Here is a 57,671-nt window from a genome sequence, read left to right as displayed (position 1 = left end):
AAATGCTAAATCTCCATTAGAAAAGGTTCGTACCTATGAGATTCAAATCCAATCTTATACAGCGCAAAATAAATTCATTGAAGCAATAGCCACAGGTAGAGAAGCACTGCAATTACTAGATTTGACGTTACCTGAAGACAGTAACACTCAAATTATTTTTGAGGAACATGACCAATTACAACAAATGTTTGTTCATCAATCGATTGTAGCATTGGCAAATATGCCAGAAATAATTGATCCCCAAAAATTAGTTGCGCTCCGCATATTATCGGGTTTGTTTGCTCCAGTTTATATAGCCAAACCGATGTTATTGCAGCTCAAAATTTTTACAATGATCAAAATTTGTATCAAGTACGGCAACTCACCACAGGCAGCTGTTGCTTATAGTCTCTATGGATTATTTTTGTGCAGTATTGGTGCAATTGAAGATGGGTATCAGTTTGGTAAACTGGCAGTACAACTTTTAGAAAAATTTCAAACTAAAGAACTTAAAAGTAGGGTTTATTTAACATTTAGTCTGTTTATTAAACATTGGAAAAATTCAATTAAATCCACATTGAATCTATTTTTGGAGGGGTTGCAAAGTGGATTAGAAACCGGAAATTTAGAATATGTAGGCTATTGTGCCAATTGCTATTGTCAATTTCTCTTTTGGAGTGGAGAAAACCTAGAAAATGCTGTGCTAGAAGCAGATAAATATTGCGATCTAATGCAGCAAATCAAACAAGAGGTATCTCTGGTTTGGGGAAATATCTGGCGGCAGACGGTTCTAAATTTACAAGGAGAAGCGGCTAATCCCTGTTGTTTAATTGGTAAGCATTTTCACGAAGTTGAAATGTTACCGACTTTAATTGAAACTAACAATATTAATGGTATTTGTTATGTCTATCTAGCAAAAACGCTACTGGCTTATCTTTTTGGTGAATACGAATCTGCTTGGGAATATTCTCAAAAATTTGAGCAGTATGAGCAGGGAGCAGCAGGCTTATTAATTGTTCCTTTGCGGAATTTCTATCAATCTTTGAGTTTGTTAACTCTTTGTTCTCAGGTAAATGAAGCACAGCAACAGCTTTATCTCCAAAAAGTAGCCGAAAACCAGTCAAAAATGCAAGAATGGGCGGCTCATGCGCCAGTCAATTATCAGCACAAGTACAATTTAATTTTAGCTGAACAAGCTCGTGTAACTGGCGATCGCTTACAAGCCGCAGATTATTATGAAATAGCGATCCAAGGAGCGATCGCCAATGACTATATTCAGGAAGCCGCGATCGCTAACGAACTTGCTGCCAAATTTTACCTAGAATGGGGTAAAGAAAGAGCCGCAGAAGGATATCTGCAACAAGCATATTACAGTTATGCCCGTTGGGGAGCAAAAGCCAAAACTGATGACTTGGAAAAACGCTATCCCAAATTACTCAAACCCATTTTGCAACAGCAAGAATTCAACTTAAATCCCTTAGAAACCATAGCTAGCATTGCTCGCACATCTAGTTACACTACCAGCAGTACTAATATTTCTGATGCTCTAGATTTAACCTGCATTCTCAAAGCAGCTCAAACTATCTCCAGTTGTATCGAATTAGACGCACTTATCAGCAGTCTCACTCGCATTATCTTAGAAAACTCTGGTGCGAAAACATGTGTATTAATTCTTCCTCAAAAAGATACTTGGCAAGTGCGGGCAATTACCTTTATCGATCAACAGTCAAATTCCCAGACTGATGTCAAAACCATTCTTGATTCACAACTAATAGATGCTTGCCAATATATTCCGCGAAAACTAATAAATTATGTTAAGAATACTCAAGAAACCGTCATTATAGACAATTGTAAAACAAATATTCCTGGTGTAATTGGGGAATATATGCTCCTACATCAACCTCAAAGTGTATTATGTACACCCATTATTAACCAAGGTAATTTAGTGGGGATTATCTACCTAGAAAATCAATTGAATCAAGGAGTATTTACTAGTAATCGTTTAAAGGTGATTAACCTACTGTCCTCCCAAGCAGCAATTGCCTTAGAAAATGCTCGGCTTTATCAACAAGCTGGGCAAGCTTTACAAGATTTGCAACAAGCTCAATTACAAATAGTCCAAAGTGAAAAGATGTCTGCATTGGGTAACTTAGTTGCTGGCGTAGCTCATGAAATGAATAATCCTCTTGGTTTTATTGCTGCCAGTCTCCAACAAGCTAAACCAACATTTATTGATATTATTGAACACTTGAAACTATATGAAAAAAAGTTTCCTATTCCCGGAGATGAAATCTTTACTCATGCCGAAGAAATTGATTTGGAATATAGCTTAGAAGATTTGGTCAAGATGATTGATTCGATGACAATAGCGTGTGACAGGCTCAAAAACATTAGCACCAGTCTGCGTACTTTCTCCCGTGCCGATAGAGATTACAAAGTACCGTTTAACATTCATGAAGGCATTGATAGTACGATTTTAATTCTCAAACATCGCCTGAAAGCTAACGAAGAACGTCCAGCTATTGAAATAATCAATGAGTACGGAAATTTACCCAAAATTGAATGTTTTCCTGGCCAACTAAATCAAGTATTTATGAATATCTTAGCGAATGCCATTGATGCCTTGGATGAATCAAATGCAGGTAAGAGTTTTGGAGAAATTCAAGCCAATCCCAATCGGATTAAAATTACCACCTGTTTAAAAGTTAAACAAGTTGAGGTGAGCATTGCTGATAATGGTCAAGGCATGAGTGAATCAGTCAAGCAAAAGATATTTGACCACTTATTTACTACAAAAAGTGTTGGTAAAGGAACAGGATTAGGATTAGCGATCACTCAGTCTATTGTTGTAGAAAAACATGGCGGTTCACTGGTTGTAAATTCTACCCCAAACCTTGGAACAGAATTTGTGATTACCTTACCGATTCTGGCTCAGACTCAAAATTAACTTGGAACCACCAGTCAATAGCAAAAGTTAGAGTTGAGCCAATACAGTTCAGAATGAGTAACAAAACCCTGATGTAGAGACGCGATAACTCGCGTCTTAAAAGACCTTTTTAAAAAATTGTGATACTCATTATAAATCAATACGGTTCAGTTAAGGCTAAAACTCTGTTATCCAAGTCAATTTTTTAACGAACCGCCTTCGCGTAGCGTCTCCAAGAGTTGGCGCAGAGGACGCAGAGAGAAGAAAGAGAAGGAAAAAATTGCTTAACTGAACTGTATTGCATTATAAATCTGGATTGATACATTTAAGATTTTCACAGCCAAAGCCTTGAGTCATCATTGCAGATAGCTGTTGAAAAACTTGTTCATCAAAGTTGAGTTCTCGGATTATTTGGTTATAAGCTTGTCCCTGCGCTATCCGCTTTGCCATTTCCTGAAACTCTACCCAAGTTAAATCACTCTCAACAAATGCTTTAGCAAGGGTAATTACCAGTTCTTCATAATCATTGTCTTCCAACTTTGTCATCATTCGGTGTTCAATGTGAAGCGAATCATCGAAACAGTAATACCAGGATTTCGGTTGCTGCCTAAGTACTCTTCGGAAAAAATCTTGCTGTTTCGAGCGACTAACAGCACGATCTGCCTCACTACATACCATTAAGATTGGGGCAGAAACACAGCCTTGAGCCTTGTCTAAAACCTGATATCCCAATTCTAGAAATATCCGTAAGGCCTTGAGACGAAAACCTTTATAACCAAAATTGCCAGGTGCATTTTTGTTGAACCATTCAAAGTAAATTGGCAGAATTTTGATGAGTTGATCGAATAGTGAATAGCGGCTACCTAAATAAGGCGTGAACAATAAAGTCCGGTCAATCTCTTGAGGATGCTCTAAAGCTAACCAAGCAGCTAAAGTTCCACCTGTTGATAATCCACCAATCACAACTTGTTGACCTAGCGTTTTGGCAATCTGCAACCATTTGATGACAAATTGTTGATAAATCTCAATATCTGTTGGCAAGGGTGGAGGATTTTGAGACTTCCAGTCACCTGAGCGTCCATGACCGGGTTGTAAAGGAATCAAAACGTTATATCCCTTGTTAAAGAAGGCTTTACCAAGCGGCTCGAACTGGTAAGGGCCTGCTGTAAAACCATGCAAAAACAAAAAAGCTTTTGATGTGAAGTCAGGATGAATCAAAAATTTAGAACGGCAGGCTTCATTTTTAAGACCTAGTGTGGACTCTAATTGGTGAACTTGCTCTAGAATTTCTACTGTATTTTGAATGCCAACTTTCATTTATGTAATTATCATATTCACAGACATATAATAATCCTACTTGAATCCTGCTCAGGATACTGAAAAGGAAATCTTTGTCTGGCAAGCTTTTTAAGCAGCTTAGTTATTCAAAAATTAAATAGGAGTTCTATATATGTTACTTTATTAATTACGTAGTTACTCCTAATCTAGCAGAGGACATATTGTTGAGTTGCCCTGCCAAAAGTGAGAAATATTTTTAAATTCAAATGAGTATTCACTCCAAACTGATTTTCCACAACCCGTCTAGCGGATTAGACTGTTGGAATTGATTATCACTGCTACCGGGCCAATTATTGTCATACACCAACCCAACACTGAATGTTCTATTTAGGGGATATTGTCCTAGTTTTCCAAAACCTTCAATATTTTTTGAGTCAGCGATCGCTCGCTGGTTCAACTGTATAGTTGTTTGGTTGCCGTCGTCAAAGTAAATTGTGGCTCGTTTGTTGTGAAAGCGCACCTGAACTTTGTAGACCCCACCAGTTGCATAGTAATAAGCTCTAGCAGGTAGCTTTTGACCATCAATATTTTGTCCTTTAAGCTCAACTGCCATAGCAGGACTGCATAGCAGCAACAGGACTGGCAGGAATAACCCTAAAACTTTCATTGGTAGTAACAAACACTTTCAATCAACTATTTTCTACTTTAAAACATAAGTAGAGCGACTTAAAAGAAGCAGACTATGTGAAGATAAGTAAATACAGATCGCGGTAAAAAACAAAAAACTTTTGTAGAGAGACGCGATATATCACGTCTCTAACTTTACTCCCTACTCATGAAATAAATCCAAGTCTGTGACAGCACCAACACTACTAGAGGAAACTAACTTCGCATATTTTGCTAAGATGCCTTTTGTATAACGGGGTGGACGGGGTTGCCATTTGGCGCGGCGACTGGCTAATTCTGCATCAGAAATGTTGATTTGTAACAAGCGAGAATTAGCATCGATAGTGATGCTATCACCTTCTTCGACTAGAGCGATCGCACCACCAACGGCGGCTTCGGGAGCAACGTGTCCGACTACCATCCCGTAAGTACCGCCTGAAAAGCGTCCATCAGTAATTAACCCGACTGCATCGCCTAAACCTGCACCAATAATTGCTGAGGTGGGTGCTAGCATTTCCCGCATACCAGGGCCACCTTTCGGCCCTTCGTAGCGGACGATAATTACATCACCAGCTTTAATCTTACCTGCAAGGATGGCATCTAAGCATTCTTCTTCGGAATCAAATACCCGTGCAGAACCGGTAATGCCAGGATTTTTTACCCCAGTAATTTTTGCTACTGCTCCCTCTGTAGCGAGATTTCCTTTCAAGATGGCTAAGTGACCTTGGGCATACATCGGGTTATTCCAAGGACGAATCACATCTTGATTACTTGGTGGTTCATCGGGGACATCTGCTAAAATTTCGGCGATGGTTTTACCTGTAATGGTGATACAGTCACCGTGAAGTAATCCATTTATTAATAGCATTTTCATCACTTGGGGAATACCACCAGCTTGATGTAAGTCTGTGGCGACATATCTACCACTGGGTTTTAAATCGCATAAAACAGGGACACGATCGCGGATAGTTTCAAAATCATCTAGATTAAGTTCTACACCAGCCGCACGAGCGATCGCTAGAAAATGTAACACGGCGTTAGTTGAACCACCCACAGCCATAATTACAGAAATAGCATTTTCTATAGATTTACGGGTGATAATTTGTCGAGGTAACAGTTGATTACGAATTGCTTCTACTAATACCTTGGCTGATTCTTCAGTACTATCGGCTTTTTCATCATCTTCCGCCGCCATTGTGGAAGAATAGGGTAAACTCATACCCATCGCTTCAAAAGCCGAGGACATAGTATTGGCTGTGAACATCCCACCGCAAGAACCAGCACCAGGACAAGCGCGGCGTTCTACTTCCATCAGTTCGGTGTCGTTAATTTTACCAGCACTGTATTCACCCACAGCCTCAAAGGAACTCACAACAGTCAAGTCGCGGCCGTTGTAGTGTCCGGGTTTAATTGTCCCACCGTAAACAAAGATAGCCGGAATATTCATCCGTGCCATTGCAATCATTGCCCCTGGCATATTTTTATCACAGCCACCGATGGCAATCACGCCATCCATGCTTTGACCATTACAGACGGTTTCAATGGAGTCAGCAATCACTTCTCGTGACACTAGGGAATATTTCATTCCCTCAGTTCCCATAGAAATCCCATCACTAATAGTAATTGTGCCGAACATTTGCGGCATTGCCCCAGCTAGTTTAATTCCAGCTTCAGCTATGAGTGCTAGTTGATTAATTCCTATGTTACAGGGAGTGATGGTGCTGTAGGCATTAGCCACACCGACAATTGCTTTCTTAAAGTCTTCATCCTGAAAACCTACTGCACGCAGCATAGCGCGATTTGGCGATCGCTGTACCCCTTGTGTAACAACTTTACTTCTGAAATTCTCTGACGTTGTTTTTTCACTCATTGCTCTGGCCTCAATCAAATCTCTGTACGAGTATGATATGTAGCCTTCTTTGAGATGTCCAATATATATTTATTTAAAATTGAGACTTATAAAGTCTCAAAAATCTGGGACTACGATACTGAGCTACTTTTTTGCTGTAGCTGAGGAATTACATTTCAGCAGGAACTAGACAAACGTATAATTTTATTCAGCAATAAATCGAATGGCTCTCTGCGTTCATATTACTCACCCGCAGAAATTATCAACCCTCAACTCGCGCCACACATCAGACGGTTGCCAGCCAGAGTTACCAACGGAGCGCAAAGGCCGATAGTGTTCACTGATGTAGTCCGATTCGGATGCTTCGATGTACACAGGTAGATTTGGTTCAACTACCGATTCAGGAATATCTTGACTCTCAGGCATCTCAATCGGTTCAGTCGATGGTGGAGTTACTTCTGTTATCTTGCGAATTGGGTTAGAAGTTTTTTTGATGAGTCGTTGCATATTCATAGTCATTATTTGGCAAACACAAGGTAGGATATCCCAGAATACAGTAAGTTATCAGAAAATCCGAAACATTTTGTCGGAAAGTTTTTCCAGATACGGATTGCTTTTCAAAGACGGGAGCGGAGGTGATTGCATGATTGCACTAATAGCCCGTCGTAGACGTGCTATACAAAAGCGAAAATGAGAAGTTGATTTGCTCAACACTGCCATTGAGACAGAGACAATTGCACGAATATAAATCAATACAGTTCAGTTAAGCAATTTTTTCCTTCTCTTTCTTCTCTCTGCGCCCTCTGCGCCTTCTCTACGAGACGCTGCGCGTTGGCGGAAGCCTCTCGTAGAGAAGGCGGTTCGTTAAAAAATTGACTTGGATAACAGAGTTTTAGCCTTAACCCAAGCGTATTGGAATATAAATACGGGAAAGTCATAAAAGTTCTTCCTGAAAAATTGAATATTTAGACTTCCTCTTATCTTGCCATTTAAGTTATTTATCTGTATCCGCAAATATCCTGCTAACAAGGAAACTTAAATTTTTAGCGAAATAGTAGTAACTAATTTGCTAACAAACTGGATGACAAATCGGTTTCTTATTGTCAGTAAATTTCTCCTTTGTACTTGAGACTAATCTTTCATGGGCATTTTCAGTTCAACTTGATTAAAAACTTAAAGTATGACTAAAAAATCATTACTATTTTCAAAATCAGTCAAAGGGCAGAATTTGCTCCATCATCCTATTTCAGCAAACACCTGATATTGTAGTAGCGTACATCTGTACGCCACTACAGCCGATTCATTTGTTGCAAAGATTTTTATGGTATCACATCTAGATATATAAGCTTATTATGAAATAAGTTCAGCAGGTGGAGGAATAATCTCAATGCCATATTTAGGCGCTGTAGCGAGAATTTTTTCTAAATCTGTGGGGCTGAGAGGTGGTACAGAAATAACCTGATTTGCTGGTTTCCCAGCTTCTGCAATAAATTTCTCAAAACCAGATGGTGTCACCCAAACTAGTATCTTTGCAGGTAAAGAGGTTTTGTTAGTAAATTGATGCAGCTGTCCTTTAGGAGAGTGGAGAAATGTACCAGGCGTTGCTATTATTATTTGCCCATCCAGATTAAATTCTAATTCTCCCTCTTGGATGTAAAATGATTCATTTTCCCGCGAATGACGATGAGGAGGTGCTCCACCCCCTTGTGGTGCAATTACGACTTCGCAGAGTGCATAAGCCTGTCCTGTCTCTTCACCCACTGCCTTGAAAGTATAGAGATCCTGAGCAAACCAGTAAGAAGTCCCTTCGCCGGGTGGTTGCAGTAAACCTTTTTGCTCAATAGTCATGTTAATTCTCCTGATTAATTCTTGTTTTGTGTGTATTCGACATCGCATCTGTCATGGCAGAATACTTTAATATCCAAGCGATCGCTAGATATCCTTTTCGCCTTATATTAATAAATTTTAAAATCAGTCCCTGCTGTTCCGACAAAAATAATCCCAGTATGGCATCAAAATTATCTTTTTGGAATTGCTGGGCATTAACTATTTGAGAAAGAAATGTATTAATGAATTCTAGACTATACGCGCCACAAAACTGATGGTTTTAATGCCGCAGTTACACTATTATCAGACTGGTTTTATCTTGAAGAGTTAGACCTCTATTCGTCAGTTGTATCCATAAAAGTTGTCATAAATCTGGGCAGCACTTTTGTTCAACTAACTGTAATAACTGTTCCCACACTCTCGTTGGCTAATCTATCCACTGCACACACGGCATAGGTTCCCGCTTGTTGGACGGTAGCGAAGGTTGTGCCGGCAGACAAAATTCGCTGAATTGTCCAAGTATCGCCACTCAGGCGATAAAGTGTCCAAGAACGAACTGGCTGATTATCTCCAGGCTGCCAACTCAGTTTGCGGTTATTGACTTGTAGTCCAATGGGTGGAGGTGGTGGTGTTGTATCCTGCCAAGGCAAAGTTGGTGGTAGCGCAGGTTTGTTATAAAGCAGACTTTGGAATTTATCAGCAATGCCCTGACTATTTTCTGTCAAAACACCGAGATTAAAGAAGATATTCCCCAGTGATAACCGTCCAGCTTGGCTACGACTAATTTTCACCTGCTTTTCAATCTCATCACTCTCCCGACTTTTGTTGCTTGGTTCTGTCAGATTGTTACCAGCGTAAACGTGTCTTTGTTTTGTATTTACCTGTGTCCACCACTGTAGCAATGCTGAATAACTTTGTTGTGGTTGGTCTGTGCGCCAGTAAAGTTGAGGTGCAATATAATCAATCCAGCCTTCTTCTAACCATTTCTTTGAGTCAGCATACAGCACGTTGTAAGCATCCAACCCAGTAATACCAGCGGGTTGTCCAGGGCGATAAATTCCAAAAGGACTTATACCAAATTTAACATCGGGTTTGGTTGTTTTAATTCCTTGCCAAAGGCGCTGTACCATTTTGTTAACATTGTCTCGTCGCCAGTCGCCAAGGCTGAGTGTACCACCAGCTGCTTTATATGCAGCGTAGGTTTTACCATCGGGGAAAGGCTGTCCTTCAATGGGATATGGATAGAAATAATCATCTAAGTGAATGCCATCAACATCGTAGCGCTTCACTACATCAAGAATTACGTTATATGCCCTGTCCTGAACTATTTTTAGTCCTGGGTCCATCCAGCGTTGAGTTTTCCACAAATAAACGCTTTCTGGATTGGTAGCTGCGATGTGGGGACGGACTGTTTTCGCAGGGTCGGTGGAGGTGCTAGCGCGGTAAGGGTTAAACCAAGCATGGAGTTCAATATTGCGCTTATGACATTCTGCGATCGCAAACGCTAAAGGATCGTAAAATGGTTCCGGTGCTTTCCCCTGAGTTCCTGTAATCCAAGCACTCCAAGGCTCTAATCGAGATTCATACAAAGCGTCTCCCTCTGGTCGCACCTGGAAAATCAGGGCATTGAAGTTTAGCGCTTGTAATTTAGTAATAATCTCGCTAAGTTCTGCTTTTTGTTGAGCAACAGTAAGTCCCGGTTTGGAAGGCCAATCACCATTCCACACAGATACTACCCATGCCCCTCGAAATTCCCGGCTATGATTTACCTTAACGCTACCGATAGGCGTGGGCGTTGAAGTTGGTATTGGAGTTGGAGTTGGTATTGGTGTGGGTATTGGAGTTGGAGTTGGTATTGGAGTTGGAGTTGGAGTTGGAGTTGGAGTTGGAGTTGGAGTTGGAGTTGGAGTCGGTATCGGCGTGGGCGTTAATATTGGCGGCTGCACTAAGTAACTAGAGGCAATTTTTTCTGCCTGACCTAAATACACCAAAGCTTGATAAATAATCACTGCCACATCTGCACGGGTGGCTGCAAGATTAGGATTAAGTAATTTAATATTTGGGAAACTAACTACCAATCCAGCGCTGGTAGCAATAGCTACGTGATTTCTACCATATTCAGGAATCTGAACAGAATCTTGATAAATTTGTGAGAGTTTTGAGAGGAGGTCAGGTTTTACCTTGGTGGCAATTTCTAAGCCTGCTACCAAGGAAACTAAGACTTCTACTCTAGTAATTCGATTAGCGGAACGGAAAGTTTTATCAGGAAACCCACTAATAAATGCTTTTTCGTAAGCTGTTTTGATGGCTGCTGCTGCCCAATAATTTGTAGGTACATCAACAAAGGGAACATACTGCCGCTTCTTGGAAACTGTGCCAAATGCGTTAGCGATAATAGCGGCAAATTCAGCACGGGTTAGTGAATTATCGGGGCGATAAGTGCCATTAGGCAACCCACTGACAATACCGCGTTGGGCTAAGGCTGTAATAAATAAGCGTGCCCAATGGTTTTGAATATCCGAGAAGGGGGTAGCAATAGATACCATTATTTAATTGCAGCTAGCTGGCCTTGATTTTGATTTCCTTAGTTAATTTAGCAATTTTGTCGGCGTAGGCATAGCCAGCCGTAGGCATCGCTGCTGCAATGTCTTGTAAACTTTGACTACTCAAGTTTAGGAATGGGGCATTGGGTAAAACAGTTCTGAGTTCCATTAGCGGTAGCGGGGCGTTTAGCCCGTTCCGAGTGCTGAGTTAGGAGTTATTATTTCTCCCCTGCCCCTGTGCCCCTGCTCCCTGCCCCTCATCTCCCCACTCCTATTTACTAAGTAGCGTTTGTAGCTTGGTCAGGAGGATTCAAGGTAGAACGCGCATTCAACGCCAGCATCACGCGTGAAACGCCAGTGAAAATAATGCTGACACCAACTAGTGTACCCAGAAGCCAGGGCGCATTGAAGGGCCACTGGAACCAAATCATTGCACCTAAGATCAGCGTAATAATCCCATCACCTAGTATCCATGTCCAGTTATTTTGGGGACGTAACCGGAATGCCAGAATTAACTCAAATGTACCTTCAGCCAGTAAAAAGCTGCCAAGCAACAGAGTCAGTGTGAGAATACCTGTAAAAGGATAAACAAACAACATGATGCCGGTTGCAATATAGAGTCCGCTCAATAGAAGTTTCCAAATAAAACCTCCTTGGTGGCGGGTTTGAGTGGCATAAACTAGTTTTGTAAATCCGGCGAAAATCAAAATCACCGCAATCCAAGTTTCGGCGAATATGGTGGTGAAGTTAGGCGCTGCGATCGCAATAACGCCTAAAATACTTAGGATAACACCACTGATCAGCGACCCATTAACATCCTTCTTAATATCTCTAGAAACATCGGTTGTCATAAAAATCTTTTCCCTATTCTTAGACTAAACTCTACATTTAGATTAGGGAATTTCTGAGTAACAGAGTATGAACCCTAAGATAGACTCATTAGTATTAACTTCATTGCGAGCGTGACTAAAATTCACGACTATTGAGATACTAAACCAATCATCTGATGACAAATGCATTATCTTTAAGTAACCTTTATAAAAGTTCTGCAAGATTGCTAAGGCGTTCATAAACAGAGATCAGACGATCTCCTTCAAGTTCAACAGATGTATTTGGATAATTCTGAATGGCTCCAAGTAATGTAACTTCACCATTTTCTTTAATAGATGCACTTAAAGCGCTTCGCAACGCTTGCTGATCTAGTTGTCCTGCGGGAGGGTGAACTACCTCACCAATTTGGTTAACTAAAATTGGCCCTGCCCAACTAGCTAGTAAGCTATTTAAAAAGTCAGCATCAGCTTTTATTGGGGCTTTCAATGCTTTACGAGCTACTGCGGGATCTTGTTGGGCCGCCTGTAAATAAGCTCTTAATGTTGGGGTAGTCTTACCAGTTTCGGTAAACTGACTTAATTCTTCAACTGATATTTGTCCCTGAAAAGTACCATACTTTAAAACAACTTGCTCGGCAGCATTAGCATTAGTAGTTGAGAATAGAACAATAGCGCCTATCCCTAAAGCTATAGTCTGAGTGAGTAACTTAGTAAATTTCTTATTATTTAATCGATTGAAAAGTTGCGAAATCTGCATTTTGTTAAACTTGATTTGATAATGATAAGTAGTATGGAGCAGACATAGGCTTTTTTTGCCTATGTCTTAGGATTAAAGCTTGTCATTAGGCGAAGCTGCATGAGGTAGTATTGATTGATCTTCGTCTAAGGTTGGTGCAGGTACGCCCAAATGCTTCCTTGTAGTTTCTTCAGCGAGCTTTCGGTCTTGTTCGTTCTCGAACTGACTCTCATCTAACAAATGAGGGTTTTTTGCTGCTTCATCTCGGCTTGGTCGATAACCATTTTTCCACCTGTACTTCCAGTCCATAATTTGAAAGGCAGATACACTGCAATTTGATTTCCTAGTTGCTTTATAGTAGACGCTGAATGGAAAGTGATACTCCTGCTATGGGTTGAAGAGGCTCATTCAGAAGGTATAAATTTAACATTTTAGAGTAAGAATACTTTCTTGCGTAAATTTTAATTTTAATATCTAAATAACAAGTCATGAGTGGCGATCGCAAATGTAATAACTATTGTCATGATGATCTGCGATCGCTACTGGTGTTATATAAAATTTTACAGTTACAAAATATCTAAGCGTCGGCTTTGTGCCATTCTCTACGGGACACCAAGGGCGAACGGGAAGCAAGCTATGTACAGCCGTAATTTTTAATCGTCAGGTATATTTACTGATTGCTTTATCAAAAAGCCTAATTGCTTTATCAAAATACTAAAATACTTTCTCAAAATACTGAAATGCTTTCTCAAAATACTGAAATGCTTTCTCAAAACCCTTGAATGCTTTCTCATTTCGGTGTTTTCCGCAAGCAAAAAGCTTAAATGCTTTCTCAAAATACTTGAATGCTTTCTCATTTTGGTATTTTCCGCAAGCAAAAAGCTTAAATGCTTTCTCATTTTGGTATTTTCCGCAAGCAAAAAGCTTAAATGCTTTCTCAAACACCAGTTTAGTTACTCCTTTCGGTGTTTTACGCAAGCAAAATGGCATTTAACTTTCTCAAAATGCTTTAATAATTTCTCAGTCAATAAATCGGCGAGAATAAATCAAACTACAAAATTTCAGGTAAAACCCTTTTAAAACCTCGTTTCTAGACTTTGGCTAGAAATGTTCCTCATTATTGCACTGCTACCGCAAATCAAGGAGGCGGCAGCCCCAAAATAGTCATTCTCAGCCGGAAGATATGACTTTATCACTCTAAAGTTACAGAGGCACTTTGAATTTAGTGTAAAATTTCTCAAATTTCTGTCTAAAGAAATAAGCACAAAATTAACCTGACTATACTTAAAAGTTGTGTATGCACAGAACAATCACTTTCAAGCAATATCTCTATAGATATAACTAAAAAAGCTAGTTTTATTATAATTACACCTTTAGACTCACGCAATTTAAACTAAAAAGGTTAATACTTAAAAATAACTTTATCAGTATTAAATCCTGGTTTGTAATTTCTAATTATAACCCAGAGAACAAATAGAACAATAGAGAAAAAATTACAAACAATGACAACTTCTACAGACCGCGATCAACAAATTCAAAAACTGCATGAACTAATCAAAGATATTGATTATGGTATGTTTACCACAGTCGATGATGATGGCAGTTTGCATAGTTACCCTATGTCAAAGAGTGGTGAGATTAACTCTGATAGCATACTCTGGTTCTTTACTTATGCTGCTTCCCATAAGGTAACTGAAATTGAACACCATGAGCAGGTCAATATTAGTTTCTCGTCACCCGAACAGCAGCGATACGTTTCTATCTCAGGTACAGCAGAACTTGTAAAAGACCGCAATAAGATGCGAGAGCTATGGAAGCCGGAACTTCAAACCTGGTTTCCTAAAGGACTAGACGAACCCGATATTGCTTTGCTGAAGGTGAATATTAACCAGGTTAATTATTGGGATAGTGCATCGAGTTTCAAGCCACAAACTATTAGTTTTTGACACATCACGTCTTTAAGTAATCAATAATTCGTAATTTTTAATTTCTAGTTAACAATTAAATTACGAATTATTTAATACGTGTAATTGTGGGACAAAATTGCGACAGTTGTTAGCGGTATTGATGATCTGAAAGTACTGCCTCAGAATTTAGGGTAGGCGTAGCCCGCCGCAGGCATCGCCCGTAGACTTTCAAACAATGCAGTCCTTGGGCGTTAGCATAGCTCACCGCAGGTATCGCTGTTACCAATACGCCGCTGATGAAGGTTTTAAACTCTTCAAAACTTTCAAAGTTTGATACTGATGAAGGCAGAATCAAACATAGATTTCCACCCCAAAGCAAAGGACAAACATGAGACTGGGGAAATAAAGTTTATGCCTTACAAACAAATTGCAGACTTACCAGATGCAGTCAAAGAAAACTTACCCAAGCACGCCCAAGAAATTTTTCGGGCTGCATTTAACAGCGCTCAAGAACAATATGGTGGAGAAGAACGTGCCTTTCGAGTCGCTTGGAGTGCGGTAAAGCGCGATTACGAAAAAGGCGATGATGGGCATTGGCACAAGAAGCCTGAATAGAAATGAACTCAATACGGTTGGTTAAGGTTTTTTGATGAAAATTATAAATCGTAAAGACGCGAAAAATCACCGTCAAGACAAAAGACTGATTATTGTAGAGACGGCAATTTATCGCGTCTCTTAACCGAACAGTATTTGAAGTGACTAGCCACCAAAATATCAATCATGGGAGATCGCCTCAAGAAAAGCGTAGGCGTAGCCCGTCGTAGACATCGCTCCATTTGTTTTCATGAAAATATGATGACTAATAAGTGTACAGCGACTTTTTATTTGTCACTGTACACTTGTGGTGAGTAGATCCACCTTTGATAGAAACAACGTTAAAAATCTTACAGCCAGTGCTTGGGATAAGTCCTCTCTTGTGCCAGATTATTAAAAACCACGGCACAAAGCACCAAAATAATAGAACCTTGTAAAGCAGGTGTTAATAGAAATTGCCAAGGAGCTTTTGTCATCATTACGACTAAGGCAACTGCTCCTGAAGGTGGGTGTAGAGTTCCAGTCAGCTGCATCATTCCAATAGCTGTTGCTACTGCCATTCCCATTGTCCAAGGAGACGAACCGAAAAGATGTAAAATAATTAGGCTGACTAACGCAGCTACGAGATTACCACCAATTACATTACGGGGTTGAGCCAAAGGACTGTCTGGTACACCAAATATCAATACACTGGTAGCACCAAACGGAGCCATAAGCAGAGGAGAATTTGTTTTTACAGACAGGTAAGCCGTTGCTGCGATTGCTAAGAAACTACCAAGCCAACTCCAAAAAATATGTTTGTGATGAGGTTTATCTATAGGACATGTTAGAGGACACGACCGCCAGGTTCCACTTATCTTAAACCAGTAATTCTTCAATCTCAAGTGAATATTTTTGTAATTAAATAATCTTAAATAGGCAGGATTAGTTCGTTTTTTTGGGAAATTTCCTTTCATAAACTCCACAATAATAAATAAGCATCAACTTAGAAAATATGAATTGTGAAATGATGCTGTAGCTAGTTACCAATACCGAAATAGACAAACACATCTATCTCAAGTTTGTTAGCAAAAATAGTATCTTAAATCGGTTGATACACTAAAGATAACAATGCACACAGTAGTACCTTTCCAGATTGTAGATAAGGCATCGACTAGATTATTTATTCAAGACATTAAGAGCAACATTTACATAGACCTATTAACGCTAAATTAACAAGTCCAATAGAATATTGCTTAATGTCATGAATCTATAACATTCTACCATTAAAGTATCTTGGAAATTTTTCAATAAAGTCTATATTACTTAGAAAAAAAACTATCGCACCCATAAGATTTACTTATAAAATGTCTAGATTCGTTCCATATTAAAGATCATATTAAAGATATCGTTACTAACTTCAAGGTGCTATAGGACTCATATTTGATTTCTGAAAAAACTAAGTACACCTTCGAAAACCTTCTTTCCTGTTCCCTGACTACGTAGATCGTTTCAAAAATCAAACCGGATTCCTATAGCAGAGTTGATAATATTTCCTTGCCGTTGGTGTAATTGAATGGATTCTTAGCCAAAGGCAATAAAACACATGTGCAACGAGGCGATTGCGTACATCATACCCTCACTTGGAAGCTGCGGCATTCGACCGTTCATTGGCAATTCTTCTTTCCTTTGCTGATAATAGTTTTAGAGCTAATTATTTAAGAGGTTGATTGTGGTCTTTGCTCAAACCAGTCCCCCAGATGTAATCACAACTCGCCTGATGTTAGATGAGTATCGGGCTATAGAAGAAACCAACCTAGAACACCATGAATACTGCAATGGAGAGATTATTGCTATGTCGGGAGGCTCGGAATCTCATAGTGCGTAGACGCATTGGCGTAGCCTCTGGTAGAGAATTTTCTTCGTGCCATCGGGTTATGGATAAGACGATATTTAATTTTACTTATATCTCTTTTATTTAAAATCTTAGTGTTTTTAAACGCAAAGTGTTTTGGAAGTAATGTTGTATTTAGGAAGTATCAGATGTCACACAAACAATTGATTTATTGCTGGCAAAAATGGTTACTTCCCATTTTGATGCCTGCCATTGTGCAAATAGTAGTTCTAACATTAGGGGTGTTGAGCATCCTGGGAAGCACTGCTCCTATGAGTCATGCTCAAGCTGTTTTTAACATCCAGGAGCAACAGACACCATCAAAATCAACAGTGCTAAATGCCACTGTATATCACAGTCCCGATTGTAACTGTTGTGGCGGGTGGATTGAGCACTTAAAGGCACAGGGTTTTAAAATCACAGATTTTTCTACGCCTGATATCGAAACAGTCAAACAAAAGTACAACGTGCCGGATAACTTGTCATCTTGCCATACAGCAATTGCTAATGGATATGTCATCGAAGGACACGTCCCCGCAGGCGACATCAAACGTCTCCTTCAAGAAAAGCCAAATGTTGTTGGTTTATCTGTTCCTCAAATGCCTGTAGGCACTCCTGGGATGGAAATGGGGAATCGAAAAGACCCGTTTTCTGTGCTTTCCTTTGATCGCAATAACTCAGTTGCAGTATTCAATCAGTATCGTGGTGAGTCCTGAGTGAATTAAAAGGGTCTTTTAACTCGGAACTCAGCACTCTTTATTTAGAACCAGTTTTGATCAACTGCGACAAATGACTTAACCATCTTTTAAACCAGAAGGCAGATGTTGCACTTGCAATATTTTGAGAAAGAAACTCAATGGCATGGTTACAATCTTGCAGGCTGGCATCGAGTCCCATTGCATGATAAATTTCACGAGCATTGCAAAAGGCATCCATCGCTTCTGATTCTCGATTGGTTTTTTCTAATACCAAACCCAAATTAAACCAGGCGTTTGCTTCCCCATTTGGGTCATTAAGATCCCTTTTAATCTCTAATGAATGCTGATAAAACTCAAACGCTCTTTGGTACTGTCCCAAAGCCTTATAAGCACCACCCAATCCACTCAGGGCCATGCTTTGACCATTGCGATCGCTAATAAATTTTGCCAGCCCTAACCATTGTTGATAAAACTCAATCGCTAGTTGGTAAGATCCCAATGATTCATAAGTATTGCCCAAACTTCCCAGGCAAATGCATTCCCCAGTCCAATCGCCTGTTTTCTTCGTTATACCCAACCATTGTTGGTAAAATTCTATCGCTTGCTCATACTTACCCAGGTATTCATAAGTATTACCCAAACTTCCCAAGCAAATGCCTTCCCCAGTGTGATCGCCTATTTTCCGGGTAATACTCAACCACTGGTGATAAAATTCAATCGCTCGCTGGTATTTGCCCAGTGATTGGTAAGCGTTACCCAACCCAGATAAAGATTTGGCTTCTTCTAAGCGATCGCCTATTTCTTTAGCTATATCTAACCACTGCTGATAAAACTCAATTGCTAGGTGGTATTCACCTAGTGAATGGTAAGCATTGCCCAAACTTGCCAAGGAAATGACTTCCCCATTGCGATCGCCTGTTTCTCTGGCTTTTTCTAAGCACTGCTCTTCAAACTCAATGGACTCAATATTATTTAGTCCCCCGGATCTTATTACTTCTGTCATTCTCTATAGAAATTTTTGAGCGATAAGCTGTCGATTATACAATTTTCTGTGTCTTTAGAACAGGATAAATGCAACTTATGTCAAAATTTAGAAATTATTCTTCAATATATACTTTTCATACGTAGCGATCGCTATGTAGCAAAGGCTTTTATTTATCCTTAGTAACAAGCATACAAATATACCATACTGAAAAACTTAGCTTTCTCAAAAGATATAAGAAAAACCAAATTAATCAGCAGCAGCATAATCTGGCAATACGTTGAGTTCTAAATTAACAGCACTTAGATAATTTGGATCGTTTAAAACTTGTGATGGTAATTTATCTGCATTCACAGCAGCTTTAACCAAATCTTTCGCAACAATATTTTTATTTAGAGTTTTAAGTACTAGCGCTTCTCCGCTAGGAATCCCATGTTGTTGCAGACCTCCTTGATAAGCAAAAGTAACTAGATTTACAGGCTGGAGGTAATTCGTAGAAGTCGAGCTAGTGGATAAATTGTTAGAGTTAACAGCTATTGTTTCGCTGTTGTTGGTAGTAGCTGTTTGAGCGCCAGCGATTCCAGGTACAAGAGTAATAGAAGCAAAAATAAGTGCAGAATTTATTAAGTTAGTAAGTTTCATAAGTTATATTTTAGGTAAAATGCAATCGGTCTTCTTTAGTAATAGAATCCTCTTTATTATTAATCTCAGCTTCCTTCAGTCAGGTCATCTGATCGGTTGATCTATGACTCACCCAAAAGGGTGAGCTAATTGAGTGATACAAACAGCAATAGAGACTCAGTTGAGTCTAGACACAACAAGGATTGCTTGAAATTGTCAAGTACTTAACTGAGGCGAGTTGAACATTTATGCAATTTTTTAGTTCGCCTGTTGAGTTCCCCTCACAAAGCAGAGATTGCTGCGGCAGGTGACTCAAATACGCCCATTTACCCAAACTTAATCATGAGTATTTTCCAGGATGTCAGAGAAAAACACTGCGTGCTGCTTTGCTAAAGCGTCTCTACATACCTAAAATTCTCTCTTAAGAGAAAAACTTGACAATTAAGTAATTTTTTAGTATAAATGTACTATAAAGCGCTTGATATTGCATAAAACTTTACCACTCCCGACTACGGTAATAGGAGAGTACAAAATAAATGAAGCTATCTAAGGTAGACTTGAGCAGTTTAGTAGCGATCGCTCATTCTGATGGATATTTGCAGTTGTTGCTCGACCGAGGCAACGAACTAGAGTTTCTGGAAATTCCGGCACCGATACAAGCTTATGAAGGATTACAAGAACTCAACGAAGCAATTGCCGAAACGACTGCATTACCCTTTGAAGAAGAACCAATTGTGATGCTACCAGTTGTCTCATCAATGGCTATGGCTGTAGGCTATGATCGCAATGAACATATTTTGCAAGTTGAGTTTCAAAGTGGAGCTGTTTATCAGTACTTAGGCGTAGACGAGGATACTTGGGAAGATTTACATTCCTCAGACTCAATTGGCAGCTTTTTCAATCAAGAGATTAAAGGTAGATATGACTGCGATCGTCTAGATAATGCAGATTAATGACTAATAACTGTATGTAAGGTTTTCAACAATTCTTGCGTTGTATAAGGTTTAGATAAAAAGGCTGTATACTCTAACCTTTTTATCGATCAGTACTTGTTCACTTGTTACTAGTCCACTCACAGCAATAATCGGCAACAGCGGATTTATATCTTGCAATGTGCGAATGGTAGTTGCTCCATCCATCTTAGCCACTCAACATAGACTAGTAATGCTTTTTTCAGAGACAATAGAAAAAACCTATATAATATCAACGCAGTTATGACAACCACACTTACCTCTGCTGTTAAACCAAGAGCCGAAGATAGTTTTGCCATTACCTTTGCACCATTGTCTCTGGAAGAAATCTACACCAAATCTGACGATCCAGCTAATGGTGCTGTGGTTGTGATGAGTGGTATGGTTCGCAATCAAACCGATGGTAAACCTGTGATTGCTTTAGAGTATCAAGCTTATGAACCGATGGCATTGCGGATATTTTATCAAATTGCTGCGGATATTCGCTTATCTATGTCTGATGTGAATCGAGTCGCGATTTATCATCGCGTTGGACGTTTGCAAGTTGGGGAAATCAGCGTTTTAGTAGCTGTGGGTTCTCCTCATCGAAGTGAGGCGTTTGAAGCTTGCCAATATGCTATTGATACCCTCAAACACAATGCCCCTATATGGAAAAAAGAACATTGGCAAGACGGTTCTAGCACCTGGGTAAGTATTGGTGCGTGTGAAACATCAGGAGAAAATTGTTGATTTGACAAAGAATTCAGAAATCAGAATGGGCTACGCCCCGCTGCGCTAACAGGAGTCAGATTGACAAAATCTTGACAAGCATAGGTAAAATGCTATGCTCTTTTTCTAAATATATTGAACTCATCGACACCACTCGCCAAAACCTTGAAAACGTCATAACTTCTCTACGAGACGCTGCGCGAACGTTGACTGGTGTCGATTGTTTCCACAGTAAGGGTTTCAGGCTACAAAATCGATTGTTTGTCGCTGTGCAAAAGTACTCTTAACGAACTCTGCAATCTCTATACGATTCCCACCGGGATCTCGGAGGAAAAACCGTACGCATTCTGGAAGTGGTCGTTGATCGGGAATAATTTCTATTCCATGCTCTTTTAGGTGTTCTTCAAAAGCGTTCAAGTTATCGACTTGGAAACAAAAATGCCGTCTAGATGCTTGGTTATTGGCGTTTTTCTCTCTACTAACGTGCAGTTGAATATCTCCCAATTTGTACCACGCTCCTGAATCATTTTTAACGACATCAGGTCTGGCAATTTCAGTCAGTCCCAAAACTTCGCTGTAGAAAGATAGCATTGCTTCCTCGACTTCAAAAGGATAGGTTACTTGAATATGATGAACTGCATTAAGCTTCATAAATTTTTCTCCTAATTTGGGTTAAATTTGGTAATGCTACAATCACCTTTTGCCGTAATACTGGCGTATTTCTAAAGTTTTTCTGTTCCAACTCACCAAACATCTATGCGACAAGCTTTCCCATACTGATGCGTTCTTCAATGAGATAGCCAAGTTTTCTATAAAACTCAACTACTTCTGCGTTGGAGACACGAACTTGGAGATTAATTTTGAGGCATCCCATCGCTATTAATACCTTCTCTGCGTGCTGCACTAGCTTGCTACCAATACCCTGCCGTTGATACTGAGGACTGACTGCAACTGTGTATAGCCAACCGCGATACCCGTCATATCCTGCCATGATAGTGCCCACAATTACAGAGTTAATCTCAGTAACGAAAAACAACTCAGGCTGTACAGCAAGCTTCTGACTGATTTCCAATTTTGGGCTGCTGTGCGATGGGTTATTAGGAAACACCTCATTCCACAAAGCACTGACTAATTCAGCATCAGATTGTTGATATGGTCTTATATTCATCTACATCTCTAAATCAAAGGACTTGCCTTTGCACATTGTTTGTGAAATACTACTCTTAAACTACGGCAAATTGATACATTTTAAGTAGTATTGTACAAAAATTACCATAAAACATCGCGTCCTGAAAGCAATTACAGGCTAATTCTAAGATGACAAACACAGAAATTCGCACTGCTCAAGTTAAAGTCCCTAACGGAGATTTGCAAATTGATGCTTACTTAGCTGAACCAGCAAAAAAGGGAACCTTCCCAGCCGTGATTGTGATTCAGGAAATTTTTGGGGTTAATATTCACATTCGGGAAGTTGCTGAGAAATTTGCCAAAGAGGGGTATGTGGCGATCGCACCGACTTTATTTCAACGCACCGCCCCCGGTTTTGAGGGTGGATACACTCCTGAAGATATCCAGCAAGGGAGAGGGTATAAAGAGCAGACAACAGCCGATGAAATATTGAGTGATATTAAAGCTGCGATCGCTTATTTAAGAACCTTACCAAATGTGCAAGGAGATGCGATCGGCTCTATTGGTTTCTGCTTTGGTGGTCATGTCGTTTATCTAGCTGCCACCTTACCAGATATTAAAGTTACAGCTTCCTTCTATGGTGGCGGGATTCCCAACTCAACTCCCGGCGGTGGAGAACCAACCATCACCCGCACTTCAGAGATTAAAGGCCCCATTTACGCCTTCTTTGGTCTTGATGACCAGGGAATCCCCTTAGAACATACAGAACAGATTGAGGCTGAATTGAAGAAAAATCAGATTACTCATGCCATCTTCCGTTATCCCGGTGCAGGACATGGCTTTTTCTGCAATCATCGCGCCAGCTACAATGCCGAAGCTGCAGCCGATGCTTGGAAAAATGTTCAAGAACTGTTCCAAAAGAACCTTCAGCTTCAAAAAGTCTAAATCTTTAGATTACGAGTAATACAACACTAGAGGCGCACAGATGTGCGCATTGGTGTCAACTTAAGCTAAAAGCTTTGTCAAATCTCGTTTCCAGCCTCTGGGCTGGAAATGCAACTTAAAAGCGGCTCTGCCGCCAGCAAGGGAGGCGGGAGCCTCTAAGACAGCATTCCCAGTCTGAGACTGGGAACGAGACAATATCTAAAAGCTTTTTCTAGGCTGGCTTTCACGTTAAGTTGACACCAATGATCTGTGCGCCTTTACGACTGAAGATAGGCAAATATTAGCCAAATAAGTCCAAAAGCAAATAAAAAAACAAAGTATCACGTCCATGATTCCTGCCTTCAAACAGCCACAAGTTAAGATTTTCCAACGTTTTTCACTATTCCTTTTACCTGGATTATTAACAATCTCAACAACCTTAATCAGTTGCTCAGTCCAAACCCCAAATTCAGCAAATCAAACCACTGGGTTAAAAACCAAAGTTGTCCGAATGGGATATCAAAGTTCTGGAGATATTTTCAGACTTAAAGGATTGATTGAAAAACGTCTCAAGCCTTTAGGTATTTCCGTGGAATGGGCGCAATTTGCCGCCGGGCCACAACTGATGGAAGCGATGAATGTGGGTAGGGTTGATATTGGCTCTGTAGGCGAGACTCCCCCGATATTTGCCCAAGCGGCTGGCACATCTTTAGTTTATGTTGCTAGTAATAAACCCAGTACTGGCAAAGGAAGCGGAATTATCGTTCAAAAGAATTCACCGATTCGGACTTTAGCCGATCTCAGAGGCAAAAAAGTAGTATTTCAAAAGGGTTCTGCTTCCCATTACTTATTAATAAAAGCTTTAGAAGAGGCTGGTTTGAAATATAGTGATATTCAAGCTATTAGCCTCCCTCCTTCAGAAGCTCGTGATGCTTTTATTCAAGGCAAAATAGATGCTTGGGTAACTTGGGACCCTTATTTAGCCGTGGCCCAAAAAAAAGCAAATGCTCGTGTTTTGAGAGATGCTAGTGGCATTTCTACTCAGGGCGGATATTACATGGCGGCGCGAAAATTTGCCACAGAAAACCCGAAATTAGTGCGATTAGTTCTTGAGGAGATAGATAACACAGGTCAATGGGCTGAAAAAAATCGAGCAGAAGTTGTAAAACTGACTATTCCTCATCTCAAAATTGATGAAGATATTTTAACAACAATGGTTGAAAGGCGAACTTACGGTATAAGACCAATTACGCCTGAAATTATGGAAAAACAACAGAAAATTGCAGATTTGTTTGCCAAAGAAAAAGTGATTCCTAAACCCATCAATATTAAGGAAGCAATGCTGACTAGCGAACAATATGCAGCTATAACACCGGAAACCATTAGCCAGAAATAGCGCCAGGAGATGAGAAAATGGAAGTTTTTTGGTATTTGCCGACACAGGGAGATGAGCGTTATTTAGGTACTACAATCGGCAGGCGACCAGCCACTTATCCCTATATGCAGCAAATCGCCCAAGCTGTTGATAAATTGGGCTATGGCGGGATGTTGATTGGTACTGGACAAAAACAAGATACTTGGATTGTCGCTACTTCATTAATTTCAGTTACGGAACGCTTGCGGTTTCTTGTAGCCTTTCGTCCGGCAATTATGTCGCCTTCATTAGCAGTGAGGATGGCTGCTACTTTTGACCAGATTTCTAACGGTCGAATTATTCTGAATGTTGTCACTGGCGGCGACACAAAAGAACTTGCTAAAGATGGGATTTTCTTAGATCATGATCAGCGTTATGAACTTACAGATGAGTTTTTGACAATTTGGCGATCGCTCATGCAAGGTGAAGAAGTAACCTATAGTGGTCGCCATCTGAAAGTTCAAGGCGCAAAACTCCAATTTCCTCCTGTACAAAAGCCTTATCCCACCTTATATTTTGGCGGTTCTTCAGATGCGGCGCTCCAAGTTGCTGCCAAACACATTGATGTGTATTTAACTTGGGGTGAACCACCAGATCGAGTTGCCGAAAAGATTGCCAAGGTACGTCGATTAGCAGCAGAACAAGGTAGAACAGTCCGGTTTGGGATTCGGATGCACGTTATAGTCCGCGAAACTACGCAAAAAGCTTGGGATGCTGCCAATGAACTGATTCAGTATGTCGATGATGAAACCATAGCAGCTGCACATCAGCGGTTTGCTCAGTCTGAATCAGAAGGACAACGCCGTATGGCTCAACTGCATAAAGGTAATCGCAAAAACTTAGAAATTAGCCCCAACTTATGGGCAGGTGTTGGCTTAGTGCGTGGAGGTGCTGGGACTGCCTTAGTGGGAGATCCAGACACAGTTGCAGCGCGGATGCTGGAATATGCCGATTTAGGAATTGATACCTTCGTTTTTTCAGGTTATCCCCATCTCGAAGAAGCTTATCGAGTTGCGGAATTACTGTTTCCTCGCTTACCAGTGCAAACTCCAGCGATCGCATTACCGCAGCAGGTTGCAAGTACATTCAGTGAATTTGTTACCAAAACAGATTTACTCAAACCCCAACCTGTGTAAGCAATTCAAAATTCAAAAAACTAGCGTGATTTAACTCATAACACCTTAGTACAACATTGCATAAATTCGGCAAAACTCTGCGTTACTCTGCGCTTACTTTGCGTGCCTTTGCGTTTAAAAACACTTTCTTACCAAACAGAAAAAAGCATGAGTACAAAAAAACCTCAACTTAGACTAGGTGCATTCTTGCCCAGCACTGGCCATCACGTAGCGTCATGGCGACACCCCGAAGCGCAAGCTGACGCTGGTTTGAACTTTCAGCATTATAAAAGGCTGGCACAGACGGCAGAACGCGGCAAATTTGACATGATCTTCTTTGCAGACGGCGTGGCTGTGCGCGATCGCAATCAAAGCGCCGACCTTTTGAGCCGGAATGGCAAACTTGTCCACTTTGAACCTCTCACCCTGTTGTCGGCTTTATCTGTGGTGACGGAAAACATTGGTTTGACGGCGACAGTATCGACTACATACAACGAGCCATATCACCTCGCCCGCAAGTTTGCATCACTGGATTATCTCAGTGGCGGTCGTGCCGGTTGGAATCTCGTAACTTCTGCTACTGAAGCTGAAGCGCTGAACTTCAATCGGGAAAAGCACATGGAACATACCCTACGTTATCAGCGTGCCAAAGAGTTTGTGGATGTCGTCACCAAGCTCTGGGATAGTTGGGAGGACGATGCCTTTTTACATGATAAGGAGTCGGGTATTTACTTCGATCCAAATAAATTGCACGTTCCCAACCACAAAGGTGAACATTTTTCAGTACGCGGCCCGCTAAATGTGGCGCGTCCCATCCAGGGCTATCCGGTAATCATTCAAGCTGGGTCTTCCGAAGACGGTAAGGATCTCGCTGCACAAACGGCGGAGGTAATTTTCACTGCCCAGCAGACCTTGGCAGAAGCCCAGGCATTCTATGCAGATGTGAAGGGGAGACTGGCTCAATACGGGCGCTCACCTGACCATCTCAAGATCATGCCAGGTGTATTCCCAGTTATCGGCAAAACCGAGCAAGAAGCTAAGGACAGATTCGATCAAATTCAGGAGTTGATCGATCCGGTAGTTGGCTTAAATTTGCTTGGCTCAATGATCGGTGGATTTGACCTATCTGGCTATCCATTGGACGGGCCGTTGCCCGATTTACCAGAGACTAACGGTGGCAAAAGCCGTCAGCTACTTCTGACTGACCTAGCGAAGAGAGAGAATTTAACGATTCGCCAACTGTATTTATGGATAGCTGGAGCGCGTGGGCATCGTCAGATTTTAGGCACACCAGAACAAATTGCCGATCAGCTAGAAGATTGGTTTGTCAATGGCGGGGCGGATGGATTCAACATCATGCCACCTTGGTTGCCCGGAGGATTGGATGAGTTTGTAGACTTGGTAATTCCTGAATTGCAACGTCGCGGTCTGTTCCGTACAGAGTATGAAGCACGAACCTTGCGCGAAAATCTTGGTTTACCTCGTCCAGTAAATCAGTTTAGCAAAGTTGCGGCTGTCGCTGAAGCTGCGATCGCCTAACTTTTTCTAAAGCAAGTTTTGCATTTTTACAGCAATGTCATCAATAACACCAGAATAAAAATATCCCCGACTTTTTAAATAAGTCGGGGATTTTAAGCTCTCAATCTTTGGAAATCACATAGGATTACCAAAGCTGTTTAATCGCACATAATATCACTCAAATTGCACAAGCGATCGCCCCGATACAACAATAAAACCTACAGAATCAAGCCTCAGAAGCGGCTGGCGAATTCCCTCTAGAATGGCTGCATTTAAAGCATTTTCTATCTTCAATTCTTCAGCTAATGCATTATCCCAACTTTGCTGATTTAAACGTAGACCTAATTGTTCTACTCGATTGGCTAATTTCTTTTCGGCGATTTTAGCACAACTTTGACATAAATCAATAAAATCGGGACGATTGGAAAGTAATTCTGAAGAAGCATTACGCATTTCATAGCAAAAATTTTGCCATTTACTAGGATCAACAAAATCGTCAATAATTCCTAAGCGCTCTTTTGCTAGGTTGTAATCTCGTCCTTGATTATTGTTTTTATCTTTATATGGACGTTGCAGAATACTTAAAAGAGCTTTATCCTCAACAGCACGTATTGGCTCCTTGCGACCATCAACATAGATAGTTTCTATAATTGGTGGAAATAGAGCATCAACACGTCGCTGCAAGTTTTTGAATTGAGAATTATCTAGTTTGTTATCTAGTAAAACTTGTTTGGCAATTCTTAAATTTGCCTCGACTACATAATTGCACTGGAAACCGAACCACTCTTTCCCTTCTTTCGCATCCCAAGATGCATCAGTGCGCCAGAGAGCAAAGGCTTCACCTCGGTCATCCCAGTTGATATAGTTCAAGAGTGCTTCAACAAATCCTTCGCCAACTCGAAAGAGTTTAACACCAGCATTCTGGTTTGCTACTCTGCGATTATAAGTACCAAATTGGTCTAGGGAACTCTCAGCAAAACGGTTTTGTAACTCATTTATCGGAACCAAGGTACGCGTTGTCGGTTGATAACGTCGCATCTCTGATGAATCGGGGTTATTGAGTCCTCTGAATCCCAGCGCGTCGCAAATCCAGCCTTCAATTGCTCGTTTCATTTCTAGATGACGAGCATCGTAATTATCTAGCTCTTGAAAATACTCGGTAGCAATTTCATCGTTTGCATCAATTTCATCTAGAGCATTTTGTTCGCTAATTTTGGCTATTTCCGCTTCAATTTGCTCTTGAATTGGTGAAACCATCTCTAACAATCCAGCCGCACCTGATTGAAACAAAACTGTTTCTAATTCTGTAAGTTTCTCATCGACATAAAACTGGAGACTGGCAATTGATTGTTGGAAAATACCAAACCCATCTTTTAATACTTTATACCAAGCATTGTGAGGGCTATCTTCCAAGTAGGGGCCAATCAAGGCACTAGATTGGATGCCAATTTTGCTGCCAATGCGGTCAAGTCTGCCAATTCTCTGCTCTAATTGATTAGGCGACCAAGGAAGGTCAAAATGAATTAACCAATCGGCAAACTGGAGGTTACGCCCTTCTTCTCCAGAGCGATCGCATACTAAAATAAAGCAGTTTGGGTTATTCTTGAACCGATTTAAGCCTTCTTCAACCTTGTCTGGTGATTCTCCAAATTGATGGCTGGCTACTGTCTCTGCACCAAAGGTATCAGATAAATAACGGACAATTTCGCCACAAGTTTGCACAAAACTGGTAAATACAATAAATTTGGGCAGAATATCGCCAGTAATTGGTCTTTTAATTCTCTGCTGTATTCTCGTGATGAATTCCTTTTGATTCTTCCGAACGTTTGCGGGAATTTTGAAATAAGTACCTAGCTGATTCAGCAGCACTGTTTTTAAATTTTCCGTCCGTTGTCCGTCCTCTTGAGGTTGACGAATAATTTTTAGTAAGGATTGGAGAATCTCTTCTTCCCCTGAGAATTTGGGGGTTGTAGTTAATAGGCGAACATCATCTTCTTTAAACTCCTGGATGAGTTTAGCATGAGGTTTCGCAGTTAAACGCGCCGTAATTACCTGCTCTAAAATGCCTAACCAAGTACCAGCAGCGAGAAATAACAGCAGAAAAATTCGCTGATATTGCTTGTCTTCAGGAGCAACACTCCGCCATTGATTGAGGAGTTCGTGGATATCAAGCGATCGCTCGTCTAAATCATACTCTTCTTTGGGCGTAAAGTTGCGGTCAAATATCACGTCTTCCACGGCAGCGCGACGGTTGCGAAGCATTCGGCGGTGTAGTCGATAGATATCGCTGACATGGACGCGAATCGCTTGGACGATTTGCTCAGTAGAATTTGCTTGTAAACAATTTTCTAAATCATCCGCCAGCTTCAGTAAATACTTATCTTCAGCCAAGAGGTTTCGCAATTGCTGCAAGTTGCTTTTGAGAACCTCTGGTGCTGCACCTTCTTTAAAAGAAAGCAGAAGTTTACCAATTTGCTGACGGCTTGCAACTTTGGCGCGAAAACCTTCTAAATCACCAATTTTATAGGTTGTTGGGTCGAGCAAGTGCAACATGGCCAGAAAATCCTGCTCGTGATTGAGAACCGGAGTGGCAGATAATAAAAGTAAGCGATCGCTTTTATGAGCAAGTTCTTTGCAAGTCTGAAAACGCTGGCGCGCTGTTGCATCCTTAGAGGTTGCCATTGCGGCGATGTGATGAGCTTCATCTAAAATTAAGCAGCCTATCCTTGCTTTCAGGTTGATTTTATGAATATCTTCAACCGCCAGCACCGCTACCCGTTTGCCAAAATGGGAGATGTAAAACTTGTTTTCTAACTCAGTCCGCCATTGTTTGAGCAAATATTGCGGAACTAATACCACCGCACCTTTTTTCGGCTCATCGAGGAGGAATTGACGAAGAATCGCACCCGCTTCGATGGTTTTTCCGAGTCCCACCTCATCTGCTAGCAAGTAGCGTTGAATTGGGTCTTCCAGTACCCGCCTGACTACTTCAACTTGGTGAGGATAAAGATTAATATTTGCCGAAATCAGTCCCGTCATCCCGCGACTCACAGCGCGTTGCTGAATCAAGGATTTCACGAAAGCCAATCTTTTGTCGTGGAAATAGGGCGTTTCGTGACCCTTCATCGCCAGAGTTTGGATGGGGTCTGTATTTGGTAGATTACAACGAACGTAAATATCTTCAACAGATGCGATCGCAGTTTTCTTATCTGGTAAATCAATTTGATACATTTCTGTATCATCATCCCAGATAAAAACTCTGCCCACTATCCACTTATCCTGAGTTTGGGACTTAATATAGCATCGAGCCTGGGGTTCCAGCTTGACTTCAGAGAGCGAACTTAAAGGTAAAGTTTTTTGGAGACGTTGGCCTATAGAGCAGAAATACTCAACGTTTGCATTGGTATCAGATATTTCCGTAACTTTTCCGATACCCAAAGAGTTATTCTGGGACTGTACCAATAAACCAAGCTTAATCATAGATCCAGTCCCCTGAACACACTAAAAGAACCTTCCAGACTAGTTTTTAGCCCATATCTGGCAGTTTTGTCGATCAACATTATAGATAATAACTGGTATTACAGTTTTTGTTAGAGCGATATCTACGACGAGCTATTTGGCGCCGCTCCACCACAGCCAAGTAATAAAATTAGCAATTTTCAGGTAAATACACCTCACACTAGAGGTACACCATTGCTGTGCTTTTACAACATATACAGTTCAATTAAATGAAAACTGCTGTAAATTCACATTTCTCAGCAAACTTTTGCGTAAAAGCATAACGTTGTTAAACGCAGGGCGACGCAATGGCATTGTTCGCCGACGCAATGGCATTGTTCGCCAACGCAATGGCATTGTTCGCCAACGCAATGGCATTGTTTGCCGACGCAATGGCATTGTTTGCCGACGCAATGGCATTGTTTGCCAACGTATTGACATTGCAGGGTATTGCCAAATTAAATTTGCTACGAATTAATGAAATACTGTACTTAGCTGATTATCTGTTGTAACAGATTTACGCTTTAGCTTGAGAAGGTAACGATACAATTAAGATCGTGTAGATTTATTTACCATGAAGAAAGTTAGAGACAACACAATTAAGTTAAATCAATTTTTAAAGTTGATGGGTATAGTGCCAACTGGAGGCCAAGCCAAGCTGATGATTCAAGGTGGCGATGTTCAAGTCAACGGGATGCTGGAAACTCGACGAGGACGGCGACTAGTACCGGGCGATAAAGTGACAATCCAAGGACAGACTTTAGAGGTGAATTTGAACAACAATGAAGACCCAGATGTAATGATAGATTTAACCGAACAAACCGAGTAAATAAAATTTATCCCAAAGTTACAAGTTTCTTTTTTTTCTTGTGAGTAATGCTGCAAATTTCCAACAATGTTATTATCCCACAGACTGAGATTGAAATTACTGCGATTCGCTCGCAAGGAGCAGGAGGACAAAATGTAAATAAGGTTTCCACCGCGATCCACTTGCGCTTCGATATTGCGGCTTCATCATTACCCGATTATTATAAACAACAGCTTTTAAAGCTCAACGATCGACGCATTAACCAAGAAGGAGTAGTTGTAATTAAAGCCCAGGAACACCGAAGCCAAGAGAACAATCGCGAGTCAGCCTTGAAACGACTTCAAGAACTCATTCAAAGCGCAGTTGTCGTGACAATCAAACGCAAACCCACTAAACCAACTCGCAGTTCTCAAAGAAAACGCCTTGACCACAAAAGTAAGCGCGCACAGATTAAATCTAACAGAGGGCAGGTGACAGATTGTTGATTTCTCGATTATTTGTAGAGAGTAGACATATTATTCAATATCAAAAAAGATGAATAAGACATTACTAAAGATTTTGATGTTTGCGCTTTTAATCTTGTTTATTATCTCTCCCTTTGCAGCCCTTGCGAGTTTAATGATTGTAGTATTAGTTGCAGCGTTTTTATTTTTGCTAGGAGACGTGTTTCAAGCAATTATTGGTGGCGACACCGACCCGAAAAATTCATAAAAGCAAAATTCCAAATCAAGATAGGGATTTACCCGAAAAAGCCGTTTCCAAGGTGCGATCGCTTTAACATAGACAATTTTCAATCTGTCACAGCATAAGTTGACAGATACAATTGCTTTCTCAACCAAAAATTAAATAATTGTAATGCTGAGGTACACAAGCTAAGTCTGTTATCCAGACATAAAGTGTGTTTTACTCCTGAGTTCTGTTAGTGCAGCGGGGCGTAGCCCATTCTGAATTCTGCTGTATATGTATCTAGATTAATGAAAAATATTCCTTGTGTTTGGCATAATAATATTTGAACAACTCGCTATTTTATAAATAAAAACACCTAAAATTCATTTAGATAGGGAGTAATAATTATATTCATTGAAGATAAACACACTGAGAGATAGTAGAGCTAAACTAAAGAAAAAGAAAAAGAAAAATTAAAAATTAGTAGTCACAATATAATAAGTATTAGGAAAATGAATTGTTGATAATTTTCATAACAGCCTAAACACTTTTTTATAGTAAACATCAAGCAGAAGATATAGATGCGGATAATTGGACATATCAACAACAAAAGGTACCACCCATGAGTTCCCGCGCACTGCTGTTAGTAAATCGTCATGCTCGCCAAGGGCAGAAGGGTCTGTCGGAAGCGATTCAATATCTAAAAACACTTGAGTTTGATTTAATTGAGGAGTCTACAGAAGATCCCCAACATCTTGCTGAAGTTATACTTCGCTACAAGTATCAAGTTGACTTAATAATTATTGGCGGAGGAGATGGTACTCTAAATGCTGCCGTAGATGCTTTAATTGAAACTCAGTTACCTTTGGGAATCTTGCCTCTGGGAACTGCCAACGATCTAGCGAGAACTTTGGGAATCCCAAATTCCCTTAACGAAGCTTGCAAAATTATTGGAGATGGACATTTACAGCGCATCGACTTGGGTTGTGTGAATGGCAAGCACTTTTTTAACGTTGCCAGTATGGGATTGAGTGTAAAAATTACCCAACGACTTACCAAAGAAGTTAAGCGCCGTTGGGGAGTATTTGCTTATGCTGCCACTGCATTGCAAGTGCTTTTGGAAGCCAGACCTTTTACAGCAGAGATTGCGATTAACGGTGAATTGGTTCGCGTCAAAACAGTGCAAATTGCTGTCGGTAACGGCCGTTATTACGGTGGTGGTATGGCAGTGGCTGACGATGCCACAATAGACGATCAAAGACTAGACCTTTATAGCTTGGAGATTGAACACTGGTGGCAGGTTATACTATTACTACCCGCAATGCGACGAGGGCGACATATACATTGGCAGAGTGTACGCTCCCTTCAAGGTCAAGAAATAGAGGTACATACTCGCAAACCTCGCCCTATCAATACAGATGGTGAAATCACTACCTACACACCTGCCCATTTTCGGGTTATACCTAAAGCTATAGCTGTTTTTGTACCCCCAGAAAGCAGGAGTTAGGAGTCATTCAATTTTAGATTTTAGATTTTAGATTTTAGATTTTCCTTCAATCCAAAATCTAAAATTGGCAGAGTTTAGAATTTATTCTCCCTCTTCTTGCTTTACTACAAAGTGGGAACTCGCATCAATTGACGCCAAATGCATCTGAGATTTTCTCAAGATATAAAGTCCCTGTTGCAACGCCTAGCTGAACAACCTCTGACTCTAGGTGATATTCTCACAGAAACCTCAGAACGGGGCTTCAGCCTGGTAATCACATTATTAGTTTTGCCTTTTTTACTTCCTATGCCACCGGGGTTAACTGGCCCATTTGGTGGTGCTTGTTTACTGTTGTCAGTGCAAATGCTTTTAGGAAGGCGATCGCCTTGGCTACCAAAAAGAATCGCTAACTACAAATTTCCTCGTTCCTTCGCCCAGTTAATTTTGCAAAATTTGGGACGGCTTACCAAAGTTTTCCAGAAAATTGCCCGTCCCCGATTACCAAAAATAGCTCATAATCCTTTAATTTGGCGAATTAATGGGTTTTGTATCTCTTTATTAACAGTATTACTAATATTACCAATCCCGTTTACAAATCCTATCCCGACTATTGGTATTTTACTTTTGACTGTTGCCACGATCGAATCTGATGGTTTATTAATTTGCATCAGCTACGGCATTACTGCCCTAATCACTTTGCTATTTGGATTTATTGGTTATGCATTGTGGTTAGCTCCCAGTTTGCTGCCATCGATATTGAAATAATAAAAGCCTCCAGCTTTTGGCTGAGGGCTGTAATTTTTTAGGGTGCATCTACCATTTATTAATCCGCTTTATTTATTGCCATATCCGGGCAAATTAGACTTTTTAGCAAATTTATTTTATTTATGAATAAAAAAAGTATCAGCAATAAAAAAGCCTTCAACTAAAAGCTGAGGGCTATGATTTAATTAAGGTGCATCTACCATTTATTAATCCACTTTCTTTATTGCCATATCCGGGCAAATTAGACTTTTAAACAAATTTATTTTATTTCCGAAAAAATATCAGCAATAAAAAAGCCTTCAACTAAAAGCTGAGGGCTATGATTTAATTAAGGTGCATCTACCATTTATTAATCCGCTTTATTTATCGCCATATCCGGGCAAATTAGACTTTTGAAAAAATTTATTTTATTCCCGAATAAAAAAGTATTAGCAATAAAAAAAGCCCTCAACTAAAAGCTGAAGGCTGTGATTTAATTAAGGTGCATCTACTATTTATATATCCGCTTTAGTTATTGCTGCATCAGGAAGAATTGAAAAAAAATGGACGACTGTGGAATTGATTTACTTAGCTACAACGGTAGTACTAGCCTCAATGAGGATCGTCTACGGTATTTGACTAGGTAATCATTGACCAACTTCACATTAATTTTACAATTATCCCCATTTTCCTCTGAATACACAAAGTTTCTGTTAATATCTCTGATTCGATATCCGCAATAGTACGAATTTAGTTTATTAGTTGGGTATATGACTATGAAAGTTAGACACACCCAACTTGATGAAGCGATCGCAATTTCTATTAGCCCTTGCTAGTCTTAGTATTGTCGGGGGGAGCTTTTTTCTGAGAACAACTTTTAGCAGTACTAGCGAGCCTAAAATCATAACTGATACATCACGCTACAAAGAAATTCGTAATCAACTATGGTCTGAAAATGACCAAGTAAAACATTTTCCTAATGAAATTCCCCCTGATGCTAAAGATGTTCGTATTGCTTACTCTCCCAAAGTTTTGCAAGAAAGTAGTTTTTTTCAAATTAGGCTGAAAGAGCCACCAAAGAAGATAGAAAAATTACTTTCACAATACAGAAATAGTGCCAAGCACAAATATATAGGTGGTAACACAAACGACCATATAAATCAACCTAACGGTGTGCCGACAACTTTCTTCTATACTAGTGACTCTCCTACAGAATCTTTTCCAGCTACTTATGAAATATTGGTATTAAATACAGATGACAAAGGTAGAACTGGCTTTAAGTGGAATCATGGAGATAGCTACGGCGTTGCTATTAATAGTTCCACCTCAGAAATTATCTACTGGTCTGAAAAATGGTGATTAGCAATTCAAAATGCATTTGAATCGCCATGAAAAAATCATTATTTGTAATATCTGACTTAATAAACTTCTTACATGAATCAAAAGCCCTCATACTAAATCCCTCTCCCAAAATTGGGAAAAGGGGTTGGGGGATGTAGCAAGATACCGCAGGCAAATTGTGCATTTGTGCAAGAGACTCCATGAGTGGAACTCACAAGGAACAATGAAAATACTTCTTTGCGTTCCCTGTTTCCTATTTCCTATTTTCAAGGCAGTCTAATAAAAAATACCTATATGTCATACAGAAATTTATCTTACTGGTACAGTTAATAATGTTGTGTTTTTTTCACACTAAATTCAGTAATAGAGGTCTACCAAATGAAAAATATAGTAAGGAATCTCCTTGATGAACGCATCAAATCGATGGTTAGATCATCCGATCTGTATCAAGGTTTATATAATAGAACGCATTCCAGTAGGCTAGCTCTTACAGGCAAAAGGCTTGATATTTGTGCTAATGAAGTTGCTATATATCTGCTTCAGTCTGGCAAAGAAAAATATGTATTACGTGATAAAGTTTGTCTTGAAATTGGAAGTGGATGGTTACTTACTCATTCGTTAGTATTTTACCTTCTTGGAGCAAAAAAGGTTTATGCAACGGATATTTGCCCGTTATTACAACCCGAAAATATTTTTAAAGCCGTGTGTAATTCTGTAGATTGGAGTATCTTAGATAGTCTATCTACATTTGAAGATCGGGATATTATCCGCTTACGTTTAAAAAAACTGCTTTCATTAAAAAATTTATCTGTAGAAGTTTTACAAGACTTGGGCATAGAATACATTGCTCCAATTAATTTGGCTCAAAAAGTGCCGAGTAAAGAAAAAATAGATTTTATATTCTCTAAATCTGTGTTAGAGCATGTCCCAATTGATGATGTTGTGCCACTTTTAGAAAATCTTGTAAGTAGCCTCTCAGATGATGGCTTTATGTTTCATCTGATTGATTTACTAGATCACAGAGATACAAAAGAAAGACCATTTGAGTTCTTTATTTATCAACAGGAAGCCTATTCGAGAGAATTACAATCAAGATGGGGAAATCGAATTCGACGAAGCCAATGGAAGCAGATATTTTCTAATCTTAAGCATTTGGACTCTAAATTTGTATTTGAGTGGTCGCGCAAGGACGTAGAATTACCAGAAAAAATCGACTCGTCTATTCAATATACAGATGAAGAAGATTTAAGAATCTCCCATATCGGTATATTTGGAGAATTAATATAGTTTCTACAAGTCAAGTTTTAGGTCAGGAGAAGTTCTGAGTGGAGCAAGCCTTCACTCAGATTTCATAGTACTAAGTGCTGGTTTTACCCTTTTGGATATATCACTTTGGGTAGTTAAAACTTTTAGTCAGCATAGCTAAGATTTATAAGTGCTTAAAAACTATCTGAATATGTAGAATGCCAACTGCTTTAATTACTGGTGCTTCTAGTGGTATTGGTAAAGCCTTTGCTCAAGAACTAGCTGCACGTAAAACAAATCTTGTACTCGTTGCTCGTTCTGAAGATAAACTAAGCAAATTAGCTAAACAACTACAAGAACAACACAAAATTCAAGTAGACGTTGTAGTAAAAGACCTCACAGAACCTAATGCAGCTGCTAGTGTATTTGATGCCACAAAGGCAAAGGGATTAAACATTGATTTATTAATCAATAATGCTGGTTTTGGTTCCTATGGCGACTTTGCTGAAGGGGATGGAGAAAAACAAGTTAAAATCGTACAATTAAACATTTTGGCATTAGTAGATTTAACCCACAAATTTCTACCATTGATGCGGCAACGTCGTTCTGGAAGTATTATTAACGTATCCTCTATTACCGCATTTCAACCAATACCATACCTTTCTGTTTATGCTGCTAGTAAAGCTTTTATTCTCAGCTTTAGTGAAGCATTATGGGCAGAAAATTATCAGTATGGTGTCCGTATTTTAGTCACTTGTCCAGGGCCAATAGAAACAAACTTTTTTGCAGAAGCTAATTTTCCTCCAGCGCTGGCAGGCAGTACAGATAAAGTCTATTCTTCCGAAAAAGTGGTTTGGGAATCTTTAGAAGCTTTAGAAAAAGGCTATCCAACTGTTATTAGCTCTGATAGTACCACTCAAATTAGAAGCAAATTATCTCGGCTTGTACCGCGCAAACTTCTACTGAATATGTTAGCGAAACGCTTTAAAGCCTAAGTATTAGGTATCTATTTAGGAGTTAGGAGTTTAGGGGTTTGGAGTTTAAAGTTAAATAAACTGATGTATTTAAAACTCCTCACTCCTAACTTTTCACTCCTAACTTATTACATATACCTTGTTAATTGAACTCGGTAACGCTCTTTTTTTGTAACGGCGATTTCCCCAACTTCTAAACGCCCTTTAGAGCGAATGGCGATTAAGTCGCCTGATTTGACTTGAGAACTAGCTTGGGTAACTTCCTTCCAATTGACGCGGACATCACCAGCATCGATGAAATCAACCATTTTGCTGCGGGACATACCAAAACCAGCAGATGCGATCGCATCTAATCTTAAAGAAGCCTCCACAGTAGTTAATTCTTTTTTCTTGGGTTCCCGAACCTTTAATTCAGTTAGCTCAATCTGCTGAGTTTTCACAGGAACCGATCGCACCTGTTTGAGGCTCATTGACAAAAATTCCACCAACTCTGGTGCAACAATCGCTTGCGCCCCTCGTTCTCCTAAGACAATCACATCTCCCGTCTTTTCACGAACAATTCCCGTCCCCAACATTGCGCCTAAAAAGTCGCGGTGAGAGGCGGTATCAAACAGGAAATTACCTGCAATTTCTACAGCTACAAGGCTGACTTGAGATTGATCTAACGGAAGTTCCGAACGAGCGATCGCTATTCTTTGACGTTCAGCCTGCGGATATCCACCCCATGCCACCAATTGCACTTCTGTTAATCGGTTAAACACCCGTTGAATTTCTGCCAATTCTGGGGGAGATAGAAAATCTGTCAAAACTACTTCCCAAGTTTTGATCGCTTGCTCCGCTTGATCGATTGCACGAGCGACACTATCTCGATTTTCAACACCTTTTAAAAGTTCTTCTCGTGGCAACATTCTTAAAAATTATGAGTTATGAATTGAGAATTAATCTGCTATAACTATCCTGATTCTAGCTTTAATTCCCATTTCTACAGTCCCTGTCCAGATTAGGTTAGCTTTTCTACTGGGGATTTGTTTGCGATCGCAGCGGCTTACGCCATCTCCAAAGAATAGGAAAGTAACTCAAGCCGCTGTGTTGCGATCTGTAAACTATGATTTATTCAATACACAGTATTTGTGTCGGCATAACCTTGGATATTTTCTGGATCAAACTGACGTAATATTTTGGTTGCTTGGCGAGTCAGAGTTTCAGAACCTTGAACAGCTACTAAATATTTACCTGCATCTAAGCGGTTGCGATAAGGTAAAGCATCACCACCACCTATAAGTAAACCGACTCCGCCACCGACAAACACACCGCCCATTGCACCACTAGCAGCACCCAGCAGTCCGCCAACAATGTGATTGCCAACTTCACCCGCCCAAGCAAAAGTATCTAAACCAGTAATCAGGCTGAATGTAAAACCTGCAAAAAAGCCAAATGGTATCAGCCAGGTTGCCATCTGTTTTGCTTGTTTTTTAGCTTGGTCTTTGGGGTCAATTAAGCCAAACTCGTCAGCCGTTTTATACCCCCTCCCCAAAATAGTGCTGTCAATGCCTTCTTTTTCTAAAGCTAAGTAAGCAGCTTCGGCTTGAATGCGGTCTGGTAATACGGCAACAAGGTAATTCATTGATTTTACAATTTGTCTAATAGAAGTTTTGCCTTAATTAACAGCGTATCAGTCCTGGTCGATTGAACCTCGTATGACTAGAAGCACACATCTGGATTACTCCAAGACTTATACCATTTCATGAAATACTTGATACAAACGATTTGTCTCTAACTCTTTCTCCCTGCTGCCTAAATGCGGGACGGGAGGATTATTTTAACAAATCTAGTGGCTCACAAAAATTGTTTACGCCTTGCTTGAGGACGTATAGCAAAACTGGCGTTGCCAAAATCTTAGGAAATGTTGGCGTTGTTTTTAAACGTTCCATCATCTTCTGAAGAGAAGTATTAAGCAAATCTTCTCGATATTCTTGTTCGCAAATGACGACACGCCATTTTCTCGCCAAGGCATCTAACCACTCGGAATTTGCTCTTTCTGGTTGTTGTCCTGCTCGGATAGCTAGCGTCATCGCTGCATCTTCCAAATCTCCATCACAGTCTTCAATTAAATCCAGCGCTTCCATATCGCTAGGATCGTCTGCCAATTGAGAGCGAAACTGTGCAATTTCTTGAGATGTTACTTTAGTCATGAGTCTTTGACAAGGCAAGCGATCGAACACTCAGTTATGTTAGTCCAAATTTGACTATAGCGCTTCTCTGTTAAGTCCAATATAGACCTCACAAAAATAACTCCTTCTCTACTACCTCTCCCTAACCCTCTTTAAAGAAACAAGGCAGGAGGCAGAAGGCAGAAGGAAAGAGGATTTGACTTGTTTCTTCCATCCATAACGGAAGCGAGCGCGTCTGTAAACAGCTTTTAAGAGGAGCGGAAAAACTTTTGTTACTGGAAGAAGGGGAGTAAAATTCTCGGACTAGATATAGTAGACTCTTATCCTTTAGCGATCGCGAAAGGATTTCTAAAAAATAACAATTTATTCAAAATACTGCCTTTTGGACTAAAAAGCCTCATTTATTCAGTGTTTTTACTGAATAAACAAGGCTTTTAGCTAGCTTTTTATCATAAACCTACTGAACTCTGTAATGCCCTAATAGCAGGTGCAAAGTGCATTACAAAACACAACAGCAGTCAAAAGTATTGATTCAGTTGAGTTTCAGCTAATTAGCGGAATGCTCTGAGAGTAACAGATCGTTGTAACTGAGCTAAAGCGCGGTTGTAATCCAAAATTGCTGTGACTCGATTACCTTCAGCTTGGGTGAGGTCATTTTCAGAGTTAATCACATCAGTTTGAGTACCTACACCAGCTTGGAATCGCAAACGCGCTAAACGTAGAGCTTCCCTGGCTTGTTCTAAAGCGGTATTAGCGGTTTGAACATTCTCCAAACTAGATTGCTGGGTAGAATAGGCTTGTTCTACCTGAAAGCGAATTTGGTTGCGCTGTTCAGCAAATTGAGTTTCTGCGATCGCAATATTAGCTTTGGACTGATCTGCTCTTGCTCTAGCGGCTCCCCCATCATACAAATTTAGGGTTGCCCTAACTCCGAATGAATAACCATCAGTAACGCTGACATTATCATCGAACTGGTCTAGCAGGTCATAGCTAGCGACCAAACTAACTTGAGGCCCCAGTTCCGCAAGAGCTTGCCTACGCTGTTGCTCGCTAATATTACGTTGTGCCAACTGCTGTTGCAATTCTGGACGATTTTGATAAGCCAACACAATACTTTGTTCTAGGGTTGGGTTCCAAAGACCAGCTAATTGTACAGGGTCAGCGGCACTGATATTTATTGCTTGCGGCAAACTGATCCGAGTTGCTAATTGACGACGGGAAATTGACTGTTGGGATCTAGCATTAGTTAAATTTTGTTGGGCATTTGCTAAATTCACCTGCGATCGCAACACATCGAACCGCGTACCAACCCCAGCTCGCTCTAAAGCTTCTGCATCACGTAAACTAGCTTCAGAGTTCTGCACAGCCGATTGGGCAATCCGTACTTGTTCATCTGCTTGTTGCAAATTGTAGTAGTCTGTGGCAACATTCAAACGGATTGTCTCAGACTGAGTTTCTACAGCCAACTCGTTGAAACGTACTTGTTCTTCAGCCGCTTTGATGCTAGCTTGCACTCTCCCAGAAGTATAAAGGTTATATGAAAGTTGTGCTTGACCGGAAAAAGATGTACTGGGTTGATCTTGGTTAGACAGTAAGCCATTTCGCCCGTTTACTTCATCCTGAAGCTGACTGCTAGCAGACTGACTACGAGTAAGATCCGTGCTAACTCCCAGAGTGGGCAATAAAGCAGCTTGCGCCTCGCGTAGAGCCGCTCGATTGCGTTCTAGCTCCAATAAAGACACCTGTAGATCGTGATTGTTACGCCGTGCTAACTCCAGAGCCTGTGCCAAAGTAATCGGCTGATTTTCCTGAAGTCTCACTTCCTCTGCTTTGGTGGGAAATTGTAGGGGATTTGAGTTAGGAATCAGGTTCTCTGGAATTTGCACCGGACCTGACGGCACAGGAGTTACGGTTCCTGGCACAGTAGCAGGTTGCACCGAACCCCCTGGTGCAGGAGTTACGGTTCCTGGCGTAATTAGAGTTGGCGTCGAACCCTCTGGAGCAGTGAAAGTTGGCGTCGAACTCTCTGGTGCAGGAGTTACAGTTCCTGGCGCAGTGATTGGCGTCGAATCTGTCGGAATCGTGGTATTACTCTGAGCCAAGCGACCAATAGCATTTTGTCGTAAACAGGTGCTTGAAGTTAGTAGCACAGCCAAGCAGTCAGTTTTGCTTTTGCTCAACTCCTGTGGATACCTCTGCGCTGACAACAGTTTTGCTGCTCCTGCACCTGTAGCTGAAGTTTGTAAAAATGTTTGCAACTGAGTAACAGTATTTTTCTTTTGAACCACTGGCTGCTGTGCAGAAGACAGGGACAAAATTCCTTTCTGGACAGAAAGGGGTTTTGAAGTGTAGTTGGGAACTACTATCTTCTTTAATTTCTGCCCAGAAGCACTTGAATTACTCTGTTTTTGGTTCTTTTGAGCTTGGGAAGGATTAGAGGTAGGTGTCAAACTGAAAAATCTACCTTTATCTTTCTTAAGTAGTTGTTTTATTGGCACAACAGTATTTTCAGCCGTAAATACGGGAATACTGTTATTACTTAAAGGTTTCACACTAAGTTTAGTAAAACCCAAAGCAGGTACTAGGGTTGGAACACTAACATTTGCGCTGTTAGACAGTTGCCTATTCATGGTATCCACAACCAAGCCTTGACCATAAGTAGAAGTCAAAACACTAGGAGAAGATGCCAGTTGTATCCCAGTTAGTTTCGCAGTACCAGCCCAAGCAGGCTGAGTTGTTAAAACTGCTGCCGTTACACCAGGTAAGAAGCTATAAAATAATTGCTGTCCTTTCACCGCATCCCTCACACGAAAATCAATCTAGCGGCAGAAAACCTTTCTTCACCACAGAATATAGCACGATACTAAACTTAGGAAAGAATATACTACGATACTAAATTTAGGGTTCGGAACTCTGTTTGTCTTCAAAACGTCTAACAATGCGAGAAAGTTCCGCCTTTTCATCGATACTAACGCGAGTAGGAGCACCGCTGATAATCCGTTCGTAGTTTCGGAAAGAATCTTTAATTTCGGGCCCGTCAGCAGTAATATTATACTCACGAATGCCCTTATCATGCCAAGACCCGCGCATTTTGAATACGTTAATTGCCCGCGACATTTCTCCACGAATTTCTACGTACTGTAACATCAGAATTGTATCGGTAATCGTGGAAATATGAGAGTCAGTAATCGAATGCGCTCCCAGAAATTGGTCGGTTGTGTTGGTAAAGAAACCAGTAATTTCTTCTTGTTTAGCATAACCTGTCACCCCAATTACAAACTGCCGAAATGCATTATTCGTAACTCCTCTCGCTAATGCTGATAGAGAGTCAATAGCAATCCGAGCGGGTTTGAAAATAGCAATTTCTGATTTAATAATTTGTAAGTGGTCTTCTAAACCAGTTGATTCAGGATAGGTACAGATGATTTTGAGTAAACCTTGATCTTCTAATTCTTCAAAATCAATTCCCCAAGAGGAAGCATTACGAGATAGTTGAGCGCGTGATTCTTCATAAGCAAATAATATCGCCTGTTCTCCATTGAGGCAGCCATCTTGAATAAATTTACTTACTAATAGAGTTTTGCCAGTACCTGTAGCTCCTGTTGCTAAAATAATTGAATCTTTAAAGAAACCACCACCGCACATTTCATCTAAGGTTTTGACACCAGAAGATACCCTGACATTAGAAGAACGTTGAGTCAAGCGCATTGCTCCGAGTGGGAAGATGTTAACTCCTTCATTAGTAATTGTGAAAGGATACTCGCCTTTCATGTGAGTTGTGCCGCGCAATTTGAGAATTTCAATGGTGCGGCGGCGGCGTTCTCCTTCTAAAACGTTGCGAACAATTACTACGTTATCGGAAACAAATTCTTCCACTCCGAAAGAGGCAACGGGCCCATATTCTTCACTACGTTCAGTGGTAATTACAGTGGTGACACTCAGTAGTTTGAGACGTGCTACCAGGCGGAAAATTTCGCGCCGCACTACTCCCATCGCTTCATACTGCTGAAATACTGCTGTTATTGAGTCGATTGAAACTCGTTTAGCTTTGTATTTGCGGATGGCATATTGCAAGCGCTCAATGAGTGCAGAAAGGTCAAAATTTCCAACTATATCTTGACCTTCTGGATCGGGAGATGCATCAAGAATAAACAACTTGCCTTCTTCGATTAAGCGGGGCAAGTTCCAACCAAAAATATTGGCATTTTTAATAATATCGCTCGGTGATTCCTCAAAGGTTACAAATACTCCTGGTTCATCAAAGTAGGTAATCCCATTATAGAGAAATTGAAGAGAGAATAAGGTTTTGCCTGTGCCAGATGTACCACTAATCAAAGTAGTTCTACCAATTGGTAAACCACCATGACTAATATCATCAAACCCTTCGATCATCGTCCGAATTTTTTCTACGCCCCTAATTATCGGTGGTTGTTTTGGTTCTACTAGCTCGTTTTCACTCATTGCTTGATAACAAAAGGATATTAAAACCTGTTTTTTATTACTGATGATTAAAAATTTACTCTTCAAAATCTTCTTCACTCAGTTCTTCATAGAGTAAATCCAATCCAATCAACACTCTTTCTCTATCTGAAAGATCCCCAATAATTTTGCGAACGGGTGGAGGTAAAATTTTAGATAGTGTTGGCGTTGCCAATATTTTATCTTCTTCCGCCAGTTGGGGACTTTTCAATACATCGATCACTTTTAAAGCATAAACACCTTCAAACTCCTGCTCTAAAATATCTTTAAGTGTTTTTAATGCCCGGACTGAGTTCGGGGTATTTCCTGCTACGTAAAGCTTGAGAACGTAGGTTTTTCTGGCTTTAATCATATAGTTAATAGCTAGTCATGAGCATAAAAATAGCAAGATGCGTTCGCGCATTGAGAGTAACTAACAGCAATAGTGTGTTCAAAGTTAAATATACAGCGATAAACTTAATTTATTTAGAAATTGAACTCCTATAAACTTCGCACAAGTGAGCCAAGATATCGATTAATGTTAGGCGATAATCAAGTAACGTTTCATTGCTCCTGCCTTCTAATTTTAGCTGGTTAGAAAATTCTTCAATTACCTCCATGTGAATTTCGATTATTTGGGGCACAGGAATATTAGCATAAAATATAGTATTGATAAATTTATCAATTTTATCTTTGAGTGTTTTGTCTGTGGTAAAATAATCTATAAGAATCAGGCTATAATCTAATTTAAGCTGTCTTAATAATCCTTGTTTTTCTGCTGGAGTCATCTCCTGAAAGTGCTGTTGGCTTTTTTGCATCTGACTGGCAAATACATAAACGTACTTGCTAGTGTATGCCTTACTGGGATTTAGTGGCGGCCAACTTGGTAAATAGTTGATTGTTCCAGAGGTTGTTGCAGCAACAGGTAAGGAGAAAAATTGGGCAATAATTGCGTCCATTAATTTCCCCACCCACGCACTCAAACCTTTTAGGTTGCCTAAGTCAACTGGATTATTTAAGCATTTATTAACATTAGATTGCAGAATCAATATCGGTAATAACATCTATTCTTGAATATATCTCCTCGATCGCCCTGTCCAAGAAACACGGGCTGATAAGTTTGGCTAACGCTTGTAGGGGAATACTGCGTATGTAGTAAACTGGTGATACCCCAAAATAACGCTCTATGCGAGCAGATACTGCTATGCACTTGAGAATCTAGTGCAGCAACTAACTGGTAGAACTTAGTAGGTCTTTGATGATGAAGTATCTGTCGGCATAGCAAGACACAGTAATTAACTCATGATTTTCATATCTATGTATATAAATAGATAGATTTTTTGATTTTGCTCCTTGATAAGATACTTAAACGAACTTAAAGGATTGTCGCATTCCAAATCATTATAATTCCTCAAGGTTCTAAAGCGAATCTTTGGGGCCATAATTGTTTTAGCCGTCGCTATCGATGAGGAGTTTAAATACCAGTAAGACACTGGAGAGGCTAGTTGCTAGAAATGAAAAACGTCGCCTCTTGGAAAAATGCACTCGTTTGCAATTCCCGTGTCCGTTAGGGAAAATCCCGTTGTTTTAATGGCGTTGAAATAACCAGAGTTGCTTATATGAGTCTTCTTAAAGGATATGACTTCAGGCGAAAAGACCATCAACTGGCAGATGGAAATGCCGGAGGGTTCCACAGGAAGAATGACCCCAAAATCCCTATGTTAATGCTAGATTACCCGCTTTATGACTTTCAGGCAACCGTACCTAGCTGCCCCCAAACAAGTTCTCTGGCAGTGGTGTTAGAGATTTTTGAGCAAGAGCAGTGCGATCGCTTGGTAGTAGTAAATCAACAGCAATGCCCCATCGGATTGCTGTATTCTGCTCGTTTAATCCCAAAATTATTAGCACATAGTGACGATAAAAATCTAAATTTACAACAATCGCTCTCTACCTGGGGTCAAGGTCTAATTGAGCCAATACAGACAATATCAGCTTCGGAGCGTGTAGAGCGATTAAGCTTGCGCTGGTGCGATTCACAAGTTGAAAAACCCCAAAACTTAGATTGGGCACTGATTGACTCTGATGGTCGATATTTGGGGCTACTGGATAGTTCGCGCCTGTTGCGATCGCTGGCTAAAGAACGTCTGGGTGGGTTAGAAAGTTCAGGCACTCCCAGATCGTCTAGTGAACATCGTCATGAGTATGATGGTGGGTCAAATGAACCCAAGTCGCTAGGACATCAGCCATTAGTACACTTGCTAGAAAGACTGCCTTGGCCTTTGATGTTGCAAACCGGTACTGGCGAGGTGGTAGCGCGAAATCCCGCCTGGTGGCAGCAACTAGGAACCTTGAAAGATCCCGAAGGAGTTAGGCAACAAGTGGAGGCAATACTTGTCCCTAACCGCTCCGAAATAGCAGAATATGTCAGCCAACCTGCAATCAACGTTCATCCCAATAGTCGGGAGAATAAGCATGGTGGTGAAGAAGAACTGACTCAACCAGAAGCATCAGGTGATGCTGTATACAGCCGATGCTATTTGGATAGTCAGGTGGGTACTTGTACCTGCGTTGTTGAAGTACAAAATGGTCAAGAGCGAATCTGGCAGTTTGCCAAAATTCCCTTAGATAGTCCTGAGTTTAAAGTTATGAGTGCTGAAGAGGAGATTGCACTCAGCACTGATTTGTGGTTGGTTTTAGCTACTGATGTCACAGAACAGCAGCAGCTTTGTAAAGAACTAGCAGCGAAGAATGCCGATTTAATTCAACTAAATCGGTTAAAAGACGAATTTTTAGCTTGTATTAGTCATGAACTCAAAACTCCTCTAACTGCCGTTTTGGGATTATCGCGCTTGCTCGTAGATCAGCAGTTGGGAGAACTTAACGAGCGTCAAGCCCGTTATGCGGGACTGATTCATCAAAGCGGACGCCACCTGATGAGTGTGGTAAATGACATTTTAGATTTGACGCGGATGGAGACGGGACAAATGGAGTTGACGCTGACTCCGGTGAAAATTCAGGCTGTGTGCGATCGCGCCCTATCGGAAGCTAAAGCTATCCACACTCAAACCACCAAAGCGACATCTGCCTCACCACCTCCAAATGCTCGTTCATCTGCTCCTCAATTCTGTCTTTCCATTGAACTAGGTTTAGATCAGATGGTGGCAGACGAATTGCGCTTACGCCAGATGCTAGTACACCTACTTTCCAACGCCTTTAAATTCACCGAAATATCGGGCGAAATTGGGCTGCGGGTGAGTCGTTGGGAAGGATGGATTGCGTTTACAATTTGGGATACAGGCATTGGCATTCCCGAACACCAGCAACACTTAATCTTTCAAAAATTCCAACAACTAGAAAATCCCCTCACCCGCCAATTTGAAGGCACTGGTTTGGGGCTGGTATTAACTCGCGCCTTGGCTCGCCTCCACGGAGGAGATGTCAGCTTCTTATCGCGTGAAGGTAAAGGTAGCCAGTTTACACTACTTCTGCCGCCCAGTCCCCCGAAAACAGGCTTTTCGGAACCAGATATGGGAATCAGAGAAGACGAGGAGACACGATACCAACCGACACGGGAAAATCTCACCGCTGCTCGTCAGCAAGTTAGTACGCCCATACAGCATCATCTCGCGAGTTCGCAACGGTTGGTCTTGGTAGTCGAGGCAGTAGCCCGATATATTGAAGACTTGACCGAACAACTCAAAGGTTTAGGATATCGGGTAGTGATTGCGCGATCGGGCACAGAAGCAGTCGAAAAAGCGCGGCGCTTGCAACCAATAGCGATATTTTTAAATCCGTTGCTACCCCTGCTATCAGGCTGGGATGTACTGACTTTACTAAAATCTGACACCGCAACCCGTCATATATCTGTAATTGTCACTGCGACGGGAGCCGAAAAGGAGCAAGCATTTGCTAACCGAGCCGATGGTTTCTTAAGTTTGCCAGTAGAGCATCAGGTCTTAGCACCAGTTCTAGAAAAATTATGTACTGCACAAGCAATTGGGCAGATAGGGTTAAATAATAGTGCAATTATCCTAACTAAAACTCCACTGCGAATTCTCCGCTTGGTGAATCCCCAGTTAGAATCGGTCAATCCCCACCCTTCACTCCGAGAACATCGGGTGATTGAAGTAGATGACTTAGATCAGGCAGAACTTTTGGCGCGAGTATGGCAGTTTGATGTCATTTTGCTAGATGTAGAAAGTACCACCGCCCAAATTTATTTGCAACAACTAATTGGACATCCCCGTTTAGCAGCTATACCACTGGTTACTTGCGATGTTGCAACGACCTTAATCGCTTCTAAAATACCAGGGTTATCTGTATTTCCTTACTTAACACCATTTGCGAAAGATAACAGCAGTCGCACCGAGAAAACAGATGCTTTATTATCAGTACTAGAAATTGCTTCTGGTATTTGCTGCCCTCCCAACATCTTAGTAGTGGATTTAACAATGCTGCGGGATTTCCCCCAGGTAAGACGTAAGCCAGCTAAGGGTTATCGGACAGAAAAAAATTGCTCAATTAGTAGTGAAACTGCTGAACGGGGTTCTGAGTGGTTCCAAGCTTTAATTCAATACCTGCAAACAGCAGGCTTCAAAGCTGCGATGAGTCCTTGTTGGGCAGAAGTGTTGCAACAAATTCGCCACGAAAGCGTTGACTTATTGCTAATTTGTTTAGGAGAAACGTCTATCCACAAAGATCTACTCAAAGCACTGAAAACATTAGGAGATTCGCCTTTAAAGTTGCCACCAATTTTGGTACTAAATCAGCGATTAAATCGCTCAGAAACCAGTTTTCAGAATGGGGTAGCTTATCAGGAAATTAACAAGCACAAAAAGAATGGTTTGGAATCGATAGAAACTGTTGTTGGTGCGATCGCTACCCAAATATTACCGCGATCGATATCAATGGAAGACCTATTAAGCCAGATCAATCAAGCTTTAGCTGTCAACGGTTACAAAGACAAATGTTAATGGGGTCATTAGTCATCGGTCATTACTTATTCTCAAAGGACTAATGACTAATGACTAATGACAATTTATGATATGTCTATTTTTTCCTTTTTCATTTTCTTAAAAGGAACTCTAACCAAGTTATAAGCACCCTTGGTTGATAAATTCTTGTAATCATCTGGCTGTAAGTCCATTTGTAAAAACTTTTTCTGTTCGGCCAACAGCAGCACTGAGGAAGGTTTTAGTCCTTTAGCAGCCTGGTTTTTAATATGCTCTACAGCCTCTTGGGGAAATTTTAAATAATTTACGTGGATGTGGCTGTAAAATACCACACTAGGCTTTTTGAAGCCAAGCATGATCAATTCTTCGTTTGGTTGTTTTGCTTCTAAAATGACCGCAGACAATTCCCTTAAGGGTAATTGACGTTCTCGATCGATAAAGAACGAAGCAGGCGTTAAGACAAAAATTACAAACGCCACAAACCCAATGAAATTAATACCGATAATGTAGTTCCAGCGGCGACTCAATAATAAAGCCGCAACCAAAACAGCAGAAACTAGCCAAATTATACCCGCGATTACTGGTAAACCAGATTGTTGAATTAGTTCGTGGAAGTTACTGATCGCTGGATCGGTACCTAATATGTGGGTTATGTTGAGCAGTGCTGTTGCTAGAACTGATAAAAATACTACATTCACCCAACCACTAATTCGCAGCAAAGACGTAGAGATGGGGGGAGTGGGAGAGGGGGAAACAGGAATTGTTTGCCGTGTCTCTGTATCTGAAAAAAGGTCGCTCCACAACAAGGCTACCAGGATTGCTGCTGCTGGCATTAAAGGCAATACGTAGCTAGGGAGTTTAGTGACAGCAATGCTAAAAAAGGCAAAGATGCTAGCAAACCAGAACCAGGCAAATAAACCAAATTGCTGAAAACGTTCAAGGGATCGCCAATGCGATCGCTGCCAAAACTTTAGTCTGATTATAGAAGCTGGTAAATAAACTGAGTATGGTGCAAAACCCAACAGCACAACTAAAAAGTAAAAATACCAAGGTGCTGAGTGACCATTAACTACTTCTGTAAAGCGTTCCAGGTTGTGATAACCAAAAAAGGAGTTAATGTAATTCCAGCCATTGCGCCAAATTACTAAAGCATACCAGGGCACTGACAAAGCGAGAATTATCAATATACCTACGAGAAGGTGCATTTCCCGCAACACCTCTCGCACTTTACCCACGTAAAGCAAAAAGGCGGCAACAATTAGCCCCGGCAAAACAATTCCCACTGGCCCTTTAGTCAAAATTGCGCCAGCAATCAGCACATAAAAAGCTAAGTACCACTTATTAGGGAATAGGGCATGGGGCATTGGGGATTGGGCATTGGTTATTAATTCTGCTCCCCTGCTCCCTTCCTTCCCTGCGTACCCTAGAAAGAAACATAACAAAGCCGATGCCATGCATCCGGTGAGCAACATATCAGAGACACCCGTTCTCGCCCAAATAATAGTTTCGGGATTGAGTGCCATGAGCGCGGCTGCTATAAAAGATGTTAAGTAGCGACGAGTAGGACGTGAAACTTGCTCTAATTCGTCTTGTTTAGCCAAATACCACTGGATGGTGTAAAAAGCTAAACAAACTAAGCCGAATGCTGCGATCGCGGAAGGAAGGCGTACTGCCCATTCGTTCACGCCAATCAGATGATATGCGATCGCCTGACACCAATAAATTAAAGCAGGTTTATCGAAACGAGTGTCACCATTGAAAAATGGGGTAATCCAATCACCTGTCACGAACATCTGGCGGGAAGCTTCGGCAAAGAGCGGCTCTGTCTCATCAATTAAGCCAATGTTGCCCAAATTCCACCCAAAAGCCACCCAGCCAACCACCATCAACCACAAAATCGACACAGTTACACTCAGGGCTGGATTTTTTGCTATTTTGTTGAACCACCGATCAACAGTGTGCTTAACACTCAATTTCATTCTCATTTAGTCAATAGTCAACAATCACTAATCAATAGTCGTTGGTTATCTATCTTTTGTTCTTCAGAGTTTTTAATTCAACAATTTTCCTCTATCCATTACCTAACACTTTACCAACTGTAGGGTAAGGATGTAAAAATAAAGGTTTGGGCAAACGGTAAACAATGCCCACTCTACAAAAATTGCTTCTGTACTCAATATTTACCACTTAGCAATATTTATTGACTCAGCACAAGTTGCCATTCTCTGTTTTGGGAATTCCACTTAGGTAATTGAGTTTCGCCAATAATATAAGGGCCCCAGTAGCGGCGGGAACCATCTTGGGCAAAAGCAACTAAAACATCTCCCTTCTCCAGCTTTAAATTATTCTGAGGTAGGGATAGAACCAGTCCCTTCTCACTACCTTCTTGGGGAGCAAAATCCCAATGTGCCGGTACATCATAGTGAGTCTGTTTTTTACTAGACCCTTTTGCTACTGACTGTCGTGCCAGTAGAACCAGCCGCACAGGCTGATTTGTTTGATTGCTCATTCGCAAAGTCCCTTGATCCTTGGCAATGCTTGCTGATTTATCACGATCTGCCAAGACAGGATAAGTCTTCTGTTTACTGCTATGTTCTACTTGATTAGTTGGGGTAGGTGCTGGAGTAGATAAACTAGCGGAAATACCTTTTTCAGGTACAACCGAAGTTGTCTGCCACTCTTGAGTTTCTGTTGGTAGTTCTGAAGATGTATCTGGGTTTGTAGGCTCAAAAGATACGCTCACTCCAAAGCATCCCACCAGAGCAACAAGCAGTCCCAAGCAAGAAGCTGTAATACCGACATTACGATACACTGAAGATTTCATATTGATAGTTATTAGAAATAAATATTTTGTCTAGGCTTGACCAAATAGTAGCCTATTATCCCAAAAGGTAATCACACAAAATAGCCGAATATAGACTTGCCTAAAATTAGGAAAACGAATGTATTATCAATATCATTTTGATTAGAAAACATTTGAAGTGAATAATTCATTTGATGTTTGAAAAACAAGAAATCGAGACACCCATGACTTTGGGCTTTGACCGTAAGTATGGATAAATACAATATAATTTGATACCTATTTAGCCCATTGATTTGTGTACAAAAAATAAAAGTTTCCTGAAACCGCTAGCAGCCTCAATAAGGCGTCCTTTGCTAAACGTCAGATAAATCTAAGTGGTGTATTTTATCTTATGCTATAAAAAGCACTTTAAGAGGATGTTGGGAAAGTGTCTGGTGATGTAGCAAGTGCTTAGAGATCCTCTTTCCTAAATCTACGCAAGTCCCTTATTCTGTTGGGAGACGCTACGAGTAGCTTACTTCCAATACATGAATACAACTCAGGAAACCCGCTTAACGGACTAACTTCCTTTAAAAAGGAGAATTTTGAATCATTTTCCCATTTTTTAAGGCTTGCTCGTGGGGATCAAACTAAATATTTCTTGTTTCCAAACATCCTCTAAGAAACTGTATTTCTCTAAAGATGATAGAATGGTCAAATTTGAATAAACACTGGAATTCCAGTAGATATATACAATAGTAACAAACAAGCTGATGTTAAAACCAATATCCTTCTTACATTAATAATATAGATATATTTCAAGATATCTTGACTTTTCCCAGAAGTCCTTTTGATGCAAAACACTCGTCTCAACAACTTGTTCGATGCCATTGCTACACGCTTTGGGCAATGGTTTTTAAATCCTTGGCGACGGCTATCGTTGCTAATAATTAGTTTTTTGTTCGGTTTTTTTCTGGGAAACGCAGTTTCCACAACCGCTGGGCAAGAAGGTGTATTGGATATTGTGGTAGCGGCTTTTTTAGTACTGTTAACGGAAATTACCAGCCGGATATTTTATAGTCGCAGCTTTTTGGATAGGCGATCGCTCTTGGTAGACTCACTAAATCTCCTCAAAGTTGGTTTCATCTACAGCCTGTTTCTCGAAGCTTTTAAGCTGGGATCGTGAGAAGAGGCAAAGGGGCTGAGGAGCAGAGGGGGAAATTATGAATTTGTGGCTGGGTGAAATTTTAGCAACCAATGAGGTGGGGGAAACTTGGAAGCAGAAAGCAAGAGAAGCAGCACTGGTAGATAAGTTAAGGGCAGAAGCTTTTGGGATCGCGCCGGAAAATGTTGATGAAATGATCGAAAAGCGATCGCATTTACTAAAATCTGTCTTCCCAGCTTTTAGCGAATTCTGCCAAGCTACTCTCCAAGTACAACCCCAGGAAATGTTACAGGTGTTGTGGGACTTGTGGTTGCCTTTAGGGATCAAACTAGCATCGCAGCGCCAACAGTTGGGACGTCCCCTGATTCAAGGAATATTGGGAGGACAAGGCACTGGTAAAACTACAATGTCAAAGGTTCTCAGTTTGGTTGTCAATCAGTTGGGATACAGGACTGTGAGTTTATCTTTGGATGACTTATATAAAACTTACAGCGATCGCTTGGTTTTGACACAGCAAGATCCCCGCTTCATTTGGCGCGGCCCACCAGGAACCCATGATATAGACTTAGGCTTAAATGTACTAGATCAAATTCGCCAATCGCAAAGTCCAGTCATGCTTCCCCGCTTTGATAAATCTGCTTTTGGAGGTGCTGGCGATCGCACTAATTCAGAAATGGTGACGGATGTAGATATTGTACTATTTGAAGGTTGGTTTGTGGGTGTGCGACCAATTAACCCTGATTTATTTGATACTGCGCTACCGCCAATTGTCACAGATGAAGATAGAGGATTTGCCCGTGAGATCAATCTTCGCCTCCACGATTATCTACCGCTGTGGGAGCGATTAGACAGTTTAATTGTGCTTTATCCCACCGATTACCGATGTTCTTTAGAGTGGCGTAAACAGGCAGAACAGCAGATGATTGCTGCGGGGAAACCGGGAATGAGTAATTCAGAGATAGAGCAATTTGTCAATTATTTTTGGCGATCGCTTCACCCGGAATTATTCATCAAGCCGTTGGTAAAAGATGCGACAGTGGTTGATTTAGTGATTGAGATTCATCCCGATCATAGCTTTGGTCAAGTGTATTGCGATCGCACTTAGGGCGTTACTTCTCAAGCAAATCAGCTAGAAACATAATCTAAACACTGTCGACATCCTTCTGTTGCTCATCAGTTCAGACTTTATTGCTTCCTATTCATCCCAAGGCAGTCTCATGCTAATTCGTAATTCGTAATTAGACAAGTTATAAAAAGCTCTATCGGTAATTTTAAGTACTTGGGAAACCTCCAGCTTGAACAATCTGTTCGGCAGTTAAATTCAATTCTGGGAAAGTAGGCGAGACGATGCGATCTGTGCCTCTAAATTGAGTAACTTGGTATTCATCATCGATTAATTGATATAATAGACATAGTAGGCTGTTTCGGTTTGCCAGTGAACTTTTTAGCGCCTAAACCGAGATAATCTACAACCCAATATTCAGGAATTCCAATAGCCTCATACTTGCCTTGTTTTGTGTAGTAGTCATCATCCCAATTAGTACTAACTACCTCAACTACCAAGGGAATTGATGACGGATATGATACAGTCGATTCTTTTTTCCATAGCGCCTCATTCACTAAATTAGGACGATTTAATATCAACACATCTGGAGAGTAGGCTGATACCGAATTAAAAGGTTTTATCAGCGCAGTTTTGGGAATTGTATAAGGTAAATTTAATCGGTCAAATTCTACTGTTAGTTTTCTAGCGATAAAGCCAACAACATCTTCATGTTCACCAGTTGGTTGAGGCATTTCAACAATCGCACCATTATGTAATTCGTATCTCCTGCCTTCGGGCCGCCAAGCTGCAAAATCTTCAAAGCTTACTAGTTTGGGTATGGCTTGAGTCATAAATTTTTACCTTGGCTTGTATGTTGCCTTAATCATCAATACTTTTAAAGTTGACAAATTGCTTTTAAAACTTGTAGCAACTGACTTGAACGCTCTCTTTCCATTAAATTTAATTCTGGCAACAGATAATAAATAGGGGGATTTCCTTGTTCGATATAGACAAATTGATAACTTCTACCATTAGTCACTAATCCCCAAACTGATTTTTGATTATCTAAATTTTTATAAGCATAAGTGAGTAACTGAGTTAAACCTGTTGATATATCAATCTGACTATTTTTAGATTCAATTAACAGTACCCAAAAATATTTTTGAAGTTTTGTATGTTTCGCTTTACTAATAGCTAAAATATCAAATCTGCCTTTAATTCTGATATCTTCATCTTCAACTTCAATATCAGCAATATTTTCCTCCAAAAGAATCTCGATCGGATAGCGATAAAAACCAGCTAATCTTAGTAAAGGCGCAACTGCAAGAAACTTTACCTGACCTTCAGAAACTTTACCGGCTGTCAGGTAGCGTCGAAAGTCATTTCTAATTTGCAGAAGTTCTTGTTGTTCAACTTCGAGGAGAGGTTCCAAAGATAAGTAATTAGAAAATGAATCACTGTACTGTTCTTCAAAGCTAAACAGACGCTGAACTTCTTCTAAAGATAAATTATGAGCATTGAGAATTGTCATATATTTTTGGTTGATTCGGCCACAACTCAATCCAAATTCCCTATATAAAACCTATCTTAACCCCTGGCTGATTACATAAAATACGAATCGCTAGCACATCTGTGCTACCGATTCGTGAGAAAAAATCTAGATTCAGTCTTACAGAGGAAATGGGTTGCGATTACGATCTATCAGACGATCCCATTGCATAGTTAAGGTGCTTCCCATTTGTTGCTGTTGTTTTGCCCACACCGATAGTAAGTCTAAACAAGAGTGATCGATATAAGCCAAGTCTTGCATATAAACATGCAATTCACTTCCTGGAGGCACAAGTTCTAAAATATTCGCTAATTTTGGTAGCCTCACAAACGTTGCCGCACCTTGTAAATAAATGTCTATTCTCTGATTATTTTCGTGCTTAATCATTTGGATATTCAGCACGGACATTTTGTGAATTAGTAAAACTCCTGTCAACAGAATACCAATTAAAACACCTGTGATGAGGTCAGTAACAACAATCCCGATTAAAGTGGCAGCAAATATCACCAGAGGAAAACGTCCATACTTCTTTAACTGGCGAATATGTTCTACTTCGATTAGTTTGTAACCAGTAACAACTAGAATTGCTGCCAGACTAGAAATAGGGATTATTTTCAGCAAGGTTGGGGCTGCAATTACTAAAATTAACAGCCATAAACCGTGAAGCATTGTTGATAATCTAGTTTTAGCGCCAGCTTCTACGTTTACAGAACTGCGGGCTATCACTCCTGTCATCGGCAAAGCACCCAAGAACCCACATATAATGTTGCCAATTCCTTGGGCTGTTAATTCACGATCAAAATCGGTTCTTGTCCCGGTATGCAGTCGATCTACTGCTACGGCTGAAAGCAAACTTTCTGTACTAGCAATAAATGCGATCACGATCGCATCTAGCAAAACTGGTGCCTGAATTAGGCGTGGTAATCTGGCAAGTGTTGGTAATTGAATTGCTTGTGCCAGATTTGCAGGTACATCAACATACTGAATCGGTAATCGATACACTGTAGCAATGACGGTGGCAATTACAACGCCGACAAGCGCACCAGGTATCAACTTTAAACTATTGGGTTTAAATTTTTCCCACAGCAGAAGACTGATAATAGTTATTAAACCTATCAGTGCTGCAACATGATGAACGCTACCATCAATAGGAAAGAAAGCTTTGTAAATGGTGTTGGGAATAGAAATTAAATTCTCAATGCCGTGTATACGCGGTTGGTCGTCTAGCATGACGTGAAATTGGGAAGCTAAGATTAATATCCCAATACCTGCAAGCATTCCATAGATGACAGCCGGTGACATGGCGCGAAACAGCTGGCCAAGTTTAAATATACCTGCGAGTAATTGAATTAAACCCGCTAGCAGCAAAATTGGCCCAACCATTTCAATGCCATATTCTTTAACTATTTCTGCAACAATCACAGCCAGCCCAGCAGCAGGGCCACTGACAAGCATTGGTGAACCGGAAACAGCACCAACAATAATTCCGCCTACTATTCCTGTAACTAAGCCGCGAGATGGCGGAAGTCCCGAAGCGATCGCAATACCCATGCAAAGAGGAAGGGCGACAAGAAACACCACAAATGATGCTGGTACTTCACTAGTAAATGAGGATTTGTCTATGAACCTATCCCACTAATAATATTTTGTTAATCCAGATATGAATTGTAGCAAGGTCAATGAATGCGTCAAAGTAAACT

The 57,671-nt window shown here is 40.6% G+C and carries 52 protein-coding genes and 3 pseudogenes (1 of these 55 running past the window's edge); 23 read left to right on the top strand and 32 right to left on the bottom strand.

The window, feature by feature from the left end; all coding sequences use genetic code 11:
• A pseudogene (locus HWQ43_RS11155) lies at positions 1-2,926 on the top strand (AAA family ATPase) (it extends 2,492 nt beyond the left edge of the window).
• 282 nt (positions 2,927-3,208) lie between these two features.
• Here the strand turns inward: HWQ43_RS11155 and HWQ43_RS11150 are convergent.
• The 12 genes from HWQ43_RS11150 to HWQ43_RS11095 all read right to left on the bottom strand — a co-directional run bounded on the left by HWQ43_RS11150 (position 3,209) and on the right by HWQ43_RS11095 (position 13,624).
• A complete protein-coding gene (locus HWQ43_RS11150; RefSeq protein WP_292733013.1) occupies positions 3,209-4,222 on the bottom strand; it encodes an alpha/beta fold hydrolase in 1,014 nt (337 codons plus the stop codon).
• Positions 4,223-4,457: 235 nt separating this feature from the next.
• Positions 4,458-4,796 (bottom strand): hypothetical protein, encoded by a 339-nt coding sequence (locus HWQ43_RS11145; RefSeq protein ID WP_292733011.1) that lies wholly within the window; start codon positions 4,794-4,796, stop codon positions 4,458-4,460.
• Positions 4,797-5,012: 216 nt separating this feature from the next.
• Positions 5,013-6,719: a dihydroxy-acid dehydratase gene (ilvD, locus tag HWQ43_RS11140; protein WP_292733009.1), complete on the bottom strand. Its 1,707-nt coding sequence runs from the start codon at positions 6,717-6,719 to the stop codon at positions 5,013-5,015.
• A gap of 225 nt (positions 6,720-6,944) precedes the next feature.
• A complete protein-coding gene (locus tag HWQ43_RS11135; protein ID WP_292733007.1) occupies positions 6,945-7,205 on the bottom strand; it encodes a hypothetical protein in 261 nt (86 codons plus the stop codon).
• An 843-nt stretch (positions 7,206-8,048) separates the two neighbouring features.
• A complete protein-coding gene (locus HWQ43_RS11130) occupies positions 8,049-8,546 on the bottom strand; it encodes a cupin domain-containing protein (protein ID WP_292733005.1) in 498 nt (165 codons plus the stop codon).
• A gap of 368 nt (positions 8,547-8,914) precedes the next feature.
• Positions 8,915-11,071: a family 10 glycosylhydrolase gene (locus HWQ43_RS11125; RefSeq protein WP_292733003.1), complete on the bottom strand. Its 2,157-nt coding sequence runs from the start codon at positions 11,069-11,071 to the stop codon at positions 8,915-8,917.
• 13 nt (positions 11,072-11,084) lie between these two features.
• Positions 11,085-11,237 carry a hypothetical protein gene (locus HWQ43_RS11120; protein ID WP_292733000.1) on the bottom strand — a complete coding sequence of 51 codons (153 nt, stop codon included), beginning with the start codon at positions 11,235-11,237 and terminating at the stop codon, positions 11,085-11,087.
• A 109-nt stretch (positions 11,238-11,346) separates the two neighbouring features.
• The gene (locus tag HWQ43_RS11115) at positions 11,347-11,919 is read right to left on the bottom strand and encodes an HdeD family acid-resistance protein (protein WP_292732998.1); all 573 of its coding nucleotides are present in this window, start codon (positions 11,917-11,919) and stop codon (positions 11,347-11,349) included.
• Positions 11,920-12,103: 184 nt separating this feature from the next.
• Positions 12,104-12,655 (bottom strand): alpha/beta hydrolase, encoded by a 552-nt coding sequence (locus tag HWQ43_RS11110; protein WP_292732996.1) that lies wholly within the window; start codon positions 12,653-12,655, stop codon positions 12,104-12,106.
• Positions 12,656-12,727: 72 nt separating this feature from the next.
• Entirely contained in the window at positions 12,728-12,943 is a 216-nt protein-coding gene (locus HWQ43_RS11105) for a bromodomain-containing protein (RefSeq protein WP_292732994.1), read from the bottom strand.
• 177 nt (positions 12,944-13,120) lie between these two features.
• Positions 13,121-13,267, bottom strand: coding sequence for a hypothetical protein (locus HWQ43_RS11100; protein ID WP_292732992.1), 147 nt, complete (start codon positions 13,265-13,267; stop codon positions 13,121-13,123).
• Positions 13,268-13,348: 81 nt separating this feature from the next.
• On the bottom strand, positions 13,349-13,624 hold the full coding sequence (locus tag HWQ43_RS11095; RefSeq protein ID WP_292732990.1) for a hypothetical protein: 276 nt from the start codon (positions 13,622-13,624) through the stop codon (positions 13,349-13,351).
• Between the two features lie 512 nt (positions 13,625-14,136).
• On the opposite strand from HWQ43_RS11095, the gene HWQ43_RS11090 reads away from it, so the two are divergent.
• The gene (locus tag HWQ43_RS11090; RefSeq protein WP_292732988.1) at positions 14,137-14,580 is read left to right on the top strand and encodes a pyridoxamine 5'-phosphate oxidase family protein; all 444 of its coding nucleotides are present in this window, start codon (positions 14,137-14,139) and stop codon (positions 14,578-14,580) included.
• 109 nt (positions 14,581-14,689) lie between these two features.
• On the opposite strand, the gene HWQ43_RS11085 is transcribed toward HWQ43_RS11090, so the two are convergent.
• Entirely contained in the window at positions 14,690-14,896 is a 207-nt protein-coding gene (locus HWQ43_RS11085; protein WP_292732986.1) for a hypothetical protein, read from the bottom strand.
• Positions 14,897-14,952: 56 nt separating this feature from the next.
• Between HWQ43_RS11085 and HWQ43_RS11080 the strand changes: the two genes are divergently transcribed.
• The gene (locus HWQ43_RS11080; protein WP_292732984.1) at positions 14,953-15,156 is read left to right on the top strand and encodes a ChaB family protein; all 204 of its coding nucleotides are present in this window, start codon (positions 14,953-14,955) and stop codon (positions 15,154-15,156) included.
• A 329-nt stretch (positions 15,157-15,485) separates the two neighbouring features.
• On the opposite strand, the gene HWQ43_RS11075 is transcribed toward HWQ43_RS11080, so the two are convergent.
• Complete coding sequence (locus tag HWQ43_RS11075; RefSeq protein ID WP_292732982.1) at positions 15,486-15,848, bottom strand: HPP family protein; 363 nt, start codon at positions 15,846-15,848, stop codon at positions 15,486-15,488.
• Between the two features lie 998 nt (positions 15,849-16,846).
• Between HWQ43_RS11075 and HWQ43_RS11070 the strand changes: the two are divergent.
• Together HWQ43_RS11070 and HWQ43_RS11065 are read left to right on the top strand one after the other, a co-directional pair.
• Positions 16,847-16,999 (top strand): annotated as a pseudogene (locus HWQ43_RS11070) (Uma2 family endonuclease); the annotation flags it as partial.
• A 158-nt stretch (positions 17,000-17,157) separates the two neighbouring features.
• Positions 17,158-17,724, top strand: a complete 567-nt coding sequence (locus tag HWQ43_RS11065; RefSeq protein ID WP_292732980.1) for a DUF411 domain-containing protein — start codon at positions 17,158-17,160, stop codon at positions 17,722-17,724.
• 40 nt (positions 17,725-17,764) lie between these two features.
• Here HWQ43_RS11065 and HWQ43_RS11060 read toward each other — a convergent pair whose 3' ends face one another.
• Positions 17,765-18,709, bottom strand: coding sequence for a tetratricopeptide repeat protein (locus tag HWQ43_RS11060; protein WP_292732978.1), 945 nt, complete (start codon positions 18,707-18,709; stop codon positions 17,765-17,767).
• A 228-nt stretch (positions 18,710-18,937) separates the two neighbouring features.
• Positions 18,938-19,330 carry a hypothetical protein gene (locus HWQ43_RS11055; RefSeq protein WP_292732976.1) on the bottom strand — a complete coding sequence of 131 codons (393 nt, stop codon included), beginning with the start codon at positions 19,328-19,330 and terminating at the stop codon, positions 18,938-18,940.
• A 515-nt stretch (positions 19,331-19,845) separates the two neighbouring features.
• On the opposite strand from HWQ43_RS11055, the gene HWQ43_RS11050 reads away from it, so the two are divergent.
• Together HWQ43_RS11050 and HWQ43_RS11040 are read left to right on the top strand one after the other, a co-directional pair.
• Positions 19,846-20,262 (top strand): KTSC domain-containing protein, encoded by a 417-nt coding sequence (locus tag HWQ43_RS11050; RefSeq protein ID WP_292732974.1) that lies wholly within the window; start codon positions 19,846-19,848, stop codon positions 20,260-20,262.
• A 261-nt stretch (positions 20,263-20,523) separates the two neighbouring features.
• Entirely contained in the window at positions 20,524-21,009 is a 486-nt protein-coding gene (locus HWQ43_RS11040; RefSeq protein ID WP_292732972.1) for a molybdenum cofactor biosynthesis protein MoaE, read from the top strand.
• A gap of 219 nt (positions 21,010-21,228) precedes the next feature.
• Here the strand turns inward: HWQ43_RS11040 and HWQ43_RS11035 are convergent, their stop codons facing one another.
• Positions 21,229-21,639, bottom strand: a complete 411-nt coding sequence (locus HWQ43_RS11035) for a VOC family protein (RefSeq protein WP_292732970.1) — start codon at positions 21,637-21,639, stop codon at positions 21,229-21,231.
• Positions 21,640-21,742: 103 nt separating this feature from the next.
• A complete protein-coding gene (locus HWQ43_RS11030) occupies positions 21,743-22,156 on the bottom strand; it encodes a GNAT family acetyltransferase (protein ID WP_292732969.1) in 414 nt (137 codons plus the stop codon).
• Between the two features lie 149 nt (positions 22,157-22,305).
• On the opposite strand from HWQ43_RS11030, the gene HWQ43_RS11025 reads away from it, so the two are divergent.
• Complete coding sequence (locus tag HWQ43_RS11025; RefSeq protein ID WP_292732967.1) at positions 22,306-23,061, top strand: dienelactone hydrolase family protein; 756 nt, start codon at positions 22,306-22,308, stop codon at positions 23,059-23,061.
• Positions 23,062-23,121: 60 nt separating this feature from the next.
• Here HWQ43_RS11025 and HWQ43_RS11020 read toward each other — a convergent pair whose 3' ends face one another.
• The gene (locus HWQ43_RS11020) at positions 23,122-23,256 is read right to left on the bottom strand and encodes a hypothetical protein (RefSeq protein ID WP_292732965.1); all 135 of its coding nucleotides are present in this window, start codon (positions 23,254-23,256) and stop codon (positions 23,122-23,124) included.
• 133 nt (positions 23,257-23,389) lie between these two features.
• Between HWQ43_RS11020 and HWQ43_RS11015 the strand changes: the two genes are divergently transcribed.
• The 3 genes from HWQ43_RS11015 (at position 23,390) to HWQ43_RS11005 (ending at position 27,108) form a co-directional block, all read left to right on the top strand.
• Complete coding sequence (locus tag HWQ43_RS11015; protein ID WP_292732963.1) at positions 23,390-24,436, top strand: sulfonate ABC transporter substrate-binding protein; 1,047 nt, start codon at positions 23,390-23,392, stop codon at positions 24,434-24,436.
• Between the two features lie 17 nt (positions 24,437-24,453).
• Positions 24,454-25,590: an FMNH2-dependent alkanesulfonate monooxygenase gene (gene ssuD, locus HWQ43_RS11010; protein WP_292732961.1), complete on the top strand. Its 1,137-nt coding sequence runs from the start codon at positions 24,454-24,456 to the stop codon at positions 25,588-25,590.
• A 147-nt stretch (positions 25,591-25,737) separates the two neighbouring features.
• Entirely contained in the window at positions 25,738-27,108 is a 1,371-nt protein-coding gene (locus HWQ43_RS11005) for an LLM class flavin-dependent oxidoreductase (protein WP_292732959.1), read from the top strand.
• Positions 27,109-27,261: 153 nt separating this feature from the next.
• Here HWQ43_RS11005 and dpdE read toward each other — a convergent pair whose 3' ends face one another.
• Complete coding sequence (dpdE, locus tag HWQ43_RS11000) at positions 27,262-30,567, bottom strand: protein DpdE (RefSeq protein WP_292732957.1); 3,306 nt, start codon at positions 30,565-30,567, stop codon at positions 27,262-27,264.
• Between the two features lie 326 nt (positions 30,568-30,893).
• Between dpdE and HWQ43_RS10995 the strand changes: the two genes are divergently transcribed.
• The 9 genes from HWQ43_RS10995 (at position 30,894) to HWQ43_RS10955 (ending at position 37,870) form a co-directional block, all read left to right on the top strand.
• Positions 30,894-31,097: a hypothetical protein gene (locus HWQ43_RS10995; protein WP_292732955.1), complete on the top strand. Its 204-nt coding sequence runs from the start codon at positions 30,894-30,896 to the stop codon at positions 31,095-31,097.
• Between the two features lie 62 nt (positions 31,098-31,159).
• Entirely contained in the window at positions 31,160-31,414 is a 255-nt protein-coding gene (locus tag HWQ43_RS10990; RefSeq protein ID WP_292732953.1) for an RNA-binding S4 domain-containing protein, read from the top strand.
• Between the two features lie 47 nt (positions 31,415-31,461).
• Positions 31,462-31,878, top strand: coding sequence for an alternative ribosome rescue aminoacyl-tRNA hydrolase ArfB (gene arfB / locus HWQ43_RS10985; protein WP_292732951.1), 417 nt, complete (start codon positions 31,462-31,464; stop codon positions 31,876-31,878).
• 49 nt (positions 31,879-31,927) lie between these two features.
• Positions 31,928-32,104 (top strand): hypothetical protein, encoded by a 177-nt coding sequence (locus HWQ43_RS10980; RefSeq protein ID WP_292732949.1) that lies wholly within the window; start codon positions 31,928-31,930, stop codon positions 32,102-32,104.
• A gap of 577 nt (positions 32,105-32,681) precedes the next feature.
• Positions 32,682-33,566, top strand: coding sequence for a lipid kinase (locus HWQ43_RS10975; protein WP_292732947.1), 885 nt, complete (start codon positions 32,682-32,684; stop codon positions 33,564-33,566).
• 138 nt (positions 33,567-33,704) lie between these two features.
• Positions 33,705-34,310 (top strand): exopolysaccharide biosynthesis protein, encoded by a 606-nt coding sequence (locus HWQ43_RS10970; protein ID WP_292732945.1) that lies wholly within the window; start codon positions 33,705-33,707, stop codon positions 34,308-34,310.
• Positions 34,311-35,090: 780 nt separating this feature from the next.
• A complete protein-coding gene (locus HWQ43_RS10965) occupies positions 35,091-35,648 on the top strand; it encodes a hypothetical protein (protein ID WP_292732943.1) in 558 nt (185 codons plus the stop codon).
• A 360-nt stretch (positions 35,649-36,008) separates the two neighbouring features.
• Positions 36,009-36,917, top strand: coding sequence for a hypothetical protein (locus HWQ43_RS10960; RefSeq protein WP_292732942.1), 909 nt, complete (start codon positions 36,009-36,011; stop codon positions 36,915-36,917).
• Between the two features lie 176 nt (positions 36,918-37,093).
• A complete protein-coding gene (locus HWQ43_RS10955) occupies positions 37,094-37,870 on the top strand; it encodes an SDR family oxidoreductase (protein WP_292732940.1) in 777 nt (258 codons plus the stop codon).
• A 107-nt stretch (positions 37,871-37,977) separates the two neighbouring features.
• Here the strand turns inward: HWQ43_RS10955 and HWQ43_RS10950 are convergent, their stop codons facing one another.
• From HWQ43_RS10950 to HWQ43_RS10920, 7 genes are all read right to left on the bottom strand, one after another.
• Complete coding sequence (locus HWQ43_RS10950; protein WP_104909074.1) at positions 37,978-38,757, bottom strand: photosystem II S4 domain protein; 780 nt, start codon at positions 38,755-38,757, stop codon at positions 37,978-37,980.
• A gap of 206 nt (positions 38,758-38,963) precedes the next feature.
• Positions 38,964-39,473 carry a hypothetical protein gene (locus HWQ43_RS10945; RefSeq protein ID WP_292732938.1) on the bottom strand — a complete coding sequence of 170 codons (510 nt, stop codon included), beginning with the start codon at positions 39,471-39,473 and terminating at the stop codon, positions 38,964-38,966.
• Between the two features lie 190 nt (positions 39,474-39,663).
• Positions 39,664-40,041, bottom strand: a complete 378-nt coding sequence (locus HWQ43_RS10940) for a hypothetical protein (protein ID WP_292732936.1) — start codon at positions 40,039-40,041, stop codon at positions 39,664-39,666.
• A gap of 530 nt (positions 40,042-40,571) precedes the next feature.
• Positions 40,572-42,815 carry a TolC family protein gene (locus HWQ43_RS10935; RefSeq protein ID WP_292732934.1) on the bottom strand — a complete coding sequence of 748 codons (2,244 nt, stop codon included), beginning with the start codon at positions 42,813-42,815 and terminating at the stop codon, positions 40,572-40,574.
• Positions 42,816-42,918: 103 nt separating this feature from the next.
• Positions 42,919-44,481: a circadian clock protein KaiC gene (kaiC, locus tag HWQ43_RS10930; protein WP_292732932.1), complete on the bottom strand. Its 1,563-nt coding sequence runs from the start codon at positions 44,479-44,481 to the stop codon at positions 42,919-42,921.
• A 55-nt stretch (positions 44,482-44,536) separates the two neighbouring features.
• Entirely contained in the window at positions 44,537-44,851 is a 315-nt protein-coding gene (gene kaiB / locus HWQ43_RS10925; protein ID WP_069069132.1) for a circadian clock protein KaiB, read from the bottom strand.
• A gap of 109 nt (positions 44,852-44,960) precedes the next feature.
• On the bottom strand, positions 44,961-45,542 hold the full coding sequence (locus HWQ43_RS10920) for a KaiA family protein (protein ID WP_292732929.1): 582 nt from the start codon (positions 45,540-45,542) through the stop codon (positions 44,961-44,963).
• 654 nt (positions 45,543-46,196) lie between these two features.
• On the opposite strand from HWQ43_RS10920, the gene HWQ43_RS10915 reads away from it, so the two are divergent.
• A complete protein-coding gene (locus HWQ43_RS10915; protein WP_292733024.1) occupies positions 46,197-49,451 on the top strand; it encodes a hybrid sensor histidine kinase/response regulator in 3,255 nt (1,084 codons plus the stop codon).
• Between the two features lie 65 nt (positions 49,452-49,516).
• Here the strand turns inward: HWQ43_RS10915 and HWQ43_RS10910 are convergent, their stop codons facing one another.
• Together HWQ43_RS10910 and HWQ43_RS10905 are read right to left on the bottom strand one after the other, a co-directional pair.
• Entirely contained in the window at positions 49,517-51,415 is a 1,899-nt protein-coding gene (locus tag HWQ43_RS10910) for a glycosyltransferase family 39 protein (protein WP_292732927.1), read from the bottom strand.
• Between the two features lie 212 nt (positions 51,416-51,627).
• Positions 51,628-52,254: a hypothetical protein gene (locus HWQ43_RS10905; protein ID WP_292732925.1), complete on the bottom strand. Its 627-nt coding sequence runs from the start codon at positions 52,252-52,254 to the stop codon at positions 51,628-51,630.
• A gap of 811 nt (positions 52,255-53,065) precedes the next feature.
• Between HWQ43_RS10905 and HWQ43_RS10900 the strand changes: the two genes are divergently transcribed.
• Together HWQ43_RS10900 and HWQ43_RS10895 are read left to right on the top strand one after the other, a co-directional pair.
• The gene (locus HWQ43_RS10900) at positions 53,066-53,398 is read left to right on the top strand and encodes a DUF565 domain-containing protein (RefSeq protein ID WP_292732922.1); all 333 of its coding nucleotides are present in this window, start codon (positions 53,066-53,068) and stop codon (positions 53,396-53,398) included.
• A 37-nt stretch (positions 53,399-53,435) separates the two neighbouring features.
• Positions 53,436-54,482, top strand: coding sequence for a glycerate kinase (locus tag HWQ43_RS10895; RefSeq protein WP_292732920.1), 1,047 nt, complete (start codon positions 53,436-53,438; stop codon positions 54,480-54,482).
• A 166-nt stretch (positions 54,483-54,648) separates the two neighbouring features.
• On the opposite strand, the pseudogene HWQ43_RS10890 reads toward HWQ43_RS10895, so the two are convergent.
• From HWQ43_RS10890 to HWQ43_RS10880, 3 genes and pseudogenes are all read right to left on the bottom strand, one after another.
• A pseudogene (locus tag HWQ43_RS10890) lies at positions 54,649-55,273 on the bottom strand (Uma2 family endonuclease).
• A 44-nt stretch (positions 55,274-55,317) separates the two neighbouring features.
• Entirely contained in the window at positions 55,318-55,953 is a 636-nt protein-coding gene (locus HWQ43_RS10885; protein ID WP_292732918.1) for a restriction endonuclease subunit R, read from the bottom strand.
• 138 nt (positions 55,954-56,091) lie between these two features.
• Complete coding sequence (locus tag HWQ43_RS10880) at positions 56,092-57,594, bottom strand: SulP family inorganic anion transporter (RefSeq protein WP_292733022.1); 1,503 nt, start codon at positions 57,592-57,594, stop codon at positions 56,092-56,094.
• Positions 57,595-57,671 lie beyond the last annotated feature (77 nt).

The sequence above is a fragment of the Nostoc sp. JL31 genome, from assembly GCF_017114965.1.
In the GTDB taxonomy this organism is placed as follows: Bacteria; Cyanobacteriota; Cyanobacteriia; order Cyanobacteriales; family Nostocaceae; genus Nostoc; species Nostoc punctiforme_A.
The sequence above is the reverse complement of the archived record's forward strand: the minus strand, read 5'-3'. Positions and strand labels throughout refer to the sequence as shown.

Excerpts from the sequence above, each read along its gene's own strand:
- HWQ43_RS11150 (WP_292733013.1), bottom strand. The coding sequence starts at position 4,222 with ATGAAAGTTGGCATTCAAAATACAGTAGAAATTCTAGAGCAAGTTCAC.
- HWQ43_RS11145 (WP_292733011.1), bottom strand. The coding sequence starts at position 4,796 with ATGGCAGTTGAGCTTAAAGGACAAAATATTGATGGTCAAAAGCTACCT.
- ilvD (WP_292733009.1), bottom strand. The coding sequence starts at position 6,719 with ATGAGTGAAAAAACAACGTCAGAGAATTTCAGAAGTAAAGTTGTTACA.
- HWQ43_RS11135 (WP_292733007.1), bottom strand. The coding sequence starts at position 7,205 with ATGCAACGACTCATCAAAAAAACTTCTAACCCAATTCGCAAGATAACA.
- HWQ43_RS11130 (WP_292733005.1), bottom strand. The coding sequence starts at position 8,546 with ATGACTATTGAGCAAAAAGGTTTACTGCAACCACCCGGCGAAGGGACT.
- HWQ43_RS11125 (WP_292733003.1), bottom strand. The coding sequence starts at position 11,071 with ATGGTATCTATTGCTACCCCCTTCTCGGATATTCAAAACCATTGGGCA.
- HWQ43_RS11120 (WP_292733000.1), bottom strand. The coding sequence starts at position 11,237 with ATGGAACTCAGAACTGTTTTACCCAATGCCCCATTCCTAAACTTGAGT.
- HWQ43_RS11115 (WP_292732998.1), bottom strand. The coding sequence starts at position 11,919 with ATGACAACCGATGTTTCTAGAGATATTAAGAAGGATGTTAATGGGTCG.
- HWQ43_RS11110 (WP_292732996.1), bottom strand. The coding sequence starts at position 12,655 with ATGCAGATTTCGCAACTTTTCAATCGATTAAATAATAAGAAATTTACT.
- HWQ43_RS11105 (WP_292732994.1), bottom strand. The coding sequence starts at position 12,943 with ATGGACTGGAAGTACAGGTGGAAAAATGGTTATCGACCAAGCCGAGAT.
- HWQ43_RS11095 (WP_292732990.1), bottom strand. The coding sequence starts at position 13,624 with ATGCCATTTTGCTTGCGTAAAACACCGAAAGGAGTAACTAAACTGGTG.
- HWQ43_RS11090 (WP_292732988.1), top strand. The coding sequence starts at position 14,137 with ATGACAACTTCTACAGACCGCGATCAACAAATTCAAAAACTGCATGAA.
- HWQ43_RS11080 (WP_292732984.1), top strand. The coding sequence starts at position 14,953 with ATGCCTTACAAACAAATTGCAGACTTACCAGATGCAGTCAAAGAAAAC.
- HWQ43_RS11075 (WP_292732982.1), bottom strand. The coding sequence starts at position 15,848 with ATGGCTCCGTTTGGTGCTACCAGTGTATTGATATTTGGTGTACCAGAC.
- HWQ43_RS11065 (WP_292732980.1), top strand. The coding sequence starts at position 17,158 with ATGTCACACAAACAATTGATTTATTGCTGGCAAAAATGGTTACTTCCC.
- HWQ43_RS11060 (WP_292732978.1), bottom strand. The coding sequence starts at position 18,709 with ATGACAGAAGTAATAAGATCCGGGGGACTAAATAATATTGAGTCCATT.
- HWQ43_RS11055 (WP_292732976.1), bottom strand. The coding sequence starts at position 19,330 with ATGAAACTTACTAACTTAATAAATTCTGCACTTATTTTTGCTTCTATT.
- HWQ43_RS11050 (WP_292732974.1), top strand. The coding sequence starts at position 19,846 with ATGAAGCTATCTAAGGTAGACTTGAGCAGTTTAGTAGCGATCGCTCAT.
- HWQ43_RS11040 (WP_292732972.1), top strand. The coding sequence starts at position 20,524 with ATGACAACCACACTTACCTCTGCTGTTAAACCAAGAGCCGAAGATAGT.
- HWQ43_RS11035 (WP_292732970.1), bottom strand. The coding sequence starts at position 21,639 with ATGAAGCTTAATGCAGTTCATCATATTCAAGTAACCTATCCTTTTGAA.
- HWQ43_RS11030 (WP_292732969.1), bottom strand. The coding sequence starts at position 22,156 with ATGAATATAAGACCATATCAACAATCTGATGCTGAATTAGTCAGTGCT.
- HWQ43_RS11025 (WP_292732967.1), top strand. The coding sequence starts at position 22,306 with ATGACAAACACAGAAATTCGCACTGCTCAAGTTAAAGTCCCTAACGGA.
- HWQ43_RS11015 (WP_292732963.1), top strand. The coding sequence starts at position 23,390 with ATGATTCCTGCCTTCAAACAGCCACAAGTTAAGATTTTCCAACGTTTT.
- ssuD (WP_292732961.1), top strand. The coding sequence starts at position 24,454 with ATGGAAGTTTTTTGGTATTTGCCGACACAGGGAGATGAGCGTTATTTA.
- HWQ43_RS11005 (WP_292732959.1), top strand. The coding sequence starts at position 25,738 with ATGAGTACAAAAAAACCTCAACTTAGACTAGGTGCATTCTTGCCCAGC.
- dpdE (WP_292732957.1), bottom strand. The coding sequence starts at position 30,567 with ATGATTAAGCTTGGTTTATTGGTACAGTCCCAGAATAACTCTTTGGGT.
- HWQ43_RS10995 (WP_292732955.1), top strand. The coding sequence starts at position 30,894 with ATGGCATTGTTCGCCGACGCAATGGCATTGTTCGCCAACGCAATGGCA.
- HWQ43_RS10990 (WP_292732953.1), top strand. The coding sequence starts at position 31,160 with ATGAAGAAAGTTAGAGACAACACAATTAAGTTAAATCAATTTTTAAAG.
- arfB (WP_292732951.1), top strand. The coding sequence starts at position 31,462 with ATGCTGCAAATTTCCAACAATGTTATTATCCCACAGACTGAGATTGAA.
- HWQ43_RS10980 (WP_292732949.1), top strand. The coding sequence starts at position 31,928 with ATGAATAAGACATTACTAAAGATTTTGATGTTTGCGCTTTTAATCTTG.
- HWQ43_RS10975 (WP_292732947.1), top strand. The coding sequence starts at position 32,682 with ATGAGTTCCCGCGCACTGCTGTTAGTAAATCGTCATGCTCGCCAAGGG.
- HWQ43_RS10970 (WP_292732945.1), top strand. The coding sequence starts at position 33,705 with ATGCATCTGAGATTTTCTCAAGATATAAAGTCCCTGTTGCAACGCCTA.
- HWQ43_RS10965 (WP_292732943.1), top strand. The coding sequence starts at position 35,091 with ATGAAGCGATCGCAATTTCTATTAGCCCTTGCTAGTCTTAGTATTGTC.
- HWQ43_RS10960 (WP_292732942.1), top strand. The coding sequence starts at position 36,009 with ATGAAAAATATAGTAAGGAATCTCCTTGATGAACGCATCAAATCGATG.
- HWQ43_RS10955 (WP_292732940.1), top strand. The coding sequence starts at position 37,094 with ATGCCAACTGCTTTAATTACTGGTGCTTCTAGTGGTATTGGTAAAGCC.
- HWQ43_RS10950 (WP_104909074.1), bottom strand. The coding sequence starts at position 38,757 with ATGTTGCCACGAGAAGAACTTTTAAAAGGTGTTGAAAATCGAGATAGT.
- HWQ43_RS10945 (WP_292732938.1), bottom strand. The coding sequence starts at position 39,473 with ATGAATTACCTTGTTGCCGTATTACCAGACCGCATTCAAGCCGAAGCT.
- HWQ43_RS10940 (WP_292732936.1), bottom strand. The coding sequence starts at position 40,041 with ATGACTAAAGTAACATCTCAAGAAATTGCACAGTTTCGCTCTCAATTG.
- kaiC (WP_292732932.1), bottom strand. The coding sequence starts at position 44,481 with ATGAGTGAAAACGAGCTAGTAGAACCAAAACAACCACCGATAATTAGG.
- kaiB (WP_069069132.1), bottom strand. The coding sequence starts at position 44,851 with ATGATTAAAGCCAGAAAAACCTACGTTCTCAAGCTTTACGTAGCAGGA.
- HWQ43_RS10920 (WP_292732929.1), bottom strand. The coding sequence starts at position 45,542 with ATGTTATTACCGATATTGATTCTGCAATCTAATGTTAATAAATGCTTA.
- HWQ43_RS10915 (WP_292733024.1), top strand. The coding sequence starts at position 46,197 with ATGTTAATGCTAGATTACCCGCTTTATGACTTTCAGGCAACCGTACCT.
- HWQ43_RS10910 (WP_292732927.1), bottom strand. The coding sequence starts at position 51,415 with ATGAGAATGAAATTGAGTGTTAAGCACACTGTTGATCGGTGGTTCAAC.
- HWQ43_RS10905 (WP_292732925.1), bottom strand. The coding sequence starts at position 52,254 with ATGAAATCTTCAGTGTATCGTAATGTCGGTATTACAGCTTCTTGCTTG.
- HWQ43_RS10900 (WP_292732922.1), top strand. The coding sequence starts at position 53,066 with ATGCAAAACACTCGTCTCAACAACTTGTTCGATGCCATTGCTACACGC.
- HWQ43_RS10895 (WP_292732920.1), top strand. The coding sequence starts at position 53,436 with ATGAATTTGTGGCTGGGTGAAATTTTAGCAACCAATGAGGTGGGGGAA.
- HWQ43_RS10885 (WP_292732918.1), bottom strand. The coding sequence starts at position 55,953 with ATGACAATTCTCAATGCTCATAATTTATCTTTAGAAGAAGTTCAGCGT.